A 57,671-nucleotide genomic window follows, 5' to 3' on the forward strand; every position below is an offset into this window, starting at 1 on the left:
TCACGTCGGGCATCGTCAGCTCGCTGAACCGGCCCACCCGGGCGGGCGGCGAGGACGGCAGCCAGGCCACGGTCATGGACGCCATCCAGACCGACGCGGCGATCAACCCGGGCAACTCCGGCGGCCCGCTGGTCAACATGCGCGGCCAGGTCGTCGGCATCAACTCGGCCATCTACAGCCCGCGCTCCGGCTCGGGCGCGGGCGGCTCGGTCGGCATCGGATTCGCCATCCCGATCGACCAGGCCAGGCGCACCGCCGACGAGATCGTCAAGACCGGCAAGGCCACCCAGACCGTGCTCGGTGTCAGCGTCCGCGACAACAACGGCGGCGGCGCCCTCATCTCCCAGGTCGTGCCCGGCGGTGCGGGGGAGAAAGCAGGACTGACCGCGGGCGACGTCATCACCAGGCTCGACGACCGCCGGATCGACACCTCGGACGCGCTCGTCGCGGCAGTCCGGTCTCATGCGCCGGGGGACAAAGTCAAGCTGGTAATCGGCGACGGTGAGCGTACAGTCGAGGCAACGCTTGCGGGACAGCCAGTGGAAACCGAATAGGACACTTCCGAAATTGGGACTTCCGGTCTGTTTGCCCCCAGGCCGGACTGGGGCTCCGACAGGAGCCAAGCACAGGAGTCGCACGCGGACGGATAGCAACCCTCGCCCGCCCGCCTGCGGCTCCTGTCGCGCGTCTCCATCTCTTACGGTCCGCTGACGATCCACCGCGGATCCCTGCTTTCATGGTCCATCGTGGTTCACGATGGACCATGAACCCATGAACCCCCATGGTGAGAGGCGGACCGATGGAACCGACCGGCCGGGTGCTGGTCGTCGACGACGATCTCACCGTGTCCGATGTGGTGCGGCGCTACCTGGAGCGCGACGGGCACCAGGTGTCCCTTGCCGACAACGGCGAGGACGCGCTGCGCTGGATCGCGGAGAACGACCCCGATCTGGTGGTGCTCGACCTCATGCTGCCCGGCATCGACGGCCTGGAGGTGTGCAGGCGGCTCCGTGAGCACAGTGCCGTGCCCGTGGTGATGCTCACCGCGCTCGGCGAGGAGGAGAACCGCATCGCCGGGCTGCAGCTCGGCGCCGACGACTACGTGACGAAACCCTTCAGCCCCAAGGAACTCGCGCTTCGGGTGACGTCGGTCCTGCGCCGGGCGCGGGCCGCGGCGCCGGTGCGGGCCAAGGACCTTGTCGACGGTGATCTCAAGTTGGACGCCGCCGCCCGCAAGGCCACAGTGGACGGTGCCGAGCTGGCGCTGACCACCCGCGAGTTCGACCTGCTGGAGTTCCTGATGAGCCACCAGGGGGAGGCCTTCACCCGCGAACAGCTGCTGGACCGGGTGTGGGGCTGGAACTTCGGCGACCAGTCCACCGTCACCGTCCACGTGCGACGGTTGCGGGAGAAGATCGAGCGGACCCCGGCGAAACCGACCCGCATCGTCACCGTGTGGGGTGTCGGCTACCGCTACGACGGGGAGCGCTGATGGTCGAATCCGGGGAGTCCCTCAGGGAGCTGCTCCTGCACCTGTGGCACATCCTGCCGTTCGCCCTGCTGACGGTGCTGCCGGTCGTCCTGCTCGGCGCCCTGCTGCTTCGGGCGCTGCGCAACGGTTCCCTGTCCTCGGCGATGACCGTGCTCGTGCTGGTCCCGGTCGCGGCCGTCGTCGTCGGGGTGCTGGGCATCAGCGGGTTCATGTTCACCACCACGCTGACCACGATGCTGTTGATCTGCCTGCTGGTCACCCTGGTCACCGTCCCGCTGGCGGTCCTGCTCGGCAGGCGCATCGCCCGGCGCAGTGTCTGGGAGCACGAGGCCCGCGAACGCGAGCGTGCCGCCGAGGCCTCCCGCCGCGAACTGGTCGCCTGGATCAGCCACGACCTGCGCACCCCCCTCGCGGGCATCCGAGCCATGGCCGAGGCGCTCGCCGACGGCGTGGTCGCCTCGCCCGAGGAGGTCTCCGGCTACGCCCACCGCATCGGCAGCGAGACCCACCGGCTCTCCACCATGGTCGACGACCTGTTCGAGCTGTCCCGCATCACCGCGGGCGCCCTGCGGCTCACCATGTCGGCGGTCCCGCTGCGGGAAGTCATCAGCGACGCCCTGGCCGCCCAGACACCTGTCGCCGAACGCAAGCACGTCCGGGTGCGGACCGACGCCCAGGTGTGGCCGGTGGTGCTCGGCAGCGACCCGGAACTCGCCCGCATCGTCTACAACCTCGTCTCCAACGCCATCCGCCACACACCCCCGGACGGCACGGTCGCCGTCCAGGTCGGCGTCGACGGCGGCGACGCGGTCCTGTCGGTCGACGACTCCTGCGGCGGCATCCCGGAAACGGAACTCACCCGCGTCTTCGACGTCGCCTTCCGCGGCACCAGCGCCCGCACACCGCGCCCGGACGAGCACGGGGGCGGGGGACTCGGCCTGGCCATCGCCAAGGGCTTGGTGGAGGCCCACCACGGCCGCATCGCCGCCCGCAACCACGGCCCCGGATGCCGCTTCGAGGTCCGCCTGCCGCTCGCGGCCGGGCACACCTGAGAGGTCGGCAAGAAACGGTCACCTTCAGGGGCCGGGATCGGCCGGGGCAGCTAGGTTGGTGGACATGGAACGCAGCGCGCAACGGCTCGGCAGGGCCCTCGTCGTCATCGTCGACGATCGGGTGGCGCACAAGGAACATGAGGACACGGTCGGACCGCTGGTGACCGAGCTGCTCGAGGAAGCGGGCTTCATCGTCGACGGCATCGTCCCGGTCGAAGGCGAGACGGTCGCGATCCGCAACGCGCTCAACACCGCGGTGATCGGTGGCGCCGACCTCGTGGTGACCGTCGGCGGCACCGGGGTCTCGCCCCGCGACGTCACCCCGGACGCCACCCAGGGCGTGCTGGACCGCCCGATCCCCGGCATCGCCGAGGCGCTGCGCTCGTCCGGTCTGGCCGCGGGCGCGGTCGACGCGGGTGTCTCGCGCGGCCTCGTGGGCGTCTCGGGCAGCACCCTGGTGGTCAACCTCGCGGGCTCGCGCAGCGCGGTCCGCGACGGCATGGCCACCCTGTCGTCCCTGGTGCCCTACGTGATCGGCGAACTCTCCGGCCTAGACGGCAACTGAGCCGCCTCCCCGGAATTTGACTTCGGGTCACCTGGCGGGCGACCGCGGCGGAGAGTGGGTGACCGTGGTCGGCCGCCGTCCCGGTACCCCTTGGGCTGCGGTTTGGTGGGCGGTTTGGCGGCTGACAGCGAGTCCTCGGTTCGGGACTTCCGAACCGGGACTCGCTGTCGTTCGTCTGGGTGTTTACCTAGCCGCCGTGGTGTGGGGGGCGGTTCAGGCGGTACCAGTCTTCGCGGTCGTCGTCGGGCTTCGACGGGTCGCGCTCGTCCGAGGTGGTCTCGGGCAGCACATCCCCGAAGATGGCGTCGAGATCGCGCCTACGCCGGTGTTCGTCCTCGGTGGGCTGCTCGCTCATACCCACATCATCCCTGAACCCTGAGGTCAGCGGATCTGCTGCTGGCGGAGCAGGTCGCGGATCTCGGTGAGCAGCTCGACATCGGTCGGCTCGGCCGGGCCGGGCTCCATGCCGCGCTTGCGGCGCTCCTGGATGTGCTGCACCGGCAGCACGATCACGAAGTACACGACCGCCGCGATGATGATGAAGTTGATGATCGCGTTGATCACGGACCCGAAGTCCATGAAGGTGGCCGGGTTGTCGCTCAGGATCTTGAAGCCGAGACCCTGCGCCGCGTCGGAGCCGCCGATCGCGTTGATCAGAGGCTTGATCAGGCTGTCGGTGAACGCGGTGACGATGGCGGTGAACGCGAGACCGATGATCAACGCGACCGCCAAGTCGATGACGTTCCCGCGCATCAGGAAGTCCTTGAAGCCCTTCAGCACGTGAGTACTCCAATCATGGCGACGGCGGCTACGCCGTACGGCGGAATGAACTATCGGAGGGTAACGGCTACGGGCCGTTCCAGTGAGCTGGAGGCGACTCTGGCCGCCGAATCCCTCGCGAGGGCGATAAGCAGCAGGCTCCCGCGACGCCCACCGTTCACCTGGTCGTCACGCCGCACCGTCACCACGGTCGCGTCGCGCGCCAGGACGACCGCCTCGCCACCGCGCTTGTCGGTGGAGACGATGTCCACCCGCGACCCGGGCCGCACCAGCTCGGCGACCGCCGGGTCCGATAACCGCACCGGCACCGCGGCGAACCCGGACCCGACCGCCGACGGCCCGACCAGTCGCGCCTCCGTTATCGGCTCACCCTCGCCCGCCGCGCCCGCCAACACCCGACCGGCGACAGCCGCGGGCTCGGTGAACGCCGCGTGCGGGACGACCTCTGGCGGCGCCCGCACGACCCGGACGTCCGCTGCCGAGAGATCCACACCGGGTGCCAGGGCGCGGGACGCGACGAGCATGGGGGCCGTGCGGTCGGCGACCGGACGCAGCCACAGCACCACCGCGAGCAGGACGAGGACGGCGGCGACAGACCGCCGGAGTGTGAGTGAACGGGTGGCGAAACGCGGCACGACGGCTCCCGGAGATCGAGATGGCTGACGACCTCGACGCTAGGGAGTTCGGGCGGTGCCGGGAACCCGGAGCGCCCAGGCTGTGGATGCCCGCCCGGGCGCTGTGGACAACTACGGCGTGAAGCGGCTCAGGACGCTTTGGCCGTGGTAGTGGACGTCGTGCTCGACGAAGAGGACGACGCAGAAGTCGAGGAGGACGAGGACGATGCCGTCGTCGACTCGGACTTCGCCGCAGTGGCGGCGGGCGTGGCCGCGGGCGCGGTGGCGCTCGACCCGGAGCGGCTGTCCGTGCGGTAGAAGCCGCTGCCCTTGAACACCACGCCGACCGAGCCGTACAGCTTGCGCAGGCGACCGGCGCATTCCGGGCACTCGGAAAGAGCGGCGTCGGTGAACGACTGCACCGCGTCGAAGCGGTGCTCGCACGCCGTGCAGGCGTACTGGTACGTGGGCACGATGGCTCCCTCTCGAAACCTGGCACTCGGCCAGCCGGAGTGCTAACCCCAATTCTGCGACACCACGCGTGCGGAGCGCAAACATCTCCGCCGGATCTCACAGTCACGGCAGCTGGATGAGGCCCCGTCCCGGGGTCAGCGCGGCGGTCATCAGCACGTCGTGCGGCTCCCGCGGCAGCCGGTCGACCGTCTCGTCGTCGCGCACGACGGCCACCAGCGGGGTGCCGGGAGCCGCGATGACCAGCGTCCGGTCGTAATACCCCGCGCCGCGGCCGAGCCGCACCCCCGCGCGGTCCACACCCAGCGCGGGCACCAGGACCATGTCCGCGATCCGCAGCGCGGCGGCGCCCAGCCGTTCGCCGATCGGCTCCAGCAACCCGAACGGACCCGGCCGCAGCGAGTCCTGCCCCGCGTACCACGCCCAGTCCAGCGGACCCTCGCCCGCGACGATCGGCAGCAGCACCCGCACCCCGTGCGCGGCGACCTCGTCGATCATCTGCACCGAGCCGGGTTCGGAGCCGATCGGCACGTACGCGCACAGCGTCTGGCCGCGACGCACGACCTTTCCGCTGGTCAGGAGCGCGGTGAGCTGAATCGCCTCGGCGAAGCGGGCACTCGCGGGCAGGCGGCGGCGCCTGCTGAGCAACGTCGAGCGCCACTGGTCCTTGGTCCACTCGCGTGCGTCTTCGAGATCACTCCCAGGCGAAGCCACACCACGAGGTTAGGCTGCGTGTCCATGAGCGCGTCGACCGCATTCACCACCGCCATCGTCCCCGCAGCAGGCCTTGGCACTCGCTTCCTGCCAACGACCAAAGCAGTCCCCAAAGAATTGCTCCCGGTGGTGGACACGCCGGGCATCGAATACGTCGCCGCGGAAGCAGCGGAGGCGGGCGCCACGCGCCTGATCATCGTCACCTCGCCCGGCAAGGACGCCGTGGCCGACTACTTCCGCCCGCAGCCCGACCTGGAGCGCACGCTCGAAGAGCGGGGGAAGACCGAACTCCTGGCGAAGGTCCGCCGCGCCCCCGGGCTGCTGGAGGTCGAGACCGCGATCCAGGAGCAGGCACTGGGCCTGGGGCACGCCGTCGGCTGCGCCGAAGGCAACCTGCGCGGCGACGACGAGGCCGTCGCCGTCCTGCTGCCCGACGACCTGGTGCTGCCGACCGGCGTGCTGACCCGCATGGCCGCCGTGCGCGCGAAGTTCGGTGGGTCGGTTCTGTGCGCGTTCGACATCCCGCGCGAGCAGATCTCCGCCTACGGGGTCTTCGACGTGGCCGACACCGACGATCCCGACGTCAAGCAGGTGCACGGCATGGTGGAGAAGCCGCCCGCCGCCGAGGCGCCGTCGACCTTCGCCGCCGCGGGCCGCTACCTGCTCGACCGCGCGATCTTCGACGCGCTCAAGCGGATCACCCCCGGCGCGGGCGGCGAGCTTCAGCTGACCGACGCCATCGCGCTGCTCATCGCCGAAGGCCACCCGGTGCACGTGGTCGTGCACCGCGGCGGAAGGCACGACCTCGGGAATCCCGGAGGTTTCCTGCGTGCCGCCGTGGACTTTGCCCTCGAGCACCCGGAGTATGGGCCCGACCTGCGGGAATGGCTGCGGGAACGGGTTGGCGGCGTGTAGATGCCGGGTCCAGGACGCGATTGGTGACAAGGTAACCGGATGAGGTCAGTCGACGAGCAACTCGCCAGGGCGCTGGCGGCCGCGGTCCGGCCCGCCCCCGTGCGGGTCGCCATCTCCGAGGCGCAGGGCCTGCTCTGCGCCGAGGAAGTCGTTGCCGAGCGCGCGCTGCCGGGGTTCGACCAGGCGGCGGTGGACGGCTACGCCGTGCGCAGTGTCGACACCCAGGCCGCGGGCGAGGAGCCGGTGCAGCTGCCGGTCGTCGGCGAGATCGCCGCGGGCTCGCGGCAGCCGCGCAGGCTCCAGCCGGGGCAGGCCGTGCGCATCGCCACCGGTGCGCCGCTGCCCACGCTCGCCGACGCCGTGCTGCCCACCGGGTTCACCGACGGCCACCACGCGAAGGTCACCGTGCACCAGCCGGTGCCGTCGGCGGGCTATGTCCGGCGCACCGGTGAGGACGTCCAGACCGGCGACGTCGCGGTCCGCCGCGGCGCGGTGATCGGCTCGGCCCAGGTCGGCTTGCTCGCCGCTGTCGGCCGTTCGAAGGTGCTCGTCTACCCAAGGCCGCGGGTATCGATCATCTCGGTCGGCGACGAACTGGTGGACATAGACCGCACACCCGGACAGGGCCAGGTCTACGACGTCAACTCCTACGCCCTCTCCGCCGCCGCGCGCGACGCGGGCGCGGAGGTCAACCGGGTCGGAATCCTGGAGAGCGACCCGAAGCGGCTGCGCGAGGTCGTCGAGAGCAGGCTGCTGCTGTCGGAGATCGTGGTGATCGCCGGTGGTGTGGGCGGGGAACTGGCCGAGGAGGTCCGGTCCGCGATCCAAGACCTCGGCGAGGTCGACATGACCAGGGTCGCGATGCACCCCGGCTCGGTGCAGGGCTTCGGCAGGCTCGGTCCCGACGCCGTGCCGACGTTCCTGCTGCCCGGCAACCCGATGAGCGCGCTGGTGGTCTTCGAGGTGATGGTCCGCCCGCTGATCCGCGCGGCCCAGGGCAAGCGCAACCCGCACCGCCGCGTGGTCACCGCCAGGCTGCTCTCGCCGATCACGTCCACGAAGGACCGCCGCGGCTTCCTGCGCGGACAACTGCTGCGCGACGAGTCGAACGGCGAGTACCTGGTTCAGCCGCTCGGGCTGTCGGGCTCGCACCTGCTGGCCTCGCTGGCCGAGGCGAACTGCCTGGTGCTCGTGGACGAAGAGACGACCGAGGTCCCCGTCGGCGAGCAGGTGCAGGTCAGCTTCCTCGCCCAGCGTGGCTAGCGTTCCCGCGGGTCGCCACCCCGGCTGGCCCGCCCGGCTCGGGCCGCTGATCGTGGGCGCGGGCGTGGTCGAGGTTCGGGCACCGAGACTGTGGGACGCCGCCGCGTGGAGCCGCATCCGCCGACGCGACCAACGGCACCTGGAGAACTGGGAGCCGTCGGTGCCCGGGACGTGGGCGGAACGCAACGCGGGCATCGCCTGGCCCGCCCAGTGGTCGACACTGCGCGCCCTCGGCAGGCGGGGGATGTCGCTGCCGTTCGTGATCACGGTCGACGGCGAGTTCGCGGGCCAGATCACCGTGGGCAACGTGATCCGCGGCTCGCTGTGCTCGGCCTGGGTGGGCTACTGGGTCGACAGCGAGGTCACCGGCGGGGGTGTCGCGACCGCTTCGGTGGCCCTCGTTGTCGATCACTGCTTCACCTCGGCCGGGCTGCACCGGATCGAGGCCACGGTGCGCCCGGAGAACGCCGCGAGCCTGCGCGTGCTGACCAAGCTGGGCTTCCGCGAAGAGGGCCTGTTCCGCCGCTACCTCGACGTGGCGGGCGACTGGCGTGATCATCTTTGCTTCGCATTGACCACAGAGGACATACCAAAGGGCCTGGTAGCGCGCCTGATCGCCGACGGCGGCGCGGTTTTGCCATAACGGTGCACGATGTTCATGGCAAATTAGTTTGATCAAGGCCGTTACGGTGGAAGGTCCACTTACGAACTAGCCGAATGGGTGAACGTGGTCGGCGCGCCTCCGCCAAGCGTGTGACTGTTGTGACTAACGTGGCGAATGCAGGGACGCGTGCGTCGCAAAGTTCGGGGGAGGTGCCGGGGACATGCCGAGCTCTTTGATCGTGGTCGCACTCGTAGTGGCATGGCTCGTCGTCCTCGTCCCGATGGTCGTGCGCAAGCGCCAGGAAATCGCCAGGACAGCGGACTCCGCGCTCGCGGCACGAGTCGTGCGCAGCGGTAGCGTCCACGACCACGACGAAGAAGACGACGACCTGCACGACCTCCACGAGGAGGCCGAGGACACCCGGGAGGACTTCGCCATGAGCGACGTCGACGAGGTGGACCCCGAGCTCGACGAGCTCGACGAAGCCGAAATCGAAGACGACCCCGAAACCGAAGTCCGCCGCTACCGCCCCGGCCGCGGCGGCTACGACCCCGACGCCGCCGCCCGCGCCGCCCGCGCCAAGTACGGCTTCCGCCAACGCGTCGTCCTGCTGATGATCGCCCTCGCGGTGATCACGGTCGCCCTCGCCGCCACCCTGAACCCGACCCTGTGGTGGGCACACGGGGCGATCGACCTCGCCCTCATCGGCTACCTCACCTACCTGCGCCGCCAAGTCCGGATCGAAGAAGAAATCCGCCAACGGCGCTACGCCCGCATGTCCGCCGCCCGCCGCTCCCACGCCCGGCCCTACGCGGACGAATACGACACCTACGAAGACGAAGACACCCGCCCCACCCGCGACCACGCCCCCACCCGCATCGCCCACCCCAGCGCCGTCGTCGTCGACATCGACGACGAAGACCCCTGGTTCGACGAACTCGGCGACCCCTCACACCTGCCCTACCGAAGGGCCGTAGGCGAGTAAGACCCCCCAGAAACCCCGGTGCGCACATCCTGATACGCTCTCCGCGCACCAAAGTTCGGGGCTGTAGCGCAGTTGGTAGCGCGTCTCGTTCGCATCGAGAAGGTCCGGGGTTCGATTCCCCGCAGCTCCACGCATAGACGGCTCATGCCCATAGAGGGCATGGGCCGTTTGCGTTCCGCATTGTTTCTGAGGGGCGACCCCCAGGCCCCCACGGTGCGATCGGTGACCATTTCTGCGCTGCCGGACCATCAGGGTGGGCTCGCGCTGCGCGCATCGGGGGTGCGTAACCGATCGTTGGGTCGCTCGCTGTGCGAGCCGTTGCTATTTCGGCCGTGCTCGGCATCCGTTGTGGCTCGCGCTGCGTGCATCGGTGCCGAGTCGAAAGCGCCGACTTTCCCGTAGCTGGCCCATTGGCCATGAATGGTGCTCCCGCGCACAGCGAAGCCCCGCGAGTGGGTCGCGGGGCTTCGGTGTGTGGTGGGTTATTCGGCGGGTTGGCCCGCGTTCTGCTTGGCTACCTCGGCGTGGACTTCGGCCATGTCCACGGCCTTCACCTGGGTGATCAAATCCTCCAAGGCGGGCGCGGGAAGCGCACCCGGCTGGGAGTAGAGGACGACGCCCTCGCGGACGGCCATGACCGTCGGGATCGACGAAATGCCGAACGCCTGCGCGAGCTGCTGCTGAGCCTCGGTGTCGACCTTGGCGAAGACCACATCGGTGTGCTGCTCCGACGCCTTCTCGAACGTCGGGGCGAACTGGCGGCACGGACCACACCAAGCGGCCCAGAAATCCACCAGGACGGTGCCACCACCGCCCACGACCTCGTCGAAGTTCTCGGTGGTCAATTCGACCGTCGCCACAGGACCTCCTAGGTAAGGGCGTGCTGTCTGCGGTTCAACGAACCACGCCCATAGAACATTCCCTACGCCAACTTGGCGTGAATACCCGCCTCAGCTCGGCGGTAAGCCTCATCGTCGCCAGTGAGCACCGACACGGCGTTCGACGCCCGCGCCAACGCGTCGATCTCGAACGCGAGCTGCGCGGCATCGGTGTCCGCGGGCAACTGCCCCCGCTCGACCGCTTCCTCGACCATCCCGACGAGCACCGCCATCCAACTGCGGAAAGAACCCACCACTGCGTCATGCACCCGGCCCTCGCGGGCATCGAACTCAGCCGACGCGGCGGCGAAAAAACAACCACCGGGGAAGATCCGGGTCCGCGAATACGTGATCCAGTTGTCGACCAGCGCCCGCAACCTCGGCAGCCCCGGCTCGGCGGCGCGCGCCGGGCGGATCACCCGGTCGACGAACACCTCCTCGGCGTAGGCGAGCGTCGCCAGCTGCAGCTCCTCCTTCGAGCCGAAGTGGGCGAAGATCCCGCTCTTGCTCAGCTCCAGCTCCCCGGCCAGCCTGCCGATCGTCAGCCCGTCCAACCCCTCGACGGACGCGATCTCCGCCGCGCGGCGCAGCGTGACGCGCCGCGTCTCCGCGCCCCGAGCCAGCCGACCGTCCATGCGAGCAATCTAGACGACCCGACGATCATGTGGAACTATCTGACCGATCGTTCGTACTTATTTCTGGAGGGGTCATGGACATCAGGGCACTGGACCGGCGGGCCGTAGAGGTCACCGGCGCGGTCATCGACCGGCTGACCGACGAGCAGCTCGACCTCGCGTCGCCCTGCTCGGAGTGGACGGTTCGTGGCGTCATCGGGCACATGGTGGGCAACAACCACGGGATGCTGGCCAAGCTCGCGGGGCAGGCGGCGCCCGGGGACGTCGATCTGGGCGAGGACCCGCGGGCGGAGTTCCGCGAGACCGCCGAGGCGTTCCTGGCGGCCTTCGGAACCGATGAGGCGCAGGAAGCCCCGTTCGAGCTGCTCGGTGTGGAGCGCACCGGCGCGGTGGCCCAGTCGGTGCACTTCGCTGACGTCCTCGTACACGCGTGGGACATCGCGTCGGCGGCCGGGATCGACCTGCGGTTCGACGAGGACCTCGCCGAGGCCGCGGTCAAGGTCGTCAGCCGCTTCCCCGAGGAGCTGTGGGGACCGGGTGGCGCGTTCTCCGCGCGGCTGCCCGTCGCCGAGGGCGCCTCGGCGCACGAGCGGCTGCTCGCGCTGACCGGGCGGGCGCCGGTGGCCTCAGCCGCCTGACGGCCGGTAGGCGCTCACGGTGACCGACCCGGTCACCGTGAGCGGATCGGCCAGCGCGGTGATCCGCTCGTGGAACTCGGCGGCGACGGTGTGGAAAGCGTTGGGGCCCATGCCCACCAGCGTGGTGACGTCATGGTGCGACAAGGTCATCGAGAACTCGCGGTCGGTCTGCTCGACGAGGTCGAAGTGCGGGGCCAGCCGCTCGTCGATGCGGCTCTGCTTGTCCTCCTCGACCGCCAGTAGGTCCAAAGTGGACACCAACTCGGCCAGGTGTCGAGACGTCGGGGCGACCACGACCAGGGTGCCCTCGGGCCGCAAGATCCGGCGCAGCTCCGCGGGGTTGCGTGGGGCGAAGACGTTGAGCACGAGCCCCGCGGCGGCGGGCTGGACCGGCAGCGGCTGCCACGCGTCGCAGCCGACCGCGCCGATCAGGGGATGGGCGCGGGCGGCCCGACGCAGCGCGGGCTTGGAGGCGTCGAGCGCGAGCCCTATGCGGTCCCTGAAGTGGTCGAGGACGGCTGCGAGGTAGTAGCCGGTGCCCGCCCCGACGTCCACGACGCAGCCGGGTCCAAGCCGGGCGGCGTCGACGATCGCTTCAACGATCGGGGCGTAGTGACCCACGCCGAGGAACGCCGCGCGGGCGTCGACCATCTCGGGAGTGTCCCCGGTGAACGTCGAGGCCCCGCGCAGCAGGCTCACGTAGCCCTGGCGGGCGATGTCGAAGCTGTGCGACCGCGCGCACCGCAGCGTCCCGGACTCGATGGCCAGGGCGCCGCCGCACAGCGGACAGGCCAGGAACGGGACGGCGTCGGCGAGCATGGAGCGACCCTACGACGAGGGCCCGGGCGACAGTGTCGCCCGGGCCCTCGGTCTAAGTGGATCAGTTACGACGCAGGACCGCGTTGCGGATCCGCGGGACTCCCAGCAGCAGGCCACCGCTGAGCAGCAGCGCCGCGCCGAGGAAGATCATCCAGCCGACGTTCGCACCGGTGTCGGGCAGGTTGCTGTCGTCACCAGGGGCCGGTGCGACGGTCGTGGTGGTGACCGGCGCGGTCGTCGTGGTCCCCGCCGAGGTCGTCGTCGTCGGCTCGGTGGTGGTGGTCCCACCCGTCGTCGTCGTGGTAGTCGTGGTCGTCGTGGTGGTCGTGGTGGTCTTCACGCCACAGGCGAACCAGTGGCTGATCGCGGCGATCTGACCGCCGTTGTTGTACGGCGAGTGCAGCTTCAGCCACGGCATCTCGCCGAGCTTGTCCGCAGAGTACTTGTTGTACCCGTCGCCGCCCTTGATGACCACGCCGACCAGCTCGACGCCTTCGGGCACGTCCTCTTCGGTGATGTCGATGGACATCGTGTTGTCGGGCGCGGGGTCCTCGCCGAGGACGGACTTGCTGCCCGGCCACAGCGTGGGGCAGTCCGCGGCTTTGATGTTCCCTTCGCCGTACACCGCGCGGGTGTCGCCTGCGGGCGGCGGGCCTTCCTGAGCGCCCGCGGTGCCCGAGATGGCCAGCAGGGAGGCCGCAGTGACGGCCGTGAACGTGAGCGACGCGACAAACCTGCGCATGTATGAACTCCCAGAGTGACCATGCCTCGACGACTGGGCATTTCTACACCCAAACGGACGAGGTCACTACACCGGTGTGCTCCTGAGCGTGTTCGTGTTCGTCCCGTTGCCGATTAGAGATCTTTCAACGCGTCCTCGATCGCCCGGTGGAAGGTCGGGTAGGCGAAAATCATGTGTCGCAACGTGCTGATGGGAACTTGCGCGTGCACCGCGAGGGTCAGCATGCCAAGGACTTCGCCGCCGGTCGGGCCCGCTGAGGTCGCTCCCACGAGGACACCGCGATCGGCGTCGGCGACCAGCTTGATCAGGCCTTCGTTGCCGATCTTGTGGATCCAGCCGCGCGACGACGACTCGACTTTGGACATCCCTGTCCGCACGTCGATGCCCGCTTCGCGGGCGGCGGACTCGGTCAGGCCGACCGAGCCGACCTCGGGATCGGTGAACGTCACCCTCGGCACGGCCCGGTAGTCCGCGCCGGGGGAGTCCTCGCCGAGGATGTCGGCGACCGCGATGCCCGCCTGGTACATCGACATGTGGGTGAACGCACCCTCGCCGACCACGTCGCCGATCGCCCACACGCCGTCGGCGGCCCGCAGGTGCTTGTCGACCTTGATGCCCTTGGCCGTGTCGTCGAGCCCGACGGCGGCGACGCCCAGTGCCGCCAGGTCGGTGCGGCGGCCCGCGGCGACGAGGAGCTGTCGGGCGGACACTGGATCTCCGCCGTCGAACTCGAGGGTGAACCGGTCGCCGTCGTGGCTCGCGGAGGTGATCTTCGCGCCCGTCCGCACCGTGATGCCCTCGGCGGCGAACCGCTCGGCGATCAGCGCCCCCGCTTCCGGCTCGTCGAGTCCGAGCAGCCGGTCCTGCGCCTCGACCACCGTGACCGCCGCGCCGAAACGGGCGAAGACCTGGGCGAACTCGCAGCCCACCGGCCCGCCGCCGAGCACGATCAGCGATTCTGGGACCTCCTCGACGGCGACGGCTTCACGGTTGGTCCAGTGCGGTGTGTCGGCCAGGCCCGGTACGGGCGGGAGCGCGGGCTCGGTGCCCGGGTTGAGCACGATCCCCTTGCGGGCGGTGATCCGCTCCTCGCCAGAGGGGGTGGACACGACGAGTTCGCCGGGGCCGGTGATCCGCGCGCGGCCGCGCAGGAACCTCGCTCCCGCCTTGGTGAGCCGCTGCACCGCCACGGTGTCGTCCCAGTCGTCCGTGGCCTCCTCGCGGATGCGCTTGGCGACCGGCGCCCAGTCCGGGCGGACCTCGGCGAACCCGGCCAGGTCCGCGACCCGACGAGCCTCGGTGAGGGCGTCGGCGGCCCGGATCATCATCTTCGTCGGCACGCACGCGTAGTACGGGCACTCGCCACCGACCAGCCGGGCCTCGATCCCCACGACCGACAGTCCTGCCTCGGCAAGCCGCGTGGCCACGGATTCGCCGCCGGGCCCGAGACCGACCACGGCGACGTCGACGGTGAGAGCCATCTGTGTCCACCCTTCTGGAAGACCATCACTCCACCACGGCCCGCGGTGTCCCGCAGGGTCGCTAGCGCACCCGCAGGAACTCGTGGCTGTCGCGGATCTCGCGGTTGAGGAACGCCCCGACGCTCGGCGCGGACATCAACCCCCAGTACAGCCGCTTGGCGACGCCCAGGTACTGGTAGACGTTGCCGTTGCGGAACTCGACCTCGAGGGTCTCCGTGGCCGCGTCGTAGCCCACCGACGCGACGCTCGCCGAAGCGAGAGCCTGTCTGCGCATCTTCCCCGCCCACGATTCGATCTCGGTGCCTCACCGATACCTTGCCACCGAACGCCTGATGCGTCTGCCTCAGTTCGTGAGCTGTGGACAACCTTGACGGCACGTTCGGCGTCCCTGTGGATGAACGGCCCGCCCGGGCCGCCGATCGGCATACGCTGGTTTCCGGCGCACCCGGCGCCGCATTGAGAGGAGCTGTACTCGAAGTGCTGGACCTCGCGGCTTCCCTGCTGTCGTTCGCGCACAGCCTTTTCGGGCCGGGGCTGTGCCCCGGCGACTGGGTCTGGGCGACGAGCACGGCCGGAGCGCTGATCGCGCTGCTGCCGATCGTCGGCTCGGTGACGGTCGCGCTGGTCCGTAAGGTCACCGGCAACCTCTACAACCCGGTCACCTACGGAGTGTTCGGCGCCATCGGCGCGTTCTTCGCCTTCCTGATGCCGTGGCTGCTGTTCAACGGGATCAGTGGGGTCTTCCGAGGTGTGTTCACCAAGGACCCGACGGTCTCGCTCGCCGGGTCGGGCACCATGGACGTCCACTACTGCTGGGTCGACGCTCAGGACGAGTACCTGGGTGGCGGGGCCAACGTCTACGAGGTCATCTTCCACAAGTTCGAGGACACGCCGGTCTTCCTGCTGCGACTGGTCTTCCTCGTGGTGGTCCCCGCGATCTGCCTGCTGTTCGTGATTCTGCAGGCCCGCGCCGCGACCCGCCGCGGCCCGCGCTGGGTGAGCAGGCTCGTCTGGGTGCCGTTCGCGCTGATGATCGCGCTGAGCGTCCCCGTCGAGGCCAACACCGCGTCCCACCTGTGGCTGGGGTTCCTGCCGATCTCGGTGCTCGGCCTGATCCCCGTGTACGTCATCGGCGCGCCGAGTTGGTCGACGATCGAGCGCAGCCACCAGAAGCCGGAGCCCGCCCCGCCGCAGCAGTCCGGTGTGAGCGCGCACCCGCAGACCGCGCACCCGCCGAGGCAGACGCCGCCTCCGCAGCAGCAGAACAACCAGCCCAGCAAGGCCGTGCCGCCCTACGTGCCGCCCGCGCCGCTGCCGCCGTACCAGCCGCCGGCGCACGTCCCCGGCTATCCGCCGCAGGTCCCGGTGAAGCCCGTGCCCGCGCCCTACGTGCCGCCCGCGCTCAATCCGACGCTGCATGACCCCAACCCCGAAGGCCTCGGCGCGATGGCCCGGTTGGCCGCCGACCCCGGTCCGCTCCCGTTCGCCCCGCGCTCGGCCACCCCGCCCCCGCCGCCGGTCAAGCCGTCCGGCAGCCGCTTCCGCAAGGTCCGGGCCCTGGGCCAGGGCGGGTTCGGCACGGTGTGGCTGGCCGTGGACACCCAGCTCGACCGCACGGTCGCGGTGAAGATGGCGCACGCCCCCGACGCCGAGACCGAAGAGCGCATGCTGCGCGAAGCAAGGGCGCTAGCGGCGGTGCACCACCCGAACTGTGTGCGGGTGTACGACATCGTTTCCGAGCCTGAGGGCCTCGGCCTGGTCATGGAGTACATCGAGGGCCAGCCCCTGGCCGACCGCGTCGCCACCGGCGGCCCACTCGACGACCTGGCCGTCGCCCGACTGTGGATCACCATGGCCGGAGCCCTGTCCGCCGCCCACGCCAAGGGTGTCCTGCACCGCGACGTCAAGCCGTCGAACGTGATCATCGACCCGGACGGCAACGCCCACCTGATCGACTTCGGCATCGCCCGCTCGCAGGGCGACTCCACCTTGACCGCGACCGGGATGATGGTCGGCACCCCCGACTTCCTCGCCTCGGAAACCGCCGCGGGCGCCAACGCCACCCCGGCCTCGGACGCTTGGCAGCTGGCGGCCACCGTGAGTTTCGCCCTCACCGGCAAACCCCCACGCGGCACCCGAGAGAACGCCATGGCCGCCCTGATGGCCGCCGCGAAGGGCGAACCGGTCACGCAAACACCGCAGCAGAGCGCCCACCGCAGACTGCTGCTGGCATCACTGGACAACGAACCGGCCCGCCGCCCGACCCTGCGCGCGGTCGCCCGCGAACTCAGTGACTGGATGGCCAGGGAAGGCCACACGGAGACCGGCCCAGTCACCCAGATAGTCCGCCGGGACGACATCGACAAGGTCGACAAGGCGAACCGCACCAGGCATCTACCCGGATAGCAATCAGCGACACTCAAGATCAACGCGGACCGGCCACCAGCCTTGAGCCGCCGCTAGCGCCACGGGCAGCCCCGGACGATGTTCCCGGCGATTCGAGCGCAGCTCAGCGAGGTGTGGCGAAGTTTCGGCGGTAGTCCTTCGGCGAGACACCGACGATCTTCTGGAAGTGGTGCCGCAGCAAGGCCCCCGTCGCGAACCCGCACCGGTTCGCCACGTCGTCCACCGACGCCGAGGTCTCCTCCAGCAGTGTCCGAGCGTGCAGCACCCGCTGCATCGACAGCCATTTCAGCGGCGTCGTGCCGGTCTCGGCGACGAAACGGCGGGCGAAGGTGCGCTCCGACATCCGGGCGCGTTCCGCGAGTGCGGCCACCGAATGGTCCTCGGCCAGATTCTCCACCAGCCAGGTCAGGATCGGCGTCAGGCTGTCGCCGGTGCACTCGGGCACCGGCAACTCCACGTACTGCCGCTGACCGCCGTCACGCTGCGGCGCCACGACCATCCGGCGGGCGATGGCGGTGGCCACCGCCGAGCCCATCTCGCGGCGGACCAGGTGCAGGCAGGCGTCGATGCCCGCCGCCGTTCCGGCGCTGGTGATGATGTCGCCGTCGTCGACGAAGAGGACGTCCGGGTCGACCTTCGCCAGCGGAAAGCGCTCGGCGAGTTGGGCCGCGTGCCGCCAGTGGGTGGTACAGCGGCGCTGGTCGAGCAGGCCGGTGGCGCCGAGCAGGAACGCCCCGCTGCACACCGACAGGATCGTCGAGCCGCCGGCGTGGGCCGCGCGGAGTGCGTCGAGGACGGCGGGCGGGTAGGTGTCGCGGATCTGGCACGCGGGCAGGGCGATCAGGTCGGCTCCGTCGAGGGCGGACAGGTCCAGGGTGGGGACCATCGACACGCCGACGCTGGACGGGATCGACTTGCCCGCCACTTCCCCGCACACCCGGAACTCCACGGGCGGCACGCCGTCGTCGGTTCGGTCGACCCCGAACACCTCGCAGATCACGCCGAACTCGAACGGCGCGAAGCCGTCGATCAGCACTGCCGCCACGCTCTTCAGCATGCCTGAAGACTAGCTGGCAGGATTTTGTCGCACAAGGTCAGTTCTGCCACTGGTGGCAGGAAAGAGTGCAGCGCAAACTTAGTGCCATGGAACTCGTACTCATCGCCCTCGCCGCCCTTCTGGTCTACGGACTGGACCGCAACCACCACCGTCAGCCCGAACCCCGGCCGCGCCTGGCCGGACGGTCCGACGTCGAAGACCGCGACCTCGTCCGGGTCGCCGCCGACCTCCGCACCGCGCGGCCCGAGCCGCGTGAGCGCCCTACCGCCAGGACGGCAGCCAGAGTTCGGCTTGCCATCGGGCCTCGGTGATCGAGTCACCGTTGAGGATCGGCCAGAGCCAGACGAAGTTGGCCACGACCATGCCCACGTACAGCGCGACAACCAGTAGACCGGTGCCCCGCCGTTCGGCCCCATCCCGGACCCGGCCCAGGATGTGGCCGAGCGGCAGCACCAGTCCGAGCACCAGGAACGCCGCTATCGGCGTGACGTAGAAGAAGTACATCTGCCGGTCGAGGTTGATGAACCACGGCAGCAGGCCCGCCAGGTACGCGGTGACGACCGCGGCGTAGCGCCAGTCGAGCCGGGCCACCATCCGCCACAGCCCCCACGCCAGCATCGGGAGCGCCAGCCACCACAGCGCGGGCGTGCCGATCAGCATTGTCGCGGCGACGCACTTCGTCTCGCCACAGCCCAGCGTGGAGCCTTCGTAGTAATAGAGCATCGGACGCAGACCCATCGGCCACGTCCACGGCTTCGACTCCCACGGGTGCTGCTTGTTCGGGTCCGTCACCAGCTCGCTGTGGAACTTCAGGACGTGCTCGTGGAACTGGAACAGCGACCCGAACGCGCCCTTGACGACGCCCCACGGCCCACTGGCGTCGGTCGGCTCCAGGTGCCGATCGATCCCGGTCTCGCTGCCGAACCAACCCCACCAGGTCGACAGGTACGCGATCGCCGCGACACCGATGAAGGCCCACAGCGCGGGCAGGAGATCACGCAGCGCCGTGCCGATCCAGGGGTGCCGAACACCCGCGGCACGCCGGGCCGTCACATCGAACAGGACCGTGAGCAGCCCGAACGCGGCGATGAAGTACAGCCCCGACCACTTGACGCCGCAAGCCAGGCCGAGCAGCACACCGCCCAGCAGGCGGAACCAGCGCACACCCAGCCGCGGCCCGTACGTCGAGTCGCCGACCCAGCCCTCCGCGACCGCCACCGCGAGCCGTGACCGGACTTGGTCGCGGTCGACCAGCAGCGCGGCGAACGCGGCCAGGATGAAGAACGCGAGGAAGGCGTCGAGCATCCCCATCCGCGACTGCAGGTGGGACACGCCGTCGCAGATCAGCAGGATTCCCGCGATCGCGCCGAGCAGTGTCGACCTGGTCAGCCGCCGGGCGATGCGGATGATCAGCACGATCATCAGCGCCCCGGCGAGCGCGGCGGTGAACCGCCAGCCCCAGCCGTTGTAGCCGAAGAGCGACTCGCCGAACGCGATGAGCGTCTTGCCCAGCGGCGGGTGGACGGTCAGCCGGTAGCCGGGGTTGTCCTCGAACCACCCGTTGCGCAGCATCTGCCACGCCTGCGGCACGTAGTGCTTCTCGTCGAAGACGGGCGTGCCGTTGTCGGTGGGGTTGCCGAGGTTCTGGAACCGGACGAACCCGCCGATCAGCCCCAGGACGGCGGTGACGATCCAGCCGCGCAACCGGTCGGTCGGCATCGGCTTGCCCAGCAGCCGGTCGCGTACCGACTCGGTGGCGTCGGCTTGCCGAGGCGCCGGGTCCGGACCGACCCGGTCGGCCTCGTCTTCGGCTACGAGGAGGCTCACGAGGGGAGATGGTAGGGCGCGAAGTGTTATCCCCGCGTCGGGATAGCCGAGATCACGCCGAAATAGCGAGGTGACGGTAGGTGGATGCTCGCCCACTGATGAATCCATCGTCAGTGACCACGGCTTTCCGCTGGTCCTTCGAGCGCCCAGGTGTGAGCCGGTGAGCTTGGATCAGTCGCCCCGGTGGTGCGGCACTAGGCTTCGACGATGCTCGTTCTCGCCGCGACCCCCCTGGGTGACTCCCGTGACGCGTCCCCAAGGCTGGTCGAGGCGTTCACCAACGCCGACGTCATCGCCGCCGAGGACACCCGCCGGACCCGCAACCTGATCAGTGCGCTCGGTGTCACCCCCACGGGCCGGATGGTCAGCTTCTACGACGCCGTGGAGACGAGCCGTATCGCCGGTCTGGTCGAGGCCATCACCGAGGGCAAGTCGGTCCTGCTGGTCACCGACGCGGGGATGCCCAGCGTCTCCGATCCGGGGTACCGCCTGGTCGCGGCCTGTGTCGAGGCCGACCTGCCGATCACCTGCCTGCCCGGCCCGTCCGCGGTCACGACCGCGCTGGCGCTGTCCGGGCTGCCCTGCGACCGGTTCTGCTTCGAGGGTTTCGCCCCGCGCAAGCCGGGGGAGCGGCGCAAGTGGCTGAAAGCGCTGGCCACCGAACCGCGCACGGCTGTCTTCTTCGAGTCACCCCACCGCATCGCGAGCCTGCTCGCCGACGCCGCCGAGGTGCTCGGCGCCGACCGGCGGGCCGCCGTGTGCCGGGAGCTGACCAAGACCTACGAAGAGGTCCGCCGCGGCGGACTCGCCGAGCTGGCCAAGTGGGCTGAGGAAGGTGTGCGCGGCGAGATCACCGTCGTCCTCTCCGGCGCCGAGCCCGTCGAGACTCCCGACCTGGAGACCCTCGTCGAGCAGGTCCGTGAGCTGGCCGCCGCGGGTGCCCGGCTCAAGGACGCGGCCGCCGAGGTCGCCGCCGAACACGGGGTGAGCAAGAAGTCCCTCTACGACGCGGCGGTCGCCAAATGATCCAGGTGGGCGAGACGACGCTGGTCTCCCAGATCACCGGCCACGAGTCGACCAACCTGACCGCCGAGCGCTACGGCATCCACGCCACCGACCTCGGGATCATGTGGGACGACAGCGCGGGCCGCACGTTCGTCGTCTTCGGCGACACCTACGGCCCGGGCTGGCGGGGCGACGGCGCGGGAACCGACGACGACACCGACTGGCGCTGCAACGTGCTGGCGATCGTCGCCGAGCGCGACCTCGACCACGGCCTCAAGATCGAGTCCGTCGTCGCCCAGGACGACGGCATGGCCCGGCAGATCATCGACCGCGACGCCGAGAGCGTCGAGGAGACCGTGATCCCGTGCGCGGGCATCGAGATCGACGGTGTGCACTACCTGCACTACATGTCCGTGCGGAACTGGGGACCGCAGGGCAAGTGGGTGACCAACTACGCGGGCATCGCCTTCTCCCGCGACGGCGGCCGCACGTGGGACAAGCCGTGGCGCTCCCGCTGGATCAACCGGGCCGAGCACGACCACCCGTTCCAGATGGGCGCCTTCGCCCAGCAGGGCGAGCACCTCTACCTCCTGGGCACCCCGAACGGCCGCTGGGGCGACACCCACCTCGCCCGAGTGTCCACAAAGGACATCCTGGAACCCGCGGCCTACGAGTACTGGACCGGCGAGACCTGGCACCCGAAGGACCCGTTCGCGGCCAAGCCCGTCTTCACCGGCCCGGTCGCCGAGCTGTCGGTGCTCTACAGCACCCATTTCAACCGGTGGATCGCCCTGCACCTCGACGAGTCGAAGGCCGCCATCGTGCTGCGCACCGCCGAGGAGCTCACCGGCCCGTGGACCGACGGCCAGGTCGTCGCGGACGGCGATCGGTACCCCGGCCTCTACGGCGGATTCCTGCACCCGGAGTCGGCCAAGGGGCCGGTTCTTTATTACGCGATGTCACGGTGGTCGCCGTACAACGTGTACCTGATGCGCACGACGCTGACCTAGCCTCCGTGCACCCGCCCGCACCGACGTCCGTACGCTAACCGGTCATGAGCGCCCCCGTGTTGACCGCGGTGGCCTGGCCCTACGCCAACGGCCCCCGCCATATCGGTCACGTCTCCGGATTCGGTGTCCCTTCGGACGTCTTCTCCCGCTACATGCGAATGTCCGGTCACCGGGTGCTCATGGTCAGCGGAACGGACGAACACGGCACCCCGATCTCGGTGCAGGCCGACAAAGAAGGCCTGACCACCCGCCAGCTCGCCGACAAGTACAACCGTGTGATCGCCGAGGATCTCCAAGGTCTCGGGCTGTCCTATGACCTGTTCACCCGCACGACCACGGGCAACCACTACAAGGTCGTCCAGGAGCTGTTCCTGGCGCTGCACCGCAACGGGTACGTGCAGGCCAAGACCCAGATGGGCGCGATCAGCCCGTCCACCGGCCGCACCCTGCCCGACCGCTACATCGAGGGCACCTGCCCGATCTGCGGCTACGACGGCGCGCGCGGCGACCAGTGCGACAACTGCGGCAACCAGCTCGACCCGATCGACCTGAAGAACCCCCGCTCGAAGATCAACGGCGAGGTGCCGAAGTTCGTCGAGACCGAGCACCTGTTCCTCGACCTGCCGTCGTTCGCGGGCGCGCTGGGGTCGTGGCTGTCCACCCGCACCGGGTGGCGGCCGAACGTGCTCAAGTTCAGCGAGAACCTGCTCGGCGACATGCGCCCCCGCGCGATCACCCGCGACATCGACTGGGGTGTCCCGGTTCCGCTCGACGGGTGGCGCGACCAGCCGATGAAGAAGTTCTACGTCTGGTTCGACGCGGTGATCGGCTACTTGTCCGCCAGCGTCGAATGGGCTCGCCGCAGCGGCGACGCCGACGCCTGGAAGGAGTTCTGGACCGACCCGGCCCAGGCCTACTACTTCATGGGCAAGGACAACATCGTCTTCCACTCGCTGATCTGGCCGTCGCTGCTGCTCGGGCAGAACGGTGAGGGCGACAAGGGCGGACAGCCCGGCGGGTTCGGCAAGCTCAACCTGCCGACCGAGGTCGTCTCCAGCGAGTTCCTCACCATGAGCGGCTCGAAGTTCTCCACCTCGCGCGGCACCGTGATCTATGTCCGGGACTTCCTCAAGCAGTTCGGTCCCGACACGCTGCGGTACTTCATCTCGGTCGCGGGCCCGGAGAACCAGGACACCGACTTCACCTGGGACGAGTTCATCCGCCGGACCAACTTCGAGTTGGCCAACGAGTGGGGCAACCTGGTCAACCGGTCGATCTCGATGGCGCACAAGAACGTCGGCGCCATCCCGACCCCGACCGCGCCCACGGCCGCCGACGCGGAGCTGAAGGCGTTGGCGCGCAACGCGTTCGACACCGTCGGCGAGAACCTGCGGCGTTCGCGCTTCAAGGCCGCGGCCAACGAGGCCATGCGCGTGGTCGGCGCGGCGAACAAGTACCTGTCCGATGAGGAGCCCTGGAAGCGCAAGGATGACCCGGAGCGTCGGGACACGATCCTGCACACCGCGCTGCAGGTCGTCTCCGACGCGAACACGCTGCTCACGCCGTTCCTGCCGCACTCCGCGCAGAAGATCCACGAGGCGCTGGGCGGCAAGGGCGTGTGGTCCTCGCAGCCGGAGATCCGTGAGGTCGCCGACCTTGACGACCCGAGCCTGCAGTACCCGGTCCTGACTGGTGACTACGCCAATGACCAGGCCAAATGGGAATCGGTGGACATCGAGGTTGGCCGTCCGCTGGACAAGCCGTCGCCGCTGTTCGCCAAGCTCGACGCCGAACTCGGCGAGACCGGCCCGGACTGGGCGCCGATCGTCAAGTGACGCCACGCAAGGGTGACCTACCACCGGTTCCGGAGCCACTTCCGGCACCGGTGGTGGACGCCCACACGCACCTGGATGCCTGTGGTGCCAAGGATTTGGCGTCGGTCGTCGAGGTGCTCGACCGGGCGTCGTCGGTCGGCGTCGACCGGGTGATCACCGTGGCCGACGACCTGGACTCCGCGGTCTGGGCGGCCGAGGCGTCCACTTGGGACTCGCGAGTCTTCGCCGCGGTCGCGGTGCATCCCACGCGGACAGCGAACTTCACTGATTCGGACAAAGCGGTCATAGAGGATTTGTCGCGGCGGCCAAGGGTTGTCGCGGTCGGCGAGACCGGCCTCGACTACTACTGGGACTACTCGCCGCGCGACGCGCAGGAAGAGGCGTTCCGCTGGCACATCGACCTGGCCAAACGGGTCGGCAAGCCGCTGATGATCCACGACCGCGACGCGCACGAGGACATCCTCCGTGTGCTGACTGAAGAAGGACCACCCGAAACGGTGGTTTTCCACTGTTTTTCGGGTGACCTCGGCTTTGCGCGTCGCTGCGTCGATCAAGGTTTCGTATTGTCCTTCGCGGGACCGGTCACGTTCCGCAACGCGAGGGCGCTGCGCGAGGCGGCCGCTTTCGTGCCGCTGGAACAACTTCTGGTGGAGACGGACGCGCCTTTCCTCACGCCTCACCCGTTTCGGGGTCGCCCGAACGAGCCGTACTGCGTCGCGTACACCGTGCGCGACCTTGCCGAGCTGCGCGGCGTGGATGTGGCCGATCTCGCAAATTCTGTGTCTACAACCGCAAATCGCGTGTTTCGGTTGCTCGATGTGACATCGGACCTTCCGGGCGGTGAGCAATTGCGCTGAATGGGGGAACGATTGCGCCGACTGTGATGTGACGGGACTCACGACATTGCTGGATGTGTTTGCGCAACCCACCGGCGCTCGTTACTGTCCCGTGACCGAACGACCTGGGGCATCCCTGTCTCAGATCAATCCGGAGCTTTGCAATGTGGGGAACGCGGCTCCCGCCTCCTGGAGGAATGGATCCTGTGAGCGGTAAACAGACCGACGGCTTCGCCGACACCGACTGGTTCACGCCGGTCACCGTCGGCACGGACAACCACGACGGGGACTTCACGGCGTGGCGTTCGGAGTTCCCGTCCGAGGACTACGACACGGGCTACTCGCCGTCTCTGAACATCACCGACCACGATGTCCGCTACGCCCTCGGCCCGCAGGCCGACGAGATCATGGCGCACGCCGGTGTCGACGTCGAAGAGCTGATCAGGCTCGTCAACGCCGAAACCACGGTCCTGCCGGTCATTCCCGACGAGGTGGCCTCCGGCCCGCGTCCGCTGACGGTCGAGGACGAGCCCGCACCCGGTCTCATCACGGCGGTCAGACGGTGGAAGGCCTCGTTCCTCAAGGCCACCATCGCCGCGGTACTCGTGAGCTTGGTCGGCGGCGGCGCCGCGGCCATCGCGATGAACAACTCCGTCACCGTCGATGTCGACGGCCAGGCCCGCCAGATCAACACCTACGCCGACACGGTCGGTGAAGTGCTGGAAGAGGAAGGCATCAACATCGGCGAGCACGACTCGCTGAGCCCGTCCCCGACCGCAGAGATCGGCGACGACGGCAAGATCGTCCTCCAGCGCGGCCGTCAGCTGCACCTCACCGTCGACGGTGAGAAGCGCGACGCCTGGGTCCGCGCCACCACACTCGGTGAGGCCCTCAAGCAGGCCAACGCCCCCGTCGCCGGCGCGTGGATCTCCGCGGGCAACGACTCGCAGGTGCCGCTCGAAGGCATGTCGGTCGAGATCAAGACCGCCAAGGCGATCACCCTCTTCGACGGTGGCAACGCGCCCAAGCCGATCACCACGAACGCCGTCACCGTGCAGGAACTCCTCAACGAGCTGAAGCTGACGCTCGGACCCGAGGACGCGATCACCCCCGGCGGCGACCTCAAGCTCACCGGCGGTGCCGAGGTCCGGATCAGCCGCACCGGCGTGACGGTGGTCAACCTGACCGAGCCCGTCGCGCCCCCGGTGCAGAAGATCGACGACCCGGAGATGGACAAGGGCAAGGAAACGATCGTCGAGCCGGGCGCCCCCGGCGAGCGCATCGCGACCTACCGCATCACCCAGAAAAACGGCAAGGAAATCAAGCGCGAGGAAATCGGCGCGAAGGAAACCGTCGCGCCGAAGCCGAAGATCGTGAAGGTCGGCACCAAGAAGCCCCCGGTTCCCGTCATCCCCGACGGCCAGGTCTGGGACCGGCTCGCGCACTGTGAGTCCACCGGCAACTGGGCGATCAACACGGGCAACGGCTACTACGGCGGCCTGCAGTTCAACAAGAGCACCTGGGACGCCTACGGCGGCAGCCAGTACGCCGCGTACCCCCACCAGGCCTCTCGCGAGCAGCAGATCGCCATCGCCACCAAGCTCCGCGACGCCCGCGGCGGCTACAGCGCTTGGCCGCACTGCGCCAGCAAGCTCGGATTGCCCCGCTAACCACGTACCACCGAGAACGGCCGCCCAAACCGGGCGGCCGTTCTTGCTTTGTGACCATGATCACACTTCGATGATGTGGACCTACGCATCCACCACCCAAAGGTGCGCCCACCGTCGAGCCCGTAGGCTCAGCGGGTGACTCTCCTTGGCCCCGCGGACGTGCGAAAGCTCGCCGAACAGCTCGACGTCCGCCCGACCAAGAAGCTCGGCCAGAACTTCGTCCACGACCCCAACACGGTCCGCCGCATCGTGACCGTCGCCAAGCTCACCGACGACGACGTGGTCCTCGAAGTCGGCCCCGGCCTCGGCTCCCTCACCCTCGCCCTCCTCCCCGCCTGCAAGGCCGTCGTAGCCGTCGAGATCGACCCGGTCCTGGCCAAGCAGCTCCCGGCGACCGTCGCCGACCGCGCCCCGGACCTCAAGGACCGCCTCCACGTCCTCGAAGCCGACGCCATGCGGGTCCAAGCCGAGCAGCTCGCCGTCGCGCCCACGGCCCTTGTCGCGAATCTGCCCTACAACGTCGCCGTCCCCGTGGTCCTGCACCTCCTCGCCGAGCTGCCGTCGCTGCGCACGGTGCTGGTCATGGTCCAGGCCGAGGTGGCCGACCGGATGGCCGCCGGACCCGGCAGCAAGGTCTACGGCGTCCCGAGCGTCAAGGTCGCCTGGTACTCCGAGGCCAAAAGGGTCGCCACCGTGCCGCGCTCGGTGTTCTGGCCCGTGCCGAACGTGGACTCCGCGCTGGTCCTGATGACCCGCCGCGAGACCCCCGAGGCCGACCGCAAGACGGTCTTCGCCGTCGTCGACGCGGCCTTCGCGCAGCGGCGCAAGACGCTGCGGGCGGCGCTGGCGGGGTGGGCCGGGTCGGCGGCCCGGGCCGAAGAGATCCTCGTGGCCGCCGGGGTCGACCCCGGTTTGCGCGGCGAACAGCTCACCGTGGACGACTTCGTCCGGATCGCCGCCCAGGGCTGACGCCGCACTACCTCCAAAATGTGACGTTGCCCGTCTACTGCTATTGGCGGCTTGCGCAGCGACCCCGTGATCGGGTGTACTCGTGGTGCATTCCATCCCGAGCGGCTGAGAGATCTGGCTCTGCGACGCCGCAGCAACCACCCATCGTTGGGCAGGTGCTACCGCCAGGAGCGATGGAGGAACTAGGCAAGATGGGAATCCTGACCAGCAGGCGAGTCATCGACCAATGCCGGCGGACCGTGACCGCGTGTCGACGAATGTACGTAGCTAGCTAACTAGCTCACCCCCGCTCGTACTTTCGCCAGTCACCCTCGACTTCACCTGTCCGAATTGTCCCTTATGGACGTTCCGGCACGGTGGGTCACGCCGCGTTGGAGAAGACCCATGATCACCGTTGAAAACCTCACCAAGTCCTTCCACGGCGACACCGGCCCGGTGCTCGCCCTCGAGAACGTCACCCTCGAGGTCCCCGCCGGGACGATCACCGGCGTGGTCGGCCCGCAGGGCTCCGGCAAGTCCACCCTCGCCCGCCTGGTGTCGCTGCAGGAACGCCCGGACAGCGGCGTCATCCGCGTCGAGGGCTACAACACCGCCGCCCTCGACCCGCGCAGACTCCGGGCCGCGCGCAGGCGCATCGGCGTCATCCAGCACGGCGACCTGCTGCCGCAGCGCACCGCCGCGGGCAACATCGCGATCCCGCTGGAGCAGGCCGGGATCGACGGCCCGCAGCGCCGTGACCGGGTCGGCAAGCTGCTCGACCTGATCGGCCTCACCGACAAGGCCGCCACCTACCCCGACGCCCTCACCCCCGGCCAGCGCGCCCGGGTGTCCGTCGCCCGCGCCCTGGTCGGCGACCCCGGTCTGCTGCTCGCCGACGACCCCACCAGGGGCCTCGACGCCGACGCGACCGCCGGTGTCCTCGCCGTCCTCGACCGGGCCCGCGCCGAACTCGGCTCGACCGTCCTCATCGCCACCAGCGACGCCGGTGTCGTCCGCCGCATCGCCGACGACGTCGCGCTGCTCTCGGCGGGCCGGATCCAGGAGAGCGGGCAGCTGCTCTCGCTGATCCAGGACCCGAACAGCCAGGTCGCGCGGACCCTGCTGCCCGAGATCGACACCGTGCCCGCCGCGGGCAGGCACGACCGGGTCGCCGAAGTCATCCTGGTCGGCTTCGCCGCGGTCGGCGCGCTGCTGCCCGAGGCGGGCGCCCGGTTCGACTCGGCGATCTCCGTCGTCGGCGGCGGACTGACCCGGGTCGGCGAGACCCCGGTCGCCCGCTTCCTCGTCGGCGTCAACGGCGCCCGGGCCGACGCGGCCCTGGCCTGGATCGCCGAGCGCGGCGCCCTCGTGGCCCAGCCGACGACTGTCCCGCACCTGCACGCCGCATGACCGTGACCGCGTCGCGCCGGGCCCCGTCGTCCCGGGCGCTGTCCGGGACAGGGGACGCGCGGGCGTGGCCGTAGGCTTGCCCGGTGCTCGCTGTCGTACCGCCACCGGTGACCGTCCGTGTGCCGTCCAAGGTGAACCTCCACCTTGCCGTCGGTGACCTCCGCCCGGACGGCTATCACGACCTGACCACGATCTTCCAGGCGCTGTCGCTGACCGACGAGGTCACGGTCGCGATCGCCGACGAGCCCGGGGTCGAGGTGCACGGCGAAGGCGCCGACGCCGTCCCCACGGGTGCGAGCAACCTCGCGTGGCGCGCGGTGCAGGAACTGGCCAGGCACGTCGGGCGCGACCCGGACGAGCCCAAGATCCGGGTGGTCATCAACAAGGGCATCCCGGTGTCCGGCGGCATGGCCGGCGGCAGCGCGGACGCCGCGGCGACCCTGGTCGGCCTGGCGTCGCTGTGGCGGCTCGACATCACCCGCGACGAACTGGCGGGCATCTGCGCCAAGCTGGGCAGCGACGTGCCGTTCACGCTCTACGGCGGCACCGCGCTCGGCACCGGCCGCGGCGAGAAGCTGGTCCCCGTGTTGTCCCGGCACACCTACCACTGGGTGCTCGCCTTCGACCGGCGCGGCCTGTCCACGCCCAAGGTGTTCACCGAACTCGACCGCCTGCGCGATGAGGGCGACCCGCCGCGCATCGGCGCGGTCGAGCCCGTCCTGGAGGCGCTGGCCACCGGCGACCCGCGTCAGCTGGCGCTGCTGCTCGGCAACGACATGCAGGCCGCCGCGGTGTCGCTGCGGCCCGGCCTGCGCCGCACGCTGCGGGCCGGGGTCAGCGCGGGAGCCCTGGCAGGAACGGTGTCCGGATCGGGCCCGACCTGCGCGTTCCTCTGCTCAGACGGCGAGTCGGCGCTGCGCGTGGCGGCCGAGCTGGCAGGCGCGGGCGTGTGTCGGACCGTCCGGGTCGCGCACGGCCCGGTCCCCGGCGCCAGGGTGATCGGCGGAGACGAAACCCCCCGCCCGATCCCTCCCCAGGTCCACGCCTAATAACTCCAGCGCCAGCCTTTGACGTTGTCGGGCATGTTGTGCGGCTTATAGGTGAGAACGCCGTGCTCACTGCTGGAATCGATCAAGACGACTCCGTAGTAGCCGGAATCGGCCAGGTAGAAATCGTCCGGCAGATACCGGTGCTGCGGCAGACACGAAGTGAAGATGCCCCGGCCGGTGACCTTGCCGTCATTGTCCTCGGTGGCGAAATCCGTCGCGCTCATCCACCAGCCCCAGTCGGGCTGGTACTCCTGGGTCGTCTGCAGGACGATCGTCGCGGCGAGGTAGTGGCCGTTGTTCGGCTCCAGGCTCCCCGGTTCGGTGCACTCGACGGGCTTGACGCTGTCGACCCACAGGTTCGCGAGCGTCGGGCTCCCGTCCGAGCGAATGACGATCTGCTTGCCGAGATCGGCGGATTGCGTGGCGTCGTCACTCGGGCGTTCTTTGGAACACCCGGCAACGGCCAAGATCATTACCGCGATGGCGGCGGTGATCCGGATGCCGCGGCGAGCTACGGACATTTCACCTCCCAGTCGGTCGGACTGCACGTCAATATAGGGGCATAGGGGGCTTTTGAAACCAAATGCACAGAGAGTGCTCAGACCGTTGCGCGAATGGCGGGGCGGCTGGGCGGACCGGTGGCCGCGCCTGGCCGGTTGGTAGCTTTGCCTATCGCGAGCATCATCCAAACCCGGCGAAAGTGCAGGTAGATGGCCAACCTGGTCAACCTGGAGAACGTCAGCAAGAGCTTTGGCGTCCGACCCCTGCTCGACGAGGTGTCCCTGGGCGTCGGCCAAGGTGACCGGATCGGCGTCGTCGGGCTCAACGGCGGCGGCAAGACCACGCTGCTCGAGGTGCTGGCCGGGATCGAACCGGCCGACTCCGGCCGGGTCAGCCGGGTCCGTGACCTGCGGATGGCCGTGGTCACCCAGCGCACCGAGCTGCCGAAGGACTCGACCGTGCGGCACGCGGTCCTCGAACCCCTGGGCATCACCGAGGAACACCAGTGGGCGGCCGACCCGCGCGCCCGCTCGATCCTCGAAGGCCTGGAGATCACCACGCTGGGCTTCGACAGCCCGGTCGACACCATGTCCGGTGGCGAGCGGCGCCGCGTCGCGCTGGCCGCGACCCTGGTGCAGGAGCTGGACCTGGTCATCCTCGACGAGCCGACCAACCACCTCGACGTCGAGGGTGTGCGCTGGCTCGCCGACCACCTGATCAGCCGGGGCACCGCGCTGGTGGTCGTCACCCACGACCGGTGGTTCCTCGACACGGTCTGCACGCGCACGTGGGAAGTCGTCAACGGCAAGGTCGAGCAGTACGAGGGCGGCTACGCGGACTGGATCTACGCCCGCGCCGAGCGCGGCAGGCTCGCCGACACCATCGAGGAGAAGCGCCGCAACCTCGCCCGCAAGGAACTGGCGTGGCTGCGCCGCGGCGCCCCCGCGCGCACGTCGAAGCCGCGCTACCGGATCGAGGCCGCCGAGGCGCTGATCTCCGACGTCCCGCCGCCGCGCGACAGCGTCGAGCTGCTGGCCTTCGCCAAGCGCAGGCTCGGCCGCACGGTGCTGGAGCTGGAGGACGTGTCCATCGCGGCGGGGGACAAGCCGATCCTCGACCACGAGACCTACCGCATCGGCCCGGGCGACCGGGTCGGTCTGGTCGGCGTCAACGGCTCCGGCAAGACGACACTGTTGCGCCTGCTCGCGGGCGACTCCGAGCCGTCGACGGGCAAGCGCGTCCAGGGGCAGACCGTGCGCCTCGCGCACCTGACCCAGGAACTGCGTGAGCTGCCGCCCGAGCAGCGGGTCCTGGAGGCGATCGAGGAGGTCGCCCGCCGGGTGACCCTCGGCAAGCAGGACCTGTCGGCCTCGCAGCTGGCGGAGCGCTTCGGTTTCCCGGCGAACAAGCAGTGGACGCCGGTCGGGGATCTGTCCGGCGGCGAGCGGCGCAGGCTGCAGCTGGCCCGGCTGCTGATGGCCGAGCCGAACGTGCTGCTCCTCGACGAGCCGACGAACGACCTCGACATCGACACCCTGCAGCAGCTCGAAGACCTGCTCGACTCGTGGCCGGGCACCATGGTGGTCGTCTCCCACGACCGGTACCTGGTCGAACGCGTCTGCGACTCGGTCGTCGCCCTGTTCGGCGACGGCAAGATCACCCCGCTGATCGGCGGCATCGAGGAGTACCTGAAGATCCGCACGGCCGCGATCGCCGCCGCGGTGCCCGTCAAGACCGGTGGCGGCGCCGCGACGAAGTCGAGCGCGACCGAGCGGCGAGCGGCGCAGAAGGAGCTGGCGAAGCTCGAACGCCAGATGCAGACGCTGACCACCAAGGAGAAGAAGCTCCACGCGGCGCTGGCGGAGGCCGCCACCGAGCCGACCAAGCTGCTCGAACTCGACGCTGAGCTGCGCAAGGTCGTCGCGGACAAAGAAGAGGTCGAACTCCGGTGGATGGAAGTCGCTGAACTCGCCGAGTAGGGCAACTAATGTTCAGGTCATGAGTCGGTTCGTTGACATGCTTGTGGCCACCGCGACGACCCGCGGCGCGGCACGGGGAATCACCACCGGGGAGCCCAAGGCGCCCGTTCGGCACACGTGGGGCGAGGTGCACGAGCGGGCCCGGCGGATGGCGGGCGGGCTCGTCGCGGGTGGCCTGGCCAAGCACGGCGCCGTCGCGGTGCTCGCGGCCGAGCCGGTGACCATCGCGCCCGCCGTGCAGGCCGTGTGGCTGGCTGGCGGCAGCGTCACCATGCTGCACCAGCCCACCCCGCGCACCGACCTCGCCGAATGGGCCGAGGACACCGTGCGGGTGCTGGCGATGATCGGCTCCAAGCTGGTCCTGCTCGGCTCGCCGTTCGACGCGGTCGCGCCGGTGCTCGACCAGCACGGCATCGGGTACTTGCGGCTGGAGGACCTCGACGGCGAACCGCTGTCCGAGGTTGTTTCGGTCGACGAGGACGCCCCCGCGCTGCTGCAGCTCACCAGCGGCTCGACGGCTGAGCCGAAGGCGGTGCGGATCACCCACGGCAACCTGTTCGCGAACCTGACCTCGATGGCCGAGGCGTCGGCGCTCGACGTCGACAACGACATCATGGTGTCGTGGCTGCCGCTGTTCCACGACATGGGGATGGTCGGCTTCCTGACCGTGCCGATGACGGTGGGCCTGGAACTGGTGAAGGTCACCCCGGTCGACTTCCTGACCGGGCCGCTGCTGTGGGCCGACCTGATCTCGCGCCACCGCGGCACGATCACCGCCGCCCCCAACTTCGCCTACGCCCTGCTCGGCCGCCGACTGTCCGGTGTGGACGAAGAGGGCAAGTACGACCTGTCGTCGCTTCGCCTGGCGCTCAACGGAGCGGAGCCGATCGACGAGAAGGCGGTGCTGGCGTTCACCGACGCGGGCGCCCGCTTCGGCCTGCGTCCCGAGTGTGTGTTCCCGGCCTACGGCATGGCCGAGGCGACCCTCGCGGTCTCCTTCGCGCCGCTACTCGGCGGGTTGACCTTGGACTACATCGACGCGGAGCAGTTGGAAGCGGAAAACCGTGCGGTGCCAGTGGAACCGGGCCCCGACGCCCGCTCGTTCGCCATCCTCGGCAAGCCCCTGCGCGGCATCGAAGCCTCGATCGTCGACGACGACGGCAAGGTCCTCGGCGAGCGCGAGGTCGGCGAGATCCGCCTGCGTGGGGAGGCCGTCACCCCGGGATACCTGACGGTCGACGGTCCACTCGCGACCCAGGACGCCGACGGCTGGCTCGACACCGGCGACCTCGGGTACATAGTGGACGGACAGATCGTGATCTGCGGCAGGCGCAAGGACGTCATCATCCTGGCGGGCCGCAACATCTACCCGACAGACATCGAACGCGCCGCGGCGTCGGTCGAGGGCGTCCGCGCGGGCAACGCGGTGGCGGTCCGCATCGACGCGGGCAGCAGGCGTGAACGGTTCGCGGTGGTGGTGGAGTCCAAGCACGCGGGGGACGCGGAGCAGGAGAAGCGGCTGCGCAAGGAAGTCGGCGCCCGGGTCTTCGAGTCGGTCAACGCCCGCCCGGTGGCGGTCGCCGTCCTCCCGCCCGGCACCCTGCCCAAAACCCCCTCAGGCAAACTCCGCCGCGCCGCCGCGGGCGAACAACTGGCCGCCACCCTGCAGTCCTGACTCCGCGCTCACCTATGCGGGGTGGGCCGGTAGCTGAGTTCCTGGATGCGGCCGTCGAGCGTCCGGCTCTCGATCAGCTCGAGGTCGAAGTCGGCCGCACCATGGAAGACCGGTTCCACCCCGGTGCGACCGGTGATCACCGGGAAGATCGTCAACTGGACTCGGTCGACCAGCCCGGCGGCCATCAGCGCCCGGTTCATCGACAGGCTGCCGTGCGAGCGCAGCGGCACGTCGGACTCCTCCTTGAGCCGGGCGACGACGTCGACGGCATCACCGGGCACGAGGGTCGCGTCCGGCCAGTCGAGCGGTGCCTCGAGTGTCGTCGACACCACCGTCGTCGGCAGGTTCCGCATGCGGGTGTTCACCGGGTCGGTCACCTCGGACTCAGCGGTGCTCGGGCCCAGGAACCGCACGAACTGCCGAAAGGTGTTGGCCCCGAGGACCAGCCGCTGCTCCTGGCTGTACAGGGCGAAGCGGCGGTCGAGGAACTCCGGGCCTTGCTTGCCCCAGTAGCCGCCCCAGTCGCCGTCGCTGTTGTACGAGGCGTAGCCGTCGAGGCTGGAAAAGACGTCGAAGGTGTAGGTGGCGGTCACGATGCTCTCCTCACGTGCTGTTCGACCGGCCGCGCCGGTCTCTCAACCAGGCAACGAAGAGGTCGGCACGATTTCGACACCGCGGCCAAGAAAATCTCAGGACTTACCGCCCACAGTCAGGATTCGCGGTGGCGGAGTTCCTTGGTCCAGGCGGCGATGAGGGCGTCGACGGCGGCCGGGTCGTAGCCGTGGCCTGCGAAGAACGTCAGGTTCAGCCGGGTGTTCGCGATCTCCGCCGACGTGGGCCTGCCGTCGTACTTCGTGGCCGCGTGGGCGAGGGCCCGGGCGAGCCGCTCGACCTCTCCGGGCCGGTAGCCGCGGATACCGGGCGGCGCGGGCGGCAACGGCAGGAAGATGGTCTGCCCATCGGTCACACGCTCGTCCACCGCGTCATGCGGTGTGGGCGGTTGAGCGGCCGGACGAGCGGGGACCTGCGGGCGGCCGGGCGCCGAGGTCTGCCCCGGCGCGTGCCGCACGGCGGGCATGGGACGCATGGGCGCCGAACTCTGGCCAGGAGCGCGGGCGGCCGGAGTGGCCTGGGCGGGCCTGGAGGCGACCGGGAGGATTTCCTCCGTGTTGTGCGGCTCCGGCTCGTCGCGCTCGTCCATCTCGGTGGCGACCATGTCCAGGAACGCGTCGACCTGGTCTTCGTTGTACCCGCGCTTCACCAGGGGAGCGGCGTCGAACACCACCCGGCGGACCTCCGCTGAGCTCAGCGTCCCCTTGCCCGCCAGCGCGGCTTCGACGAGGTCGAGGAAGTCGTCGACCTGGTCTTCGTGGTAGCCGCGCTTGCCGAAGGGGGCCTTGTCGAAGGTGACGGCCCGCACGGCCTCAGGGGTCAGCGACATCATCAGCTCCAGTCAGGATGCGTGAAAGGCGTTCTGCGCGGCTTCGAGACCCTGGGCGACCAGGGCCTCCACCGCGTCGGCGCAGCGGTCGATCTCGAACGCCAGCTCCTTGCGCTCCGCCGCGGCGAAGTCGCGCAGGACGTAGTCCGCGGGATCCATCCGACCGGGTGGCCTGCCGATGCCGAACCGCACCCGGTGGTATTCCTTGCTGCCCAAGGACTTGGTGATCGACCGGAGTCCGTTGTGGCCGTTCTCGCCACCGCCGAGCTTGAGCCGGACCGTGCCGAAGGGCAGGTCGAGCTCGTCGTGGATGACGATCAGGTTTTCCTGTGGCGCCTTGTAGAACTTCGCCGTGCCGACGACCGCGCCACCGGAGAGGTTCATGTACGAGCGTGGCTTGGCGAGCACCACCCGGGTGCCCGCGAGCCGCCCCTCCAGCACGTCGGCGCCGGACTTGTGTGCCTTGAACTTGCCGCCCACCCGCGCCGCCAGTTCGTCGGCGACGAGAAATCCGATGTTGTGCCGATTGCCCGCGTACTGCGGGCCGGGGTTGCCCAACCCCACGACGATCATCGGTGCGTCGGTCATCTCAGCTCCTGTAAATCACCGATGCCCCGGACCAGCGAACGACTGGGCCGGGGCATCGGAAGATGATGCAGGGACTCAGCCCTCGGAGCCGTTCTCGCCCTCGGTGGACTCGGCCGCCGGGGCCTCGCCACCCTCGGAGTCCATCTGCTCGGCGGTCGGAGCGGCGTTCACCGCGACGACGAGCGCCTCCGGGTCGGTGACCAGGGTCGCGCCCGCGGGCAGGGGGATCTGACCGGCCTGGATCTGGGTGCCGATCTTCGCGCCCGCGATGGAGAACTCGATGCCCTCGGGGATGTGCAGGGCCTCGACCTCGATCTGCAGGGTCGACAGGTCGTGGGTCAGCAGCGAGCCGATCTCGGCGTCGCCGGTCAGCGTCAGCGGGACGTCGACGGTGACCTTCTCGCCGCTCTTGACGAGCAGCAGGTCGACGTGCTCGATGTAGTTCTTGAGCGGGTGCGTGGTGACCGTCTTGGTCAGCGCCAGCTCGATGCCGTTGCCGATGTTGAGGGTCAGCACCGCGTTGCTGCCGTGCTCACGCACGACGCGAGCGAACTCCAGCGCGGGCAGCGCCAGGTGCTTGGGGTCGGAACCGTGTCCATAGAGCACGGCGGGGATCTTGCCGGCGCGGCGGGTGCGGCGCGCTGCGCCTTTGCCGAATTCCGTGCGCTGCTCGGCAGCCAGACGTACCTCGGACACGGTGGTGCTCTCCTTGCTGATCATGCGGCGGGGGCGCGACTTCTCAGTCGGGGCGGCAGCCTGCGGCAGCGGGTGCGGAGAGCGTGAATACACGTACGGTTGGAAACCGCCACGTCGATCACGCCAGGCGCGAAAGCCCGCCTCGCCGAGGCAACCCGGATAGTTTACGCACGACGTGGACACCCGGCGAACCGGGGGCCACAACCGCCTATCGGCCGCTCTCCACGGCGGCGTCCCGATGGGCCACTTCAGGGCCGGTGTCGACGCCCGCGCGGGTGTCGGCGACCCGCAGGCCGGCGATCACCCCGGAGAGCCCGCGGTGGTCGCGCGGCCGCCACGCCATGACCCCGCTGACGAGCAGGAGAAGCGTGCCCAGGCCGCTCCAGGGGGTCGCGGTGAGGATGAAGTACCCGCCGGAGCCGACCAGGAAGCGCACGAGGATTCGGCCCACGGAGGGCTTCGCGCCGTCCGGTCCGAGCGGTCGCAGCAGCACCGCCCGCTGCCCCAGGGTGGCGCCGTCGCCGAGGAGCGGGACCAGCAGCAGGACGACGGCGACGGGCACCGCGGTGCCGAGCACCCAGGCGGGCGGCGCCTGCCGATCGAGCAGCTCCTGCGACACCAGGATGGCGACCACCTGCAGCAGTCCGCCGAGGATGACAACCGCCACGAGGTCGAGCAGCATCCCGAAGAGCCTGCGGCGGGTGGTGACCGGCCGCGGCACGTCCGGCGCCTGCCTGACCCGCCTTCGCGGCACGGCCCGCAGCACGGGGGCGAGCAGGTAGCCGATGGCGCCGCCCGCGGTGTTCGCGAGGAGGTCGTCGACGTCGAAGAGCCGGTACGGGCACCCGAACAGGCCCCAGACGGCGGTCAGCTGGGTGAACTCGATGAACAGCGACACCACGGCGGCGCTGCCGACCACGGTGACCGGGCCCCGCCGGAACAGCACCCTGCCGAACATCCCCAACGGGACGAACAGGGCGACGTTGAAGACGAACTGCTGCACCGCCGGGTTGTGCAGGGTCGCCCGGATACCGCTGCCGACCTGGTCGGCGCGGATGTCGCGGAGGAACTGCAGCGGCCGCAGCTGCGGGTGGTCGACCGCGTGCGCGGCGCACCACGCGGCCGTGGTGTCGGGGACGGGCAGCAGCGTGTAGGTCCACAAGGCGAGCGCGTAAACCAACAAGCCGAACGCGAGGAACGCGTGTCCGAGGCCGAATTCCCCGCGCCGCCGATAGCTCCACGCCACGTAAGGCAGCACCAGCAGGAACGCCAGGACCGTCCCGCCAAGGAAGGCGAGGATCGCGGAGAGCTGAGGATCGGTCACCCGGCGTAACTTAATCGCCGGATCTGGAAACCGCCTGTCGTGCGGGCGGGCTCAGGTCCTGGACCTGGCCCGCCCGCACGCGGGTCAGGCGTCGCCGTCGAACAGGGACGTGACCGAGCCGTCCTCGAAGACCTGCTGGATGGCCCGGGCGAGCAGCGGCGCGATCGACAGCACCGTCATCTGCGGGTAGCGCTTCTCGTCCGGGATCGGCAGCGTGTTGGTGAAGATGATCTCCTTCGCCCCGCACTCCGACAGCCGCTCGCGGGCCGGGCCCGACAGCACGCCGTGGGTGGCGGCGATGACGACGTCGGCGGCGCCCTCGTCGAGGAGCTGGCTGACCGCCTTGGCGATCGTGCCGCCGGTGTCGACCATGTCGTCGATCACCACGCACAGCCTGCCCTCGACCTCACCGACCACGCGGTTGGCCACGACCTCGTTGGGCCGCAGCGGGTCGCGGGTCTTGTGGATGAACGCGATCGGCGTGCCGCCCAGGTCGTCGGCCCACTTCTCGGCCAGCTTGGTGCGGCCCGCGTCCGGCGAGACCACGGTGATGTTCGACGCCGGGTAGTTCTCCTTGATGTAGCGCGAAAGGAGCGTCTGCCCGAAGAGGTGGTCGACCGGGCCGTCGAAGAAGCCCTGGATCTGCGCGGTGTGCAGGTCGACCGTCATGATCCGGTCGGCGCCCGCGGTCTTGAACAGGTCGGCGATCAGGCGCGCGGAGATCGGCTCGCGGCCCTTGTGCTTCTTGTCCTGCCGGGCGTACGGGTAGAACGGCATGATCACGGTGATCCGCTTGGCGCTCGCCCGCTTGAGCGCGTCGACCATGATCAGCTGTTCCATGACCCACTGGTTGATCGGCGCGCAGGCGCTCTGCATCACGAAGGCGTCGCAGCCGCGGACCGACTCCTCGAACCGGACGAAGATCTCGCCGTTGGCGAAGTCGTAGGCCGACTGCGGGGTGATCGTCGTGTTGAGGTGCTTGGCCACCTCTTCGGCGAGCTCGGGGTGGGCTCGGCCGGAGAACAGCATGAGGTTCTTCTTCGGGACCCCGGATTTGGTGCTCATGAACGACCCTCGCTGTTCTGCTCGTCCTGCGTGCGGGCCTTGGCCCGTTCCGCGGCCTCAGCGGCCGCGGTACCCGGGCGGCGATTGACCACCCAGTCGTCGAAGTTGCGCTGCGGCCCGCCGGAGACGGCCAGCGCGCCGGGCGGCACGTTGCGCCGGATGACGGTGCCCGCGCCGGTGTAGGCGCCGTCGCCCACGGTCACCGGGGCGACGAACATGTTGTCCGACCCCGTGCGCACGTGGGACCCGACGACGGAGCGGTGCTTGGCCACGCCGTCGTAGTTGACGAACACGCTGGCGGCGCCGATGTTGCTGTGCTCGCCGATCGTGGCATCGCCCACATAGGACAGATGGGGGACCTTGGACCCCTCGCCGATCTCGGAGTTCTTGACCTCGACGAACGTGCCGATCTTGCCCTTGGCGCCGAGCTTGGTGCCGGGCCGAAGGTAGGCGAACGGGCCGACGGCGGCGTCCGCGCCGATCTCCGCGCCGCTGCCGTGCGTGCGCACGACGGTCGCGCCCGCGCCGACGATGACGTCGGTCAGCGTGGTGTCGGGGCCGACAGTGGCGCCTTCGCCGATCGTGGTGGCGCCCTTGAGCTGGGTGTTCGGCTCGATCAGGACATCACGGGCCAGCTCGACGCCCGCCTCGATCCAGGTGGTGGCCGGGTCGGTGACCGTCACGCCCGCGCGCATCCAGCCCTCGACGACCCGGCGGTTCAGCTCGGCGCCAAGGCGGGCGAGTTGCACCCGGTCGTTGACTCCCTCGACCAGCCACGGGTCGTCGCACACCAGCGCGCCCACCCGGCGTCCGTCGCCGCGGGCGATGCCCAGCACGTCGGTCAAGTAGAGCTCGCCCTGGGCGTTGTCGGTCGAGAGCCTGGACAGGCCGTCGACCAGGACCTCCGCGTCGAACGCGTAGACACCGGAGTTGACCTCGGTGATCTTGAGCTGCTCGGCGCTCGCGTCCTTGTGCTCGACGATGCCGCTGACCGACTCGTCGCCCGCGCGCACGATCCGGCCGTAGCCGGTCGGGTCCGGGATGTTCGCGGTGAGGACGGTGACGGCGTTGCCGCGCGCGGCGTGCTCGTCGAGCAGGGCGGTGAGCGTGGCGGTGTCGAGCAGCGGCACGTCGCCGTAGGTGACCAGGACCGTGCCGGTCAGCTTCGCGGGCAGCGGCGCCAGGCCGCACGAGACGGCGTGGCCGGTGCCGTCCTGGGTCTCCTGGACGGCGACGGTGACGTCGCGGCCGAGGTCTTTGCCGACCGACTCCAGGTGCGCGCCGACGGCGTCGCGGCCATGGCCGAGGACCACGACCAAGTGCTCCGGCTTGAGGCCCGCGGCGGCCCGCACGGCGTGCTCGACCAGCGGGCGCCCCGCGATCCGGTGCAGCACCTTCGGTGTCGCCGAGCGCATCCGGGTGCCCTCACCCGCGGCCAGGATCACTGTGCTGACCTGACCGAGACGCGCTCGGTCCGGGGTGGTCGCGGACATCGCTCTCCCTCGTTTGGCTAAACGACAGGCGCGGGTCGGCTCCGGCAGGTAAACGGATCGACTCCGGCCGGGAGTCGATCCTACGTGGTCTCCGGGACGACCCACGAACGGTCATCCACAGGGGCGACCAGCTCGGGTCGGGGCCGCTCCGGCTCGCCCTCGCCCGCGGTGATCGCCACGATGTCGTTGCCGCCGCCACGCTTCGCCTGGTACATGGCCGCGTCCGCCCTCGCCAGGGCTCGCACGGCGGTCTCCTGGGGGCGCAGGGACACCACGCCGATCGACAGCGTCACACCGTGGGACAAATCATTCGGCAGGTTCGCCACAGCGTTGACCGCGCGGCGCAGCGCGGCCTCCGCGGCGTAGAGCGGGGCGCCGGGGAGCAGGACGATGAACTCGTCGCCGCCGTAGCGGGCGACCATGTCGCTCCCGCGAAGAGCGTCACGCAACGTGCTGGCGACAACGCGCAGGACGTCGTCGCCCTCGGCGTGCGACATCCGGTCGTTGACGCCCTTGAAGCCATCGAGATCGACCAGCGCGATGGCCAGCGGATGGTTGTTGGGCGAGGTCGACAGCGTCTCCAGGCGCTCATCAAGCGCGCGCCGGTTCGGCAGGCCGGTGAGCGGGTCCTGCAGGGCCTGCCGGGCGATCGCGCCGTGCATCCTGGAGAGCCGCTCGTGCTCGCGGCGGGTGTTCAGGGTGGCGATCCGCGACTCGCGCATGTCCCAGAGCTGCGCCTCCAGCTCGGTCGCGTAGTGCTCCAGCGCGCCCGTGGTCCGCTCGCCGCCCTCCGGTCCGGACAGCCGCGCGTACTCGCGGATCAGGCACAGCCGCAGGGTCGGCTCGGCGGCCTCCTGGTACATCCGCGACCGCGCGTCGGCGAGCACCGAGACGGCCTCTTCCTCGCGGCCCTCGTGCTCCAGGCAGCGGGCCAGCGCGATCGCGACGATGACCAGCTCGCGCGGGTAGCTGCCGGAGTCGAGCAGGTGGCGCAGGCGGTCGATGTGCGCGGCGGACGGCTGGGCGAGCGCGAGGGCGGCGCCGACGATCGGGTCCTGGTCGGCGGCCGAGCGGCTCGGGTCGCGCGGGAACAGCGACTCGCGGAACGGCGCCTCGATGGCCACGGCGATCGCGGCGGCCGTGGCGAACCGCTCGGCGGCGCGCTCGTCCTCGCCGATGCGCTCCAGCCGCAGGCCCCAGCCCAGCAGCAGGCGCGCGCGGTTCATCAGGTGCACGGCGATCAGGTGGGGTCCCGCGCTGGCCCGGATGCACTTGTGCGCCCGGGTCATCACCTGGTCGGCGACTTCGTAGACGCCGAGCTGGGTGAGCACGGTCCCGATGTCCATCAGGGTGGACGCCATGATCATGTCCCAGGTGCGGCCACCGAGCATGACGTCCGGGGTGATGTCCTCGTCGAGCATGGCCAGGGCCACGGCGGCCTCGGTCAGCGCGGCGTCCTCGGCACCGGCGAGGAGGAGCCTGCGTCCGCGCAGCGCGTGCGCGTCGGCCTGCAGGACGAGGAGCCCGTGTCTACGCGTGTGCGCGAGCAGCTCGTCGAGGAGGGGCTCGGCGGAGTCGGCCAGCTCGTTGTTGACCACGCGGACCGCGACGGCGGAACGCAGGAGCTGGGCGACCATCCGCGGCTCACCGCGGTGCTGCGCCTCGGCGAGCAGGCGGTCGACCTCGTCGGTGTACTTCAGCCGTTCGGGGACCGAGGTGGTCTGGATGATGGCGAGCAACTCGCGAGCGCGACCGACCAGCCAGGCGTCGGAGCGCTCCTCCAACGCGGGCAGATCCGGCTCGACCCGCTGCTCGTCGTCCACGAAGGCTGGTGCACCCCTTTTCGAGGTCCGGTAATACGTCCACCTATCGCTTGCTTCACCACTGTCGTCACTGTCACCACTGCTCCGCCGCCAGGATTCGAACCTGAACCATTGGAACCAAAATCCAAGGTGCTGCCTTTACACCACGGCGGATCGCGAGCGGTCTGGCCGCTCGATGGGGACATCGTGGCACGGGTGTCCGCTGGCAGGCAGCAGTACCCGCTGGATTGGTCCCCGCTCGCGTCCGATCGGGTGTTAGCGCCGTCACAAGTCTTATAACCAGTGACCGGATGGATGCTGAGCGTTTCTTGCCGGATCAACATCATCGGTGTCGACAACGGGGCATACGTCGAAATTGGAGGTCTCGGCACTGGCCTGCCCGGGTAGCCCGTCCTTACGCTGTCGTAAGTTACGGCTCCGTAGGCGAGGGTCGCCTCACCTACGGCTGGCGGAAGGAGCGGACACCCATGACGACCACGGCGGACCCGAAAGTCGGCGGCGGCTCCAAGCCCATCATCGAGGGCAGGCGCAACCTCGCGACCCGGATCGCGGTGTACATCTTCATCCTGGTGCCCTTCGCCGCGCTGATCGCGGCGGTGCCCTTCGCGTGGGGCTGGGGGCTGGGCTGGGTCGACGTCATCCTTGCGGTGTTCTTCTTCTACCTTTCGGGTCTGGGCGTGACTGTGGGTTACCACCGTCTATTCACCCACGGCTCGTTCAAGGCCAACCGGCCGCTGAAGATCACCCTCGCGGTCATGGGCAGCATGGCCGTGCAGAGCCCGCCGATCACCTGGGTCGCCGACCACCGGCGCCACCACGCCTTCTCCGACCGCGAGGGCGACCCGCACTCCCCGTGGCTGTTCGGCACGTCCCCGATGGCCCTGGCCCGCGGGTTCTGGCACGCGCACATGGGCTGGATCTTCGACCACGACGTCACCAACAAGGAGCGCTTCGCGCCCGACCTGATGGCCGACAAGGACATCGTCGCGGTCAACCGGCTGTTCGTCGTGTTCACCGGCCTGACCCTGGTCATGCCCGCCGTCCTGGGCGGGCTGATCACCTGGTCCTGGTGGGGCGCGCTGACCGCGTTCTTCTGGGCGGGCCTGGTGCGCATCGCGATCCTGCACCACGTCACGTGGTCGACGAACTCGATCTGCCACATGATCGGCGACCGCCCCTTCACCAGCCGCGACAAGGCGTCCAACTTCTGGCCCCTGGCGATCCTGAGCTTCGGCGAGTCCTGGCACAACCTGCACCACGCGGACCCGACCTGCGCCCGCCACGGCGTCCAGCGGGGTCAGATCGACACGTCCGCCCGGCTGATCTGGATCTTCGAGAAGCTCGGCTGGGCGACCGACGTCCGCTGGCCCACCGAGGCCCGTCTGGCGAAGATCGCCGCCAAGTAACCCCATCTCGCCTCGCGCTCAGGCCGTGGGCCTCTACTGTTGGTCCGGTGGCCAGGCGTGAACCCAAGACCGATCCGGGACCCGCGGTGGCCCGTGTCCGCATGACGGGCAAGGAGCGCAGGCAGCAGCTCCTCGACGTCGCACGGGCCCTCTTCGCGGAGAAGGGCTTCGACGGCACGTCCATCGAGGAGATCGCTCACCGTGCCAACGTCAGCAAGCCGGTGGTCTATGAACACTTCGGCGGTAAGGAAGGCATCTACGCGGTAGTGGTGGACCGCGAGATGCACTCCCTGATGGACGGCATGACCGACGCGCTTTCCGAAGACGCCCACCCCCGGCTGTTGTTGGAACGCGCCGCGGGCGCCCTGCTCAACTACGTCGAGGGATCGACGGACGGCTTCCGCATCCTCGTCCGCGACTCCCCGGTCGCGTCGGCCACGGGAACGTTCTCCAGCCTGCTCAACGACATCGCCAGCCAGGTGGAGCACATCCTGGGCATCCAGTTCAGCAAGACCGGCTACGAACCGAAGCTGGCGGCGCTCTACGCCCAGGCTTTGGTCGGCATGGTCGCGTTGACCGGGCAGTGGTGGCTGGAGGTGCGCAAACCGAAGAAGAACGAGGTCGCCGCACACCTGGTGAACCTGGCCTGGAACGGACTGTCCAATCTGGAGGGAAAGCCCACCCTCCGCGAACGCTAGCGTGGCGCGTTCCGCATGAGACGAGCCTGCCCTCGGACGCGTGGTCCGAGGGCAGGCTTCGCTCTCAGCGGGTTACTTGACCGAACCCGTGCTCACCTTCGCGTCCACCTTGCGCGCCTGCTTGCTGGTGCGTGCCGTCGACGCCGACATGGCGGCTCCGGGGTCGGAGGTGTACGGGGTCTGCTGGACGAGGAAGTAGGACCCACTCTGATTGAGGAAGAAGATCCGGCACTCGGTCCCCGACACCGAAACGAGGCTGGGGTCCGTCTGCGCTCCCGAATCGAGATTGGTCTCCCAGATACGCCACACATTCGATCCCGGCGCGATCTGGCCGGTCCGGTAGACGTAGTCGTCGTCACCCCGTGCGGCGATCTCGACGATGCCGTGCGGGTTCAGGATGACACTGGGTGAGCCTTTGACGGTGAGACCGCCCACAAGCTGCCAGCCAGTGAATCCGTTCGCGCTCTCCTTCTGGGTGTAAAGGTTGTTGTCCGCGCCTCGCGTGACGACCTGGACGTTGCCGTCCGCGAAGGCCACCCCGCTCGGCACACCGGCCGCCACCAACCCGGTCGTGGCGCGGGCCGCCTGCAGCGTTCCGTTCTGGAACTTGCGAACCTCGACCACGTTGCCGGTCGTGCGATACACGATCTCCGCGCTGTCGCCCGTCGGGATAACGGTGAAGTCGACGGAGATCGCCGAACCCGCGACACCGTCAGCCTGCCGCCACGGCAACAGGTCACCGGTGGTGCTCACCTGCGTGGCGTACCAGAGCTTTCCGGCCGCGTCGATCGAGAACGCGGTGAGCAGACCGCCCGCGCCCTTGACCAACTGTGGGCTGGACACCATCGAGCCGCGGATGTCGGCGGGCGCGTTCCAGTTGAACCCGCCGCTTTGGGTGTAGGTGAAAGCGTCGGCGTTGGTCCGGTTCGCGGCCAGCACGAGCTTCCCGTCGGCACGGAACGTCGCGGACGCCCGACCGGTGAAGGTGACGCCGCCCGCGTCTCCGCCTGCCATTCCCTGGAAGTCGATGAGTTCGGTGCCCTGGTTTCGCTGGACTCCGCGCTTAAGCACACCGAGTTCGTCGACGAAGGCGAACTCCAGGATGTTGTTGGCCGGGTTCAGCAGACCCTGCGGCCGGATGATCGCGGACGCGGGGACGGTAGGCCGGGTCACCGTTGTCGGGTTGAGTGGCGAGCAGGTGTTCGTGGTGGCACTGGCGTTTCGGATGCCGGACCAGCCGGTGGACAGCGCCGCGTACCCGATGGTCCACACGTTCGCCTGCGGGTCGTACCGGTACTCGGCGAGTTGGCCGGTGTCGGAGGTGATGCCGTAGATGATGTCGGCGCCAGGGGAGAAGACCTGGCGGTGGACGTTCCACCCGCCGCCGGCGAGTTGGCGGTTGAACGTGACCCAGCGCTGTGAGACCACGTCGTACTGGTAGCGGAACAGGGTTCCGCCGCCGATCGCCGGGTCACGGGCGTAGAGGACGCCGTTGCCCGCGGCGACGATCAGGTCGTACTTGCCCCAGTCGTTGGCCAGCGTTCGCACGGTCCAGCTCTTGCTGGTTTCGTTGTACTGGTTGACTTCCAGTGTGCCGTTCGACAGCACGTTGTAGATGTTGTTGTTGGAGTCGACCGTGATCCGGTTGACGTTGGCCGCGTCGCTCCAGCCGTACCAGCGATTCGTGGCGAGCACCTCGTAGCTGTGGAAATCGGTGCCATTCCATTGCCAGCGCCGGAGTTCACCGTTTCCGGGAAGCCAGAAGACGTGGCCGTCGCGGCCTGCCAGCACTCGACCGGACCAACCGCCGCCGCCGAAGTTGCCGCGGCCCCACATGTCGTTGATCCCGGTCTCGGGCTCGTTGTGCTCGTTGATCCACATTTTGTCGTCGGTGCTCGCGCCGAAGATCGTCACAGACGGCTTGCACTGCACGATCGTGTCCGCTGGCGTCGTCGACCCGCAGTTGTTCGTGGTGGCACTGGCGTTTCGGATGGTCGCCCAACCGGTGCCGAGGGCCGTGTAGCCGTTCGGCCAGGTGTGCGTGTGCGGGTCGTACCGGTACGCGGTGAGTTGGCCGGTGTCGGAGGTGATGCCGTAGATGATGTCGGCGCCGGGGGAGAAGACCTGCCGGTGGATGTTCCAGCCACCGCCGGAGAGTTGGCGGTTGTAACCAAGCCACCGCTGGTTGGCGACGTCGTACTGGTAGCGGAACAGGGTCCCGCCGCCGATCGCCGGGTCCCGCGCGTAGATGACACCGTTGCCCGAGCCGAAGATCAGGTCGTACTTGCCCCAGTCGGTCGCCAGCGTACGGACGGTCCAGTTCTTGCTGGTTTCGTTGTAGATGTTGACTTCCAGCGTGCCGTTCGACAACACGTTGTAGATGTTGTTGTTGGCGTCGACGGTGATGCGGTTGACGTTGGCCGGTTCGTCCCAGCCGTACCACCGCTTTTCCTGGAGCAATTCGTAGCTGTGGAAGGTGGAGCCATTCCATTGCCAGCGCCGGAGTTCACCGTTTCCCGGCAGCCAGAACACGTGTCCGTCGCGACCGGCGAGGACGCGACCCGACCAGCCGCCCCCCTGGTTGCCGCGGCCGGTCATGCTGTTCGCGCCGGTCTCGGGCTCGTTGTGCTCGTTGATCCACATGGTGTTGTCGGTGGAGGCGCCGAAAATCGTCACACTCGGCGTGCACTGCAGCGACACCGCGGCACTCGCGACGTTGGCGTTGCCCGCGACCAGTGGCAGCCCGACGACCGCCAAGGCTCCGATCAAGGCCACTTCCGACAGTCTTCGTATGGCGCGACTGACTGACTTCATTGCTGATTTCCCCTCAGTAGGTCACTTGCCGCGAAATGTATACACGGCGCGCGCGGCGACGGAAGTCTCTGTGACCTGTGGATCTTTTCGTCCAAATGGCGCAACAGGCACTCTTGACACGTTCTGTGGGGCGCTGATAAAGCGGTGGTAAATGTCGTGAGCCACATCACAAGATGCCTTGTCTCGCGTCGAGTCTGCATACGATCTGGGCACTTGACTGGGGTCGAGCATCCTCGCGCCTGCACGGCGTGAGTCTGGGTCGTGGGTTCTGGGGAAGGGTCCGTCGTGGCTGGAGTCCGTCGTTTCGCGCGCCCGAAATCTGGCCGCCTCGCTACTCGGCCGATCTGGTTGTTGCTGGTGGTGACCCTTTTTGCGGGCACAGTCAGCCCTTCGGCGGTGCCCTTGGCGGGCTCCGGTTCCGCCGCGGCGCTCGGCGACGCCCGAGGGCTGTCGCCGAAGCAGCGTTGGGGATCGGCCGAGGGCAACCCGCACGAGGCGGGTGGTGACGGCCTGAATTACGGCAAGCCCGTCTCCGAGCGGTCGAAGTATGTTCAGCCCGAATTGAAATCGAATGAATCGCCGCGGAATACCGCGAAGATCATGTCGGCCGCCGCCCGACCGACGGGCTTTGACGCCAAGCGCAGCGTTGAGATCCCCGATCTCAGAGGCCAATATGAACGCGTTTTCCACAACGCCGATGGCACCGAGACGACCGAATTCAGCCATCAGCCGCTGAATTTCCGGCAGCCCGACGGCCGGTGGCAGCCGATCGACCCTAAACTCACCGCCGACCCCACGGCGGCCGAGACCTGGTCAAACACCGCGGACTCGGTCCAGACCAAGATCGCCGCGAGTTCCGCGGCCCAGCAGCTTGTCCGGCTCAACCTCGACGCCGAGCATCAGATCGCCTACGGCTTGGCCGGGGGACGCGCGGTGCGCGGACAGGTCGACGGGACGACCGTCATCTACCCCGGGGTCGTCGACCGAGCCGACCTCAAGATCGAGTCACGACCGGGCGGGGTCAAGGAAGTCCTGGTCCTGCATGACGCCCAAGCGCCTCGCCGCTGGGTCTTTCCGCTGCACCTCAAGGGATTGACGGCGAAGCTGGTCGATGGCCGCATCGCCATGCTCGACGTGGCGGGGAAGGAACGCGCGCAGATCCCGCCAGGCTTCATGACCGACTCCGCCCAGGCGACGGAAACCTCCTCGGCCGCCACGTCATTCGGGGTCACGTACCGGCTCATCGAGACCGCGGGCACGACCTCCCTGGAAGTCACTCTCGACTCGGCGTGGCTCGACGACCCGGCGCGGAAGTTCCCGGTGCTCGTCGACCCCACGGTCGAGGAAGTGCGGTCCAACACGAGCATGTACGTCGAGGGTTCGCGCAAGGTCGACAACACCGATGAACTGCGCGTCGGCAACGCGGGCGCGGGCAGTGCCGCGTCCTACATCGCCTTCCCCGGCCTGGAGACCAGGCTGCGCAACCACAAGGTGTTCGGCGCGCAGTTGCAGGTGGTCAACTTCGACGCTCCATCGTGCAAGCCCGCGCCGATCACCGTGCACGCGGTGACCGCCCCTTGGTCAAGCAGTTCGGCGTTCCCCGGTCCCGCCGTCGGCGCGGCGCTGGCAGGCGCGTCCTTCGCGCACGGGTACATGGCCATCGGCCAGACCCGCTCCGCTTGTCCCGCGGGCGCGGAAGTCATCGATCTCGGTGTGCCCGGTCAAGAACTCGTGCAACGCTGGGTTCGGGGGGAACAGGCCAACCACGGCTTGTCGCTGCGCACCTCGTCGGCTTGGAAGAAGCTCACCGGCAGCCGCAGCGCGAACCCGCCGAAGCTCTACATCACCCACACCCCGTACGACGCGGGCTACACGATCGAACAGCCCATCCCGAACCCGCCGGTCACCTCCGTGCAGTCGGGCAAGGTCCGGGTGAACGTCGCCAACCGCGGCGCGCTCACCTGGACGACTGCCAACTACGCCTTGGCATACCGGGTGTTCCGCGCGGACAACGGCGAGCGGGTCGGAGAGGTCGAGGCGAGCAGTCTGCCGCGCGACGTGCCGCCCGGCGACAACATCACCCTCGACGCCACTGTGCGCCCGCTGCCCTATGGCAGCTATGTCATCGACTTCACCATGGTCCACCGCGGCGTCGCGTACTTCACCGACGAGCAAGTGGCGCCCGCACGGATCTCCCTGGAGGTCTTCAACGTCCCGCCCGTGATCACCGCGGTGTACCCGCCTTCGGGACACAGTGTCGAGACCTTGACCCCGCAGCTCTGGGCGAGCGCGCAGGACCACGAGAACGACCCCCTGCAGTACCGGTTCGAGGTCTGCGAGATCGACCCGTTCGGCAATCCGGCCAACTGTGTGAACTCCGGATACCAGGCCGAGGCGTTCTGGACGGTCACCGCGGGCAAGTTGCACTGGGGCAAGACCTACCAGTGGAGGGCCTTCTCGTTCGACGGAAACGGGGAGAGTGAGGAGGTTCGATTCTCCGCGCTGCTCACGTCGGTGCCGCAGCCCGAGGTCACCTCCCGCCTTGGCAACGCCCCCTACACCGGCGGCGAACTCGGCTTCGACCCGTTGGTAGGCAACTACTCGACGGCGGCGATCGACCTCGCGGCCGCGACTGTCGGCCCGGAGCTCAACGTCGCGCGCACCTACAACAGCCTCGACCCGCGGCGGAACCTGGCCTTCGGCACCGGATGGGCCTCGCGCTACGACGTGCGGGTCATCCCGGACGGTGACGGCTCAGGCAACGTGATCCTCACCTACCCTGACGGCCAGCAAGCCCGGTTCGGCCGCAACCCCGACGGGACCTACGCACCACCGCCGGGCCGGTACGTCACGCTCACCGCGGTGCCCGACGCCCAGGGTGGCGGCTGGACGCTGACCGACAAGGACCGCACGGTCTTCACCTTCCGGTTCGACGGCGGTCTGGTCAGTATCCGGGATGGCGCGGGCCGGACCGTCGAGTTGGCCTACAACGTCGCTGGCGACCTGTGGAAGGCGATCAGCCGCACGAGCAACCGCGCGCTCGAATTCACCTGGTCGGGCGGGCACGTCACCGAGGTCAAGTCCGACGCGGTGGCGGGCACCAGGCTTACCTGGATCTACCGCTATGACGGCGATCGGCTGCTCGAAGCCTGCAACCCGGAACAGCACTGCACCCGCTACCAGTACGAAACCAGCTCGCACTACCGCTCCGTCGTGCAGGACTCGCGTGCCGATTCCTATTGGCGGATGGGCGAAGCGAGCGACGTCGTCGCGCAGAGCCAGGTCGCCTCGAAAGCAGGTAGCGACAACGCGACCTACGTCAACGTCAACCACGGCTACGTCCCCGCGGCCCTGTCCGCCAGTGCCGACAAAGCCGTTCAGCTTCGTGGCAACGATTCCTACGTCAAGTTGCCCGACCAGACCGTAAACAAACACCGCGACCTCGCGGTGGAACTGTGGTTCAAGACCACCTCCGCGGGCCCGCTCGTGGGTTACCAGAACAAGCCCATCGATCAGACCTCGACCGATGGCGTGCCCATGCTCTACGTGGGTGAGGACGGCAAACTGCGCGGGCAGTTCTGGCACGGCCGAGTCGACCCGATCACCACGAGCGGCATCGTCAACGACGGCGCGTGGCACCACGTGGTGCTGTCGGGTTCCCTTGCCACCCAGTCGCTTTACCTCGACGGGAACAAGGTCGGCACGAGTGCGGGCGTGATCGATCACCCGTGGCTCGCCCACACGCAGATCGGCGCCGCGTACTCCGTGTCGCAGTTCCCCGGCATCGCCACCGGTCGGCGGTTCCTCGCCGCGGAGATCGATGAGGTTGCCTTCTACGCGCGACCCCTCGGTGATCTCGCGGTCAAGTCGCACTACGCCGCGCGTTCCGGGGGCGACCAGGTCACGCGGGTGACTCTGCCGAGCATGCGGGTCGCGGCGAGCATCGCCTACGACTCGGCCAACGACCGCATGCGCGAGTTCACCGACGCCAACGGCGGCCGGTGGCAGCTCGTCAACCCGACGGTGGGTGGCGGCCCGGAGAACCTGATCCGCACGGCGTCGGTGATCGACCCGGCGGGCAGGCCCCGGTTCTATGACTATGACGCGCTCAAGGGCCGCATCCTGCGCCAGAGCACGCCACTGGGCACCGGTGTGCGCGCCGAAGACGTGATCGGTTCGCAGTGCACGACCGGCGCTGACGGCATCATCCGGTGCAAGGGACAGGTCGTCGCCTTGGGCGTGCGGCTGTATGACTACGACACCGCGGGATTCCAGACTTCCATCACCGACGAGCGAGGCGACCGCGCGTGGCTCACCCACGACGACCGCGGCAACCTGGTGTCGAAGAAGAGCTGCCGCGCCACCGGGAACTGCCAGACCTCGTACTTCGAGTACCAGGCGCCCAATGGTGATCCGACCGATCCGCGGACCGACAAGCTGATCGCGTCGCGCGACGCCCGTTCGTCCAGCGCGACCGACAACACCTACCGGACAGCGTCGACGTACACCGCGTTCGGTGATCTCGCGACCGAGACCAGCCCGGACGGCGGCACGACGTCGCACGCCTACACCGACGGCACCACCGCCGCGGTCGACGGCGGTACCGAACCGATGCGACTGCTCAAGTCGACGACCGATCCGCGCGGAGCGCTGATCCAGTATCGGTACTTCCGCAACGGCGATCTCGCGGAGACGGTGTCCCCCACGGGTCTGCGCACCACCTACGAGTACGACGTCCTGGGCCGAATGACCAAGGAGACGGAGTTCCCGGAGGCTTATCCCCTGGGCGTGAGCACCACGTTCGGGTATGACGCACTGAGCAGGCTGACGACCACGACCGGGCCGACCACGACGAACGCGGTCACCGCGACGACGCACGTCGGCACGACCGTGACCGGCTATGACCTTGACGGCAACGTCACCAGGGTCGAGCACAAGGACAGCTCCGATCCGGCCAACTCGAGGGTCACGATCTCCGAGTACGACCAGCACGGCAGGCTCAGCAAGACCATCGGGCCGCAGGGCGACGAGGCGTCGTACGGGTATGACAGCTTCGGTAACCAGACCTGGGTGGTCGACGCCAACGGCGTCAAGACCGAATACCGCTACACGGCGCGAAACAAGCTCGCCGAGGTCCGGCTCCGCGGCTGGCATGGGCAGGCAGTCACACCCGGGGAGCCGACCACGGGGGATAGCTCGGTCGGCACCGACTTGGTCCTGGAGTCCTACACCTACGACGACGCGGGCAGGCTGCTGCGCGAGGTGGACGCGATGGGCCGGGCGATCGAGTACCGGCACTTCGCCGACGGCCTCGTTTCCAAGGTCATCGCGCGCGACGTGGCCGACCCGGTCACCGGCGGCAAGCGCGACGTGGTCCTGCAGGACAACACCTACGACGCGGCGGGCCACCTGGTCCGCCAGGTCGGACCGGGCGGGCGCGTCGTCGCCCACGAGGTCGACGCCACCGGTCGGCTCACCGCGACCACTGCCGATCCCGACGGGCTGCGGCGGCGCACGGCCTATGAGTATGACCTCGGCGGCAACGTCACCAAGGTCACGCGCACCGGCGCCTACTCCAACGCGGGTCGGTTCGCAGCTTCGTTCGCCGAGGTCGTCGAGTACGGCTTCGACTTCGCGGGCAGGCAGACAAGCGAGACGCAGCGGGGGCCGTCAGGCACCAGCACGACGACAACTGGTTACGACCAGCGCGGCCTGATCACCAAGGTCGTGTCCCCGCTGGGCAACGTGGCAGGCGCCAACCCGGCCGACCACACCACCGAATACCGGTACGACCAACTTGGCCGCACGGTCGCGACGGTCGCGCCGAAGGTAAAGGTCGAGAACAACGGGGCGGCCCCGGTCGACGCGCGGCCGGAGACCGTCCTGGGCTACAACGCCTTCGGTGAACTAGCCGCACGGCGCAACGCCCAAGGCGATGTCGTGCGGATCTCCTACAACCGGCTCGGCCAGCCGGTCCGCACCGAATCGCCTTCGTACCGGGCTCCCGGGGCGACCAGTTCGGTCACCTCGGTGACCACCACCGAGTACGACGCCTTCGGCAAGCCAACGGTCGTGACCGACGCGGCGGGCGCGGTCACCAGAAACCGCTACGACCAGCGCGGTCGGCTGGTGGAGAAGCAGGACCCGAACCCCGACAACCCGAGCCAGGGTGGTGGTGTCTGGCGGTACGAGTACACCCACACGGGCGAGATCTTGGCCGTGACCGACCCCACCGGCGCTCGCGTCGAGTCGACGTACGACGAGTTCGACCGTCCTATCACGACCACCATGCTTGAACGCAAGCCGACCGTGGCCGCGTTCACCACACATCTCGCCTACGACGACGCCGGACAACTCGTCAAGGCGACCTCGCCGACCAACGAGGTCACACGGTTCGCCTATGACGCCCTCGGCCAGCGCACGAGCGTCACCGATCCCGCGGGCGTGGTGACCCAGTTCGGCTATGACAGTTTCGGCAACAAGGTCTGGACGAAGGACGCCAAGGGCCGTGCCTCGCTGGTCAAGCTCGACGCGTCGGGCAACACCACCGGCGAGTTCGATTTCAACCCGGCCGGGCAGATCATCGCCCGGCGGTCATACAGCCACAACGCGGCGGGCGCGGTGCTCGCCGCGACCGACGCCATGGGCAAGACCACCCGCTTCAACTACGACGCGGGTGGTCGGCTGACCCAGCGGGTCGAGCCGGTCAGCGACACCGACACGATCACGACGTCGTTCGGCTACGACGCCTCCGGCAGGCGGACCCGGGTGACCGACGGCCGCGGCAACAACACCCTCTATACGTTCAACAGCTTGGGACTGCCGGAATCGGTGATCGAACCGGCGACGGCGGCACACCCGAACACAGCCGATCGCACCTGGACCGCCGCCTACGACGCGGCGGGCCGGTCGGTGAAGCTGACTGCTCCGGGCGGCATCAGCCGAGACCGGACCTACGACGGGCTGGGCAGACTCGTTCGGGAGACCGGGGCGGGCGCCGAGTCGGCGACCACGGAGCGCGGCCTGGGCTACGACCCGGTCGGCAGGCTCACCAAGTCGACTACGGCCGTCGGTGACAACCTCTACACCTACAACGACCGCGGCCGCATGCTGACCGCGAACGGCATCTCCGGGGTCGCGTCCTACGACTACGACGCGCAGGGCCGACCTCTGTCCCGAGTGGACGGAGCAGGAACCACCGGCTTCACCTACGCCGCGGGCAGGTTGCAGACAGTTCAGGACGCGACAAGCGGCTCGCGGCTGACCTTCGGCTACACCACGGCCGGTGAACTCGGCAGCATCGACTACGGCAACGGCGTCGCCCGCGAATTCGGCTACGACGACTTCGGCCGTGAGGCGTCGGACACGACGAAGAACGCCGCCGGCGCACTGGTCGGCTCGATCGGCTACACCTACGACCTCAACCACCGGCTGACCAAGAAGGTCACCACCGGGACAGCGGCCGCCGGGGAGCAGACCTACGGCTACGACCATCTCGGCCGAGTCACGGCCTGGACCAACGCCGGGACCACCACCGGGTACGGCTGGGACAAGTCGGGCAACCGGGTGCTCAACGGCGCCAAGACGGCCACGTTCGACGAGCGCAACCGGGTGCTCTCCGACGGGGACTACACCTACCAGTACACGGCACGTGGCACGACGGCCTCGCGGACCAGTTCCGGGCTCGAGGAGAAGTTCGACTTCGATGCCTTCGACCGGCTCATCAAGGTCGGCGCGACAGTCCACAACTACGACTCGCTGGACCGCCCAGTCACCCGCGGCGGCCAGGCCTTCACCTACGCGGGCCTGGAGATGGACCCGGTCACCGACGGCACCGCGACTTACGGCCGCGGCGCGTCCGGTGAACTGATCTCGCTCGCGCAGGGAGCCGACAAGCGACTGCTCCTGTCGGACAAGCACGGCGACATCGTCGGCGGCTTCGCTCCGGGCGCGTCCGCGTTGGCTGACTCGACCGCGTTCGACCCGTTCGGCAAGCCGACCGCCACAGTCGGTGCCAAGCGCAACGTCGGCTTCCAGGGAGACTGGACGGCGCCGGACACCGGCCAGGTCAACATGGGCGCCCGGTGGTATGAGCCGAAGTCCGGTTCGTTCACCAGCCGCGACACCGTCGACCAGGGCGGCCCGGGCTCCGGCGGTCTCAACCGATACGTCTACGGCGTCGGCTCGCCGATCAACGGGTTCGACCCGGACGGACACGGCTGGTTCAGCGACGCGGTGAGCTGGGTCGGCGACAACATCAGCACGGTCGGGCACATCGCCCTCGATGTCGTCGGCATGATCCCCGTCGTCGGCGAGGTCGCCGACGGCATCAACGGCGTGTGGTATCTCGCCGAAGGCAACTACACCGACGCCGCGATGTCCTTCGCGGGCATGATCCCGGGCGTCGGAAACGCCGCCACGGCCGGAAAGTACGCCGCCAAGTACGGCGACGACGCCGTCGGCCTCGCCCGCGGCAGCGACAACGTGCCCCACCGCTCACCGGACTCACCGAACGGGAACCCCAAGCGCTACGACAACGACCTGCCAGGCAAGAAGGCGAACGGCAAGGCGGACGCTCCTGGCGGGGGCAAATCCATCCCGGACCCCCGCAAGATCGCCGCCGAAGCAGCCGCCAAGCGCGCCGCCGCCGCGAAGGCCGCCTTCCAGGCGGCGGTCGCTCGCACCTCGAAGGCCAAGGCCGCGGTCGCCCGGGCGGTCAAGTCGAACCCGCTGCCGACGGTCAAGGCGGCACTGAAGCCGAAGCTGGCCAACCCTCGCCACCTCGTGTCCACCGTGGCGAACGCCCCCGCGCGGATCGTCCAACAGGCGGTCTCGAACGTCCAAGACCTCAACAAGGTCTACGACTCGATCAAGGCCTCGATCCTGGGCGTGGGCAAGGAGATCATCCAGGAGGCGGTGCAGGCCCAGGTCGAACAGTTGGTCGCCTCCTCACCGCTGCCCTTCGCCGGTGACCTGCTGGACCTGGTGGGCAACCGGAAACGAGGATCCCCGAAGAAGAAGGGCCAAGACGCCCGCGCCGACGCCGGCGGCAAGACCTGCCCGATATCCAGCAGGTCAAGCCTGGACCGCCAGAGCTTCGACGGCTCGACCCCGGTCCTGCTGGCCGACGGCACCCGCAAACCCATCCGCGACGTCCGCGAGGGCGACAAGGTACTCGCTACAGACCCGACAACAGGCGAGTCCGGCCCGCGAACGGTGACCGACACGCGGTCGCACCAGGCGGAGCGGCTGCTGTACGAGGTCACGGTCACGACCGACTCCGGCGACGGCTCGCTGGTCGCGACCGACGAGCACCCGTTCTGGGTGGAGTCGCTGCAGAAGTGGGTGCACGCCCAGGATCTGAAGCCGGGATACACCTTCGAGACTGCGGACCACCGGCCCGCGACCGTGGCGGGCATCCGGGCACTGGCACCGGACCGTCAGGTCTACAACCTCACGGTCGACGGCCTCCACACGTACTTCGTGGGCCTATCGTCGGAAACCGGTGCGTCGCTACTCACACACAACGACGATGCGCTTCGGCCGCTTGACGAGTGCTTCCGTGAAGCAGCCGCTGTCAGGGATGAGGGCCTCGATCGTATGTACGCGTCGATGTCGAGAACTCAGGTCAACAAGAATGCCGCCATGATCGTCGGAGCGGTTGACCGTCGAACCGGTATCGCCGTGATTGGAATCAAACCTCCTAACCGCCTCCCGTACTGTGCCGAGGATGATGCGCGCTGCAAGTTGATCGAAAAAGGTGCGCGAAAGGAAGACATCGTTTATAGTACGCCCTATCTGCCTAACAGTCGAAAGCCTGCTCAGGTCTGTCCTCGTTGTCAGGAAAGAATTCCGCCTGAAATAGTTGAGCCTGGAACAGAGGGTGCGCCGGGAGGTGCTTGGGGTGGCTGATTGGAATTGGGAAGAACTTGACACTTCCATTGGTGGCGCCGAGAAGATCCCAGAGTGGGTCCAGCGGCTGTTGTCGCAGGACGCAAAAATTCGCGAGAATGCGCTGCAGACCCTGCTCTGTTATGTCGCAAACCAGGGCAGTTTATATACGGCAGCGGCAGGTGTCGTGGACGTGCTGTTGGATTATCTTGGCTCGGTAGGCAGGTTGCCCGCCGAGGCGTGGCATCTCATGAACTACATATTCGGCGCAGTTTCATGTGATGCGACTGTTGTAGTCGAGGGGCGTACCGTATCGCTGGACGGGTATGTCAAGGCGCGCATCACGTCACTTCTGCCCCTGGTGGACGAGGTTGTAGCTGATGTAACCATCGAAGAACTCGACGGTTTAACATGGGTGTTAATGCGTCTCGCCGAACGTTCATTCGCTGTGATCGAGATACTTGAAAAACATCTCTCTAGCGCGATGGGCGAAAGGCGCGCGTCCTTGGTTCAAGCGGTGGCAGACGCGCGTGACGCTTGGGAAGAAGGAAATCAGTTCTTGGGCGATGTGTGATG

At 68.9% G+C, this 57,671-nt stretch carries 48 protein-coding genes, 2 tRNA genes and 1 riboswitch (1 of these 51 running past the window's edge); of the genes, 26 read left to right on the forward strand and 24 right to left on the reverse strand.

Annotated features, from left to right (window positions below; all coding sequences use genetic code 11):
- The 4 genes from C8E96_RS34000 to C8E96_RS11495 all read left to right on the forward strand — a co-directional run.
- On the forward strand, positions 1-554 hold the 3' portion of the coding sequence (locus tag C8E96_RS34000) for a trypsin-like peptidase domain-containing protein (protein WP_228770043.1). The gene continues 1,297 nt to the left of window position 1, outside the view; only the last 554 of its 1,851 coding nucleotides appear in the window; its start codon lies beyond the left edge, outside the window; it ends in the stop codon at positions 552-554.
- 245 nt (positions 555-799) lie between these two features.
- On the forward strand, positions 800-1,492 hold the full coding sequence (locus C8E96_RS11485) for a response regulator transcription factor (protein ID WP_091378875.1): 693 nt from the start codon (positions 800-802) through the stop codon (positions 1,490-1,492).
- A complete protein-coding gene (locus C8E96_RS11490) occupies positions 1,492-2,544 on the forward strand; it encodes a sensor histidine kinase (RefSeq protein ID WP_091378872.1) in 1,053 nt (350 codons plus the stop codon). The genes C8E96_RS11485 and C8E96_RS11490 overlap by 1 nt, the downstream gene beginning before the upstream one ends.
- A 64-nt stretch (positions 2,545-2,608) precedes the next feature.
- Complete coding sequence (locus C8E96_RS11495; protein ID WP_091378869.1) at positions 2,609-3,109, forward strand: MogA/MoaB family molybdenum cofactor biosynthesis protein; 501 nt, start codon at positions 2,609-2,611, stop codon at positions 3,107-3,109.
- A 187-nt stretch (positions 3,110-3,296) separates the two neighbouring features.
- Here C8E96_RS11495 and C8E96_RS33195 read toward each other — a convergent pair whose 3' ends face one another.
- From C8E96_RS33195 to C8E96_RS11515, 5 genes are all read right to left on the reverse strand, one after another.
- Complete coding sequence (locus C8E96_RS33195) at positions 3,297-3,464, reverse strand: hypothetical protein (protein WP_091378867.1); 168 nt, start codon at positions 3,462-3,464, stop codon at positions 3,297-3,299.
- 26 nt (positions 3,465-3,490) lie between these two features.
- Positions 3,491-3,889, reverse strand: coding sequence for a large-conductance mechanosensitive channel protein MscL (gene mscL / locus C8E96_RS11500; RefSeq protein ID WP_091378864.1), 399 nt, complete (start codon positions 3,887-3,889; stop codon positions 3,491-3,493).
- Between the two features lie 50 nt (positions 3,890-3,939).
- Positions 3,940-4,524 (reverse strand): SAF domain-containing protein, encoded by a 585-nt coding sequence (locus C8E96_RS11505; RefSeq protein ID WP_091378862.1) that lies wholly within the window; start codon positions 4,522-4,524, stop codon positions 3,940-3,942.
- Positions 4,525-4,652: 128 nt separating this feature from the next.
- Entirely contained in the window at positions 4,653-4,976 is a 324-nt protein-coding gene (locus C8E96_RS11510; RefSeq protein ID WP_091378860.1) for an FmdB family zinc ribbon protein, read from the reverse strand.
- A gap of 103 nt (positions 4,977-5,079) precedes the next feature.
- Positions 5,080-5,688, reverse strand: a complete 609-nt coding sequence (locus C8E96_RS11515) for a 5-formyltetrahydrofolate cyclo-ligase (RefSeq protein ID WP_091378856.1) — start codon at positions 5,686-5,688, stop codon at positions 5,080-5,082.
- A 24-nt stretch (positions 5,689-5,712) separates the two neighbouring features.
- On the opposite strand from C8E96_RS11515, the gene C8E96_RS11520 reads away from it, so the two are divergent.
- The 5 genes from C8E96_RS11520 (at position 5,713) to C8E96_RS11540 (ending at position 9,585) form a co-directional block, all read left to right on the forward strand.
- Positions 5,713-6,603, forward strand: coding sequence for a UTP--glucose-1-phosphate uridylyltransferase (locus C8E96_RS11520; RefSeq protein ID WP_091379484.1), 891 nt, complete (start codon positions 5,713-5,715; stop codon positions 6,601-6,603).
- Between the two features lie 39 nt (positions 6,604-6,642).
- Entirely contained in the window at positions 6,643-7,866 is a 1,224-nt protein-coding gene (gene glp / locus C8E96_RS11525; RefSeq protein ID WP_091378855.1) for a molybdotransferase-like divisome protein Glp, read from the forward strand.
- Positions 7,859-8,509 carry a GNAT family N-acetyltransferase gene (locus C8E96_RS11530; RefSeq protein WP_176926790.1) on the forward strand — a complete coding sequence of 217 codons (651 nt, stop codon included), beginning with the start codon at positions 7,859-7,861 and terminating at the stop codon, positions 8,507-8,509. The genes glp and C8E96_RS11530 overlap by 8 nt, the downstream gene beginning before the upstream one ends.
- A gap of 181 nt (positions 8,510-8,690) precedes the next feature.
- Complete coding sequence (gene sepX, locus C8E96_RS11535) at positions 8,691-9,455, forward strand: divisome protein SepX/GlpR (RefSeq protein ID WP_091378850.1); 765 nt, start codon at positions 8,691-8,693, stop codon at positions 9,453-9,455.
- A gap of 57 nt (positions 9,456-9,512) precedes the next feature.
- Positions 9,513-9,585 (forward strand) — tRNA-Ala (locus C8E96_RS11540).
- Positions 9,586-9,937: 352 nt separating this feature from the next.
- On the opposite strand, the gene trxA is transcribed toward C8E96_RS11540, so the two are convergent.
- Both trxA and C8E96_RS11550 read right to left on the reverse strand, forming a co-directional pair.
- A complete protein-coding gene (gene trxA, locus C8E96_RS11545) occupies positions 9,938-10,315 on the reverse strand; it encodes a thioredoxin (protein WP_091378847.1) in 378 nt (125 codons plus the stop codon).
- A gap of 62 nt (positions 10,316-10,377) precedes the next feature.
- Complete coding sequence (locus tag C8E96_RS11550) at positions 10,378-10,968, reverse strand: TetR/AcrR family transcriptional regulator (protein ID WP_091378844.1); 591 nt, start codon at positions 10,966-10,968, stop codon at positions 10,378-10,380.
- Between the two features lie 74 nt (positions 10,969-11,042).
- On the opposite strand from C8E96_RS11550, the gene C8E96_RS11555 reads away from it, so the two are divergent.
- Positions 11,043-11,606: a TIGR03086 family metal-binding protein gene (locus tag C8E96_RS11555; protein WP_091378842.1), complete on the forward strand. Its 564-nt coding sequence runs from the start codon at positions 11,043-11,045 to the stop codon at positions 11,604-11,606.
- On the opposite strand, the gene C8E96_RS11560 is transcribed toward C8E96_RS11555, so the two are convergent.
- From C8E96_RS11560 to C8E96_RS11575, 4 genes are all read right to left on the reverse strand, one after another.
- Positions 11,595-12,425, reverse strand: coding sequence for a putative RNA methyltransferase (locus C8E96_RS11560; protein ID WP_091378840.1), 831 nt, complete (start codon positions 12,423-12,425; stop codon positions 11,595-11,597). The two genes, C8E96_RS11555 and C8E96_RS11560, sit on opposite strands and share 12 nt — an antisense overlap.
- Positions 12,426-12,486: 61 nt before the next feature.
- Positions 12,487-13,167, reverse strand: a complete 681-nt coding sequence (locus C8E96_RS33700; RefSeq protein WP_091378837.1) for an LPXTG cell wall anchor domain-containing protein — start codon at positions 13,165-13,167, stop codon at positions 12,487-12,489.
- 113 nt (positions 13,168-13,280) lie between these two features.
- On the reverse strand, positions 13,281-14,648 hold the full coding sequence (locus C8E96_RS11570; RefSeq protein WP_091378835.1) for a dihydrolipoyl dehydrogenase family protein: 1,368 nt from the start codon (positions 14,646-14,648) through the stop codon (positions 13,281-13,283).
- Between the two features lie 61 nt (positions 14,649-14,709).
- Positions 14,710-14,922 carry a KTSC domain-containing protein gene (locus tag C8E96_RS11575; RefSeq protein ID WP_091378832.1) on the reverse strand — a complete coding sequence of 71 codons (213 nt, stop codon included), beginning with the start codon at positions 14,920-14,922 and terminating at the stop codon, positions 14,710-14,712.
- Between the two features lie 203 nt (positions 14,923-15,125).
- Between C8E96_RS11575 and C8E96_RS11580 the strand changes: the two genes are divergently transcribed.
- Positions 15,126-17,054 carry a serine/threonine-protein kinase gene (locus C8E96_RS11580; protein WP_091378829.1) on the forward strand — a complete coding sequence of 643 codons (1,929 nt, stop codon included), beginning with the start codon at positions 15,126-15,128 and terminating at the stop codon, positions 17,052-17,054.
- Between the two features lie 103 nt (positions 17,055-17,157).
- On the opposite strand, the gene C8E96_RS11585 is transcribed toward C8E96_RS11580, so the two are convergent.
- Positions 17,158-18,111, reverse strand: a complete 954-nt coding sequence (locus C8E96_RS11585) for a GlxA family transcriptional regulator (protein ID WP_091378826.1) — start codon at positions 18,109-18,111, stop codon at positions 17,158-17,160.
- 86 nt (positions 18,112-18,197) lie between these two features.
- Here C8E96_RS11585 and C8E96_RS11590 point away from each other — a divergent pair, with 86 nt between their 5' ends.
- Positions 18,198-18,422, forward strand: coding sequence for a hypothetical protein (locus C8E96_RS11590; protein ID WP_091378824.1), 225 nt, complete (start codon positions 18,198-18,200; stop codon positions 18,420-18,422).
- On the opposite strand, the gene C8E96_RS11595 is transcribed toward C8E96_RS11590, so the two are convergent.
- Positions 18,373-19,938 carry a dolichyl-phosphate-mannose--protein mannosyltransferase gene (locus C8E96_RS11595; RefSeq protein ID WP_228770041.1) on the reverse strand — a complete coding sequence of 522 codons (1,566 nt, stop codon included), beginning with the start codon at positions 19,936-19,938 and terminating at the stop codon, positions 18,373-18,375. The two genes, C8E96_RS11590 and C8E96_RS11595, sit on opposite strands and share 50 nt — an antisense overlap.
- 207 nt (positions 19,939-20,145) lie before the next feature.
- Here C8E96_RS11595 and rsmI point away from each other — a divergent pair, with 207 nt between their 5' ends.
- From rsmI to C8E96_RS11635, 8 genes are all read left to right on the forward strand, one after another.
- Positions 20,146-20,964 (forward strand): 16S rRNA (cytidine(1402)-2'-O)-methyltransferase, encoded by an 819-nt coding sequence (gene rsmI / locus C8E96_RS11600; RefSeq protein WP_091378818.1) that lies wholly within the window; start codon positions 20,146-20,148, stop codon positions 20,962-20,964.
- Entirely contained in the window at positions 20,961-21,953 is a 993-nt protein-coding gene (locus tag C8E96_RS11605) for a DUF4185 domain-containing protein (RefSeq protein ID WP_091378815.1), read from the forward strand. Before rsmI ends, C8E96_RS11605 begins: the two co-directional genes overlap by 4 nt.
- Positions 21,954-21,997: 44 nt before the next feature.
- Positions 21,998-23,788, forward strand: coding sequence for a methionine--tRNA ligase (metG, locus tag C8E96_RS11610; protein ID WP_091378811.1), 1,791 nt, complete (start codon positions 21,998-22,000; stop codon positions 23,786-23,788).
- Positions 23,785-24,645 (forward strand): TatD family hydrolase, encoded by an 861-nt coding sequence (locus tag C8E96_RS11615; protein ID WP_091378808.1) that lies wholly within the window; start codon positions 23,785-23,787, stop codon positions 24,643-24,645. Before metG ends, C8E96_RS11615 begins: the two co-directional genes overlap by 4 nt.
- A 185-nt stretch (positions 24,646-24,830) precedes the next feature.
- Positions 24,831-26,294: a resuscitation-promoting factor gene (locus C8E96_RS11620; RefSeq protein WP_228770040.1), complete on the forward strand. Its 1,464-nt coding sequence runs from the start codon at positions 24,831-24,833 to the stop codon at positions 26,292-26,294.
- A 135-nt stretch (positions 26,295-26,429) separates the two neighbouring features.
- Positions 26,430-27,263: a 16S rRNA (adenine(1518)-N(6)/adenine(1519)-N(6))-dimethyltransferase RsmA gene (gene rsmA, locus C8E96_RS11625; RefSeq protein ID WP_091378802.1), complete on the forward strand. Its 834-nt coding sequence runs from the start codon at positions 26,430-26,432 to the stop codon at positions 27,261-27,263.
- A gap of 89 nt (positions 27,264-27,352) precedes the next feature.
- A riboswitch (SAM riboswitch) is annotated at positions 27,353-27,443 on the forward strand.
- A gap of 204 nt (positions 27,444-27,647) precedes the next feature.
- A complete protein-coding gene (locus tag C8E96_RS11630; RefSeq protein ID WP_091378799.1) occupies positions 27,648-28,652 on the forward strand; it encodes a methionine ABC transporter ATP-binding protein in 1,005 nt (334 codons plus the stop codon).
- Positions 28,653-28,735: 83 nt separating this feature from the next.
- Positions 28,736-29,701 carry a 4-(cytidine 5'-diphospho)-2-C-methyl-D-erythritol kinase gene (locus C8E96_RS11635; protein WP_091378797.1) on the forward strand — a complete coding sequence of 322 codons (966 nt, stop codon included), beginning with the start codon at positions 28,736-28,738 and terminating at the stop codon, positions 29,699-29,701.
- Here C8E96_RS11635 and C8E96_RS11640 read toward each other — a convergent pair.
- Positions 29,698-30,249 carry a hypothetical protein gene (locus C8E96_RS11640; RefSeq protein WP_133794356.1) on the reverse strand — a complete coding sequence of 184 codons (552 nt, stop codon included), beginning with the start codon at positions 30,247-30,249 and terminating at the stop codon, positions 29,698-29,700. The two genes, C8E96_RS11635 and C8E96_RS11640, sit on opposite strands and share 4 nt — an antisense overlap.
- Positions 30,250-30,411: 162 nt before the next feature.
- Here C8E96_RS11640 and C8E96_RS11645 point away from each other — a divergent pair, with 162 nt between their 5' ends.
- Together C8E96_RS11645 and C8E96_RS11650 are read left to right on the forward strand one after the other, a co-directional pair.
- Positions 30,412-32,181, forward strand: a complete 1,770-nt coding sequence (locus tag C8E96_RS11645) for an ABC-F family ATP-binding cassette domain-containing protein (RefSeq protein ID WP_091378790.1) — start codon at positions 30,412-30,414, stop codon at positions 32,179-32,181.
- Between the two features lie 19 nt (positions 32,182-32,200).
- Positions 32,201-33,856 carry a fatty acyl-AMP ligase gene (locus C8E96_RS11650; RefSeq protein WP_091378787.1) on the forward strand — a complete coding sequence of 552 codons (1,656 nt, stop codon included), beginning with the start codon at positions 32,201-32,203 and terminating at the stop codon, positions 33,854-33,856.
- Positions 33,857-33,864: 8 nt separating this feature from the next.
- Here the strand turns inward: C8E96_RS11650 and C8E96_RS11655 are convergent, their stop codons facing one another.
- The 9 genes from C8E96_RS11655 to C8E96_RS11695 all read right to left on the reverse strand — a co-directional run bounded on the left by C8E96_RS11655 (position 33,865) and on the right by C8E96_RS11695 (position 42,439).
- Positions 33,865-34,449: a dihydrofolate reductase family protein gene (locus tag C8E96_RS11655; RefSeq protein WP_091378784.1), complete on the reverse strand. Its 585-nt coding sequence runs from the start codon at positions 34,447-34,449 to the stop codon at positions 33,865-33,867.
- A 116-nt stretch (positions 34,450-34,565) separates the two neighbouring features.
- A complete protein-coding gene (locus C8E96_RS11660; RefSeq protein WP_091379481.1) occupies positions 34,566-35,297 on the reverse strand; it encodes a DivIVA domain-containing protein in 732 nt (243 codons plus the stop codon).
- A 12-nt stretch (positions 35,298-35,309) separates the two neighbouring features.
- Positions 35,310-35,885 (reverse strand): aminoacyl-tRNA hydrolase, encoded by a 576-nt coding sequence (pth, locus tag C8E96_RS11665; RefSeq protein WP_091378780.1) that lies wholly within the window; start codon positions 35,883-35,885, stop codon positions 35,310-35,312.
- Between the two features lie 75 nt (positions 35,886-35,960).
- Entirely contained in the window at positions 35,961-36,581 is a 621-nt protein-coding gene (locus C8E96_RS11670; protein WP_176926789.1) for a 50S ribosomal protein L25/general stress protein Ctc, read from the reverse strand.
- Between the two features lie 208 nt (positions 36,582-36,789).
- On the reverse strand, positions 36,790-37,905 hold the full coding sequence (locus C8E96_RS11675) for a VanZ family protein (RefSeq protein ID WP_091378771.1): 1,116 nt from the start codon (positions 37,903-37,905) through the stop codon (positions 36,790-36,792).
- A gap of 84 nt (positions 37,906-37,989) precedes the next feature.
- Positions 37,990-38,970, reverse strand: coding sequence for a ribose-phosphate diphosphokinase (locus C8E96_RS11680; RefSeq protein WP_091378768.1), 981 nt, complete (start codon positions 38,968-38,970; stop codon positions 37,990-37,992).
- Entirely contained in the window at positions 38,967-40,463 is a 1,497-nt protein-coding gene (gene glmU, locus C8E96_RS11685) for a bifunctional UDP-N-acetylglucosamine diphosphorylase/glucosamine-1-phosphate N-acetyltransferase GlmU (RefSeq protein ID WP_091378765.1), read from the reverse strand. The genes C8E96_RS11680 and glmU overlap by 4 nt, the downstream gene beginning before the upstream one ends.
- An 80-nt stretch (positions 40,464-40,543) precedes the next feature.
- Positions 40,544-42,286 carry a GGDEF domain-containing protein gene (locus C8E96_RS11690; protein WP_091378761.1) on the reverse strand — a complete coding sequence of 581 codons (1,743 nt, stop codon included), beginning with the start codon at positions 42,284-42,286 and terminating at the stop codon, positions 40,544-40,546.
- An 82-nt stretch (positions 42,287-42,368) separates the two neighbouring features.
- A tRNA-Gln gene (locus tag C8E96_RS11695) sits at positions 42,369-42,439 on the reverse strand.
- A gap of 314 nt (positions 42,440-42,753) precedes the next feature.
- Here C8E96_RS11695 and C8E96_RS11700 point away from each other — a divergent pair.
- Positions 42,754-43,692, forward strand: coding sequence for an acyl-CoA desaturase (locus C8E96_RS11700; RefSeq protein ID WP_091378756.1), 939 nt, complete (start codon positions 42,754-42,756; stop codon positions 43,690-43,692).
- Positions 43,693-43,793: 101 nt separating this feature from the next.
- Positions 43,794-44,390: a TetR/AcrR family transcriptional regulator gene (locus tag C8E96_RS11705; protein ID WP_091378753.1), complete on the forward strand. Its 597-nt coding sequence runs from the start codon at positions 43,794-43,796 to the stop codon at positions 44,388-44,390.
- A gap of 72 nt (positions 44,391-44,462) precedes the next feature.
- Here the strand turns inward: C8E96_RS11705 and C8E96_RS11710 are convergent, their stop codons facing one another.
- The gene (locus tag C8E96_RS11710) at positions 44,463-47,165 is read right to left on the reverse strand and encodes a tachylectin-related carbohydrate-binding protein (RefSeq protein ID WP_166657952.1); all 2,703 of its coding nucleotides are present in this window, start codon (positions 47,163-47,165) and stop codon (positions 44,463-44,465) included.
- Between the two features lie 396 nt (positions 47,166-47,561).
- Here C8E96_RS11710 and C8E96_RS11715 point away from each other — a divergent pair, with 396 nt between their 5' ends.
- Entirely contained in the window at positions 47,562-57,116 is a 9,555-nt protein-coding gene (locus tag C8E96_RS11715; RefSeq protein WP_133794358.1) for a LamG-like jellyroll fold domain-containing protein, read from the forward strand.
- The gene (locus tag C8E96_RS11720; RefSeq protein WP_133794360.1) at positions 57,109-57,669 is read left to right on the forward strand and encodes a hypothetical protein; all 561 of its coding nucleotides are present in this window, start codon (positions 57,109-57,111) and stop codon (positions 57,667-57,669) included. The genes C8E96_RS11715 and C8E96_RS11720 overlap by 8 nt, the downstream gene beginning before the upstream one ends.
- The last annotated feature ends 2 nt before the right edge of the window (positions 57,670-57,671 follow it).

It is taken from the genome of Actinokineospora alba (assembly GCF_004362515.1).
Classification (GTDB): Bacteria; Actinomycetota; Actinomycetes; order Mycobacteriales; family Pseudonocardiaceae; genus Actinokineospora; species Actinokineospora alba.

Excerpts from the sequence above, each read along its gene's own strand:
- C8E96_RS11560 (WP_091378840.1), bottom strand. The coding sequence starts at position 12,425 with ATGCTCGCCGACGCCGTCCCGTTCCTGGCCTGTCCGCTGTGCGGCGGC.
- C8E96_RS11490 (WP_091378872.1), top strand. The coding sequence starts at position 1,492 with ATGGTCGAATCCGGGGAGTCCCTCAGGGAGCTGCTCCTGCACCTGTGG.
- rsmI (WP_091378818.1), top strand. The coding sequence starts at position 20,146 with ATGCTCGTTCTCGCCGCGACCCCCCTGGGTGACTCCCGTGACGCGTCC.
- C8E96_RS11520 (WP_091379484.1), top strand. The coding sequence starts at position 5,713 with ATGAGCGCGTCGACCGCATTCACCACCGCCATCGTCCCCGCAGCAGGC.
- C8E96_RS11700 (WP_091378756.1), top strand. The coding sequence starts at position 42,754 with ATGACGACCACGGCGGACCCGAAAGTCGGCGGCGGCTCCAAGCCCATC.
- metG (WP_091378811.1), top strand. The coding sequence starts at position 21,998 with ATGAGCGCCCCCGTGTTGACCGCGGTGGCCTGGCCCTACGCCAACGGC.
- sepX (WP_091378850.1), top strand. The coding sequence starts at position 8,691 with ATGCCGAGCTCTTTGATCGTGGTCGCACTCGTAGTGGCATGGCTCGTC.
- C8E96_RS11660 (WP_091379481.1), bottom strand. The coding sequence starts at position 35,297 with ATGTCGCTGACCCCTGAGGCCGTGCGGGCCGTCACCTTCGACAAGGCC.
- C8E96_RS11590 (WP_091378824.1), top strand. The coding sequence starts at position 18,198 with ATGGAACTCGTACTCATCGCCCTCGCCGCCCTTCTGGTCTACGGACTG.
- C8E96_RS11485 (WP_091378875.1), top strand. The coding sequence starts at position 800 with ATGGAACCGACCGGCCGGGTGCTGGTCGTCGACGACGATCTCACCGTG.
- C8E96_RS11555 (WP_091378842.1), top strand. The coding sequence starts at position 11,043 with ATGGACATCAGGGCACTGGACCGGCGGGCCGTAGAGGTCACCGGCGCG.
- C8E96_RS11570 (WP_091378835.1), bottom strand. The coding sequence starts at position 14,648 with ATGGCTCTCACCGTCGACGTCGCCGTGGTCGGTCTCGGGCCCGGCGGC.
- C8E96_RS11575 (WP_091378832.1), bottom strand. The coding sequence starts at position 14,922 with ATGCGCAGACAGGCTCTCGCTTCGGCGAGCGTCGCGTCGGTGGGCTAC.
- pth (WP_091378780.1), bottom strand. The coding sequence starts at position 35,885 with ATGACCGACGCACCGATGATCGTCGTGGGGTTGGGCAACCCCGGCCCG.
- C8E96_RS11650 (WP_091378787.1), top strand. The coding sequence starts at position 32,201 with ATGAGTCGGTTCGTTGACATGCTTGTGGCCACCGCGACGACCCGCGGC.
- C8E96_RS11605 (WP_091378815.1), top strand. The coding sequence starts at position 20,961 with ATGATCCAGGTGGGCGAGACGACGCTGGTCTCCCAGATCACCGGCCAC.
- C8E96_RS11630 (WP_091378799.1), top strand. The coding sequence starts at position 27,648 with ATGATCACCGTTGAAAACCTCACCAAGTCCTTCCACGGCGACACCGGC.
- C8E96_RS11645 (WP_091378790.1), top strand. The coding sequence starts at position 30,412 with ATGGCCAACCTGGTCAACCTGGAGAACGTCAGCAAGAGCTTTGGCGTC.
- C8E96_RS11550 (WP_091378844.1), bottom strand. The coding sequence starts at position 10,968 with ATGGACGGTCGGCTGGCTCGGGGCGCGGAGACGCGGCGCGTCACGCTG.
- glmU (WP_091378765.1), bottom strand. The coding sequence starts at position 40,463 with ATGTCCGCGACCACCCCGGACCGAGCGCGTCTCGGTCAGGTCAGCACA.
- C8E96_RS11705 (WP_091378753.1), top strand. The coding sequence starts at position 43,794 with ATGACGGGCAAGGAGCGCAGGCAGCAGCTCCTCGACGTCGCACGGGCC.
- C8E96_RS33195 (WP_091378867.1), bottom strand. The coding sequence starts at position 3,464 with ATGAGCGAGCAGCCCACCGAGGACGAACACCGGCGTAGGCGCGATCTC.
- C8E96_RS11495 (WP_091378869.1), top strand. The coding sequence starts at position 2,609 with ATGGAACGCAGCGCGCAACGGCTCGGCAGGGCCCTCGTCGTCATCGTC.
- glp (WP_091378855.1), top strand. The coding sequence starts at position 6,643 with ATGAGGTCAGTCGACGAGCAACTCGCCAGGGCGCTGGCGGCCGCGGTC.
- C8E96_RS33700 (WP_091378837.1), bottom strand. The coding sequence starts at position 13,167 with ATGCGCAGGTTTGTCGCGTCGCTCACGTTCACGGCCGTCACTGCGGCC.
- C8E96_RS11585 (WP_091378826.1), bottom strand. The coding sequence starts at position 18,111 with ATGCTGAAGAGCGTGGCGGCAGTGCTGATCGACGGCTTCGCGCCGTTC.
- C8E96_RS11680 (WP_091378768.1), bottom strand. The coding sequence starts at position 38,970 with ATGAGCACCAAATCCGGGGTCCCGAAGAAGAACCTCATGCTGTTCTCC.